The following is a 54,899-nucleotide window of genomic DNA, read 5'->3' as shown; positions in this document are numbered from 1 at the left end:
CGCACGCGATAGGACTTCGGCAGCCGGTCGGGCAGCGCCAATTCGGCTCGCCCGCCGGGCATCTCGTCGGGCGCCACCGCGGCGCCGACCCCGTCCACCTCCGTTGCTTCCATGTGGCACAGCATACCCACAATTGGTCTATACCAATTGTTAACCTGGCGTTCGCAAGGGAAACACCCGTTGGTCTAGACCAATGTGCACCATGACTCCCATGCGATTGGTCATCATCGGAGGTGGGATCCTCGGCACCGCCCACGCCCTGGCCGCGATCCGCCGCGGTCACGAGGTCGTGCAGTTGGAGCGGGAGACCGAGGCCCGCGGCGCCACGGTACGCAACTTCGGCCTGGTGTGGGTGTCCGGGCGCTCGGCCGCCGAACTGGAGTTGACGCTGCGCTCGCGGCAGCTGTGGGAGGAGATCGGCGGCCGGGTCCCCGGCGTCGGGTTCCGCCCGGCCGGGTCGATCACGCTGGTCCGCACCCCCGTCGAGCTGGCCGTCGCCGAGGCGGCCGCGGCCGGACCGTCCGCCGAGGCGCGCGGGTTCGAGTTGCTCGACCCGGAACAGGTGCGCGCGCTCAACCCCGCGCTGCGCGGGAAATTCTTTGCCGGACTGCACTGTTCGACGGACGCCGCGGTCGAGTCGCGGCAGGCGCTGCCCGCGTTGCGCGCCTACCTGGCGGCCACCGGCCGCTACACCTTCCACGCCGGCACCGAGGCCCGATCGGTCACCGACACCGCCGCGAGCGCGACCGTGCTCGACGACCAGGGCCGCCGTTTCGACGCCGACCTGGTGCTGGCCTGCCCCGGCGCGGCGCACGGCGGCCTGACCCGCGAGCTGGCCGACCACCTCCCGGTGCGCCGGGTCCGGTTGCAGATGATGCAGACCGCCCCGCTCGGCGAGCCGCTCACCACCGCCATCGCCGACGGCGACAGCTTCCGCTACTACCCCGGATTCGCCGGCGAGCAGGTGGACACGCTCAATCGCGAACAGTCCCAATCGGCTACCGCCGCCGAACACAAGATGCAGCTGCTCTGCGTGCAGCGCCTGCACGGCGGGCTCACCATCGGCGACACCCACGAATACGACGAGCCGTTCGCGTTCGACGTGGACGAGGCCCCCTACGAACACCTCACCGCGGTGACCGAGGAACTGCTCGGACGCAAACTGCCGCAGGTGGTCCGGCGCTGGGCCGGCGTCTACAGCCAGAGCCTGGACCCGGCCGCGATCGTCACCCGCGCGCAGGCGGGCGCGCACACCTGGGTGATCACCGGGCCCGGCGGCCGTGGCATGACCCTCGGCCCCGCGCTCGGCGAGGAAACCGCCGACCTGCTGAACCTCTAAGGAATCACGTTGACGAACAACACCATTCAACTCGCCGTGCTCGACATGGCGGGCACCACCGTGGCCGACGGCGGTCTGGTGCTGCGCGCGTTCGACGCCGCCGCGACCGCGGCAGGCATCGAAGCCGAGGGGCCGCGACGCGAACAGGCCCGCCAGTACGTCCTCGACACGATGGGTCAGTCCAAGATCGCCGTCTTCCGCGCGCTGCTCGATGACGAAGACCGCGCCCAGGCGGCCAACGCGGCGTTCGAACGTGCCTACGAAGCGCTGATCGACGAGGTGGAGATCACCCCGATTCCCGGTGCGGCCGAGGCCATCGGCACGCTGCGCGGCGCGGGCGTCCAGGTCGCGCTCACCACCGGATTCAGCCGGAGCACGCAGGATCGCCTGCTGAACGCGCTGGACTGGCGGGACATCGCCGACCTCACCCTGGCCCCGTCCGACGCAGGCCGCGGCCGCCCCTTCCCCGACCTGGTCCTCACCGCGCTGCTGCGCCTGCACGCCGACGCCGTGGATCGCGTTGCGGTGCTCGGCGATACGACCAGCGACGTGGCCACCGGACTGGCCGCGGGCGCCCGGATCGTCGCGGGCACGCTCACCGGCGCGCACGACGAGGCGCAGCTGCGTGCGGCGGGCGCCACCCACGTCGTGCCGTCGGTGGTCGAGTTCGCCGAATTGGTTCTGGCCGAGCACCTCTGACCCCGTCGACCGGCCGCCACGGCGCCGACGGTCCCTCCGCCCCTTCGACTCCGACACTCCTCACGAACCGAAAGTTGTAGTCATCGTGCGTACTTCGTACAAGCCGGTCCTGCTGGCACGCACCCTCGCCCGCACCACCCTGCTCGTCGCCACCGCGACCGCCGTCGCGGCCACCGCGGCCTGCGGCGGCACCGGAACCGAGAGCGCAGGCGGCAAGACCGTCACGGTCTACTCCGCCGACGGCGTCGGCCCGTGGTATCAGACCCAGTTCGCCGCGTTCCAGCAGCAGACCGGGATCGCGGTCAATCTGGTCGAGGCGGGTTCCGGCGAGGTCGTCAACCGGGTCGACAAGGAGCAGGCCAACCCGCAGGCCGACCTGGTCGTCACGCTGCCGCCGTTCATCCAGAAGGCGAAAGCCAGTGGGCTGCTCCAGGACAGCGGCGTCGACACCAGCGCCGTCCCGGCCGCCGACAAGGACCCCGAGGGCAAGTTCGTCACCCTGGCCAACAACTACCTCTGCTTCATCGCCAACCCGTCGGTCGACGGGTCCACGCTCAGGTGGGACGATCTGTTGAAGCCGGAATTCAAAGGCAAGCTGCAGTATTCGACGCCAGGCCAGGCCGGCGACGGCACCGCCGTGCTGATCCTGCTGCAGAAGCTGCTCGGCAAGCAGGGCGCGCTGGACTACCTGAACAAGTTGCAGGCCAACAACGTCGGACCGTCTTCCTCCACCGGGAAGTTGCAGGCCAAGGTCGACAAGGGCGAGCTGACCGTCGCCAACGGCGACGTGCAGATGAACCTGACCACCATCAAGGACAAGGGCTCGAAGTTCACCGTCTTCTTCCCGGCCGCCGCCGACGGCAAGAGGTCGACGGTCGCGGTCCCCTACGTGATGGGCCTGGCCAAGGGCGCGCCGCACAAGTCCGACGCGACCAAGCTGATGACCTTCCTGCTCTCGGCCGAGGCGCAGAAGACCCTGAGCCCGGACGCTTTCGCGGTGCCCGCCCGCGCGGACCTGCGCGACGCCCCGGCCACCGGATCGGGCCCGTCCCCGAGTGCGGCGCTGAAGGGCGTGGAGTTGCTGCCGGTCGATTGGAACAAGGTGCTCACCGACCTGGACGGCGATCTGGCCGCCTACCAGAAGGCCACCGGTAGCTGAACCGCGTTCCCGCACAGAGGAGTCGACATGTCCACCGGTGACGCGCCCACGAAGTCATCCACCACTGCCCCGCCCCGAACCCCCGCCACCGAACCGGCGATCGTGTTCGACCGGGTCGGCGTCAGCTACCGCAGCGGCCGCAAAACCACTGTCGCGCTGGCCGATTTCACGCTGCGCGTCGCCGCGGGCGAGACCGTCGCCCTGCTCGGGCCGAGCGGCTCCGGCAAGTCGACCGCGCTCAAGGCTCTGGCCGGGTTCGTCCGGCCGACCTCGGGCGCGGTCCGGCTGGCCGGACGCGACGTCACCGACCTGTCCCCCGCCAAACGCGGCATCGGCGTGGTCGTGCAGTCCTACGCGCTCTTCCCGCACATGAGTGTGCACGGCAACGTCGCCTTCGGGCTCAAGTCACATCGGGTGCCGCGCAACGAGATCGGCGCCCGCGTGACCGAGGCACTGGCCATGGTCGGCATGGGCGCGTACGCCAAGCGGCTGCCGCGCGAGCTGTCCGGCGGCCAGCAGCAGCGGGTGGCGATCGCCCGAGCGCTGGCCATCCGGCCCAAGGTGCTGCTGCTCGACGAACCGCTCGCCGCGCTGGACGCGCAACTGCGCCAGTCCATGCTCGGCGAGTTGCAGGAGTTGCGAAAGGCGTTGCCGGACACGGCGATGCTGTACGTGACGCACGATCAGTCCGAGGCGCTCGCGCTGGCCGACCGGATCGCGGTCATGTGTGACGCGCGCCTGGTCGATATCGACACCGCGGCGAACCTGTGGCGGCGACCGCCCAGCGACTTCACCGCCGCCTTCCTGGGCGGGGCGAACCTGCTGCCCTGCACGGTGAACCGCCTGTCCGGCGGGTCGGCACTCGTCACCGTCGGCACCCAGACGCTGCGCGCCGTAGCACCCACACCCGGAGTCGGTCAGGCAAATTGGATTCTCGACGCCCCCGCCCTGCTGTGCGTGCGTCCGCACACCGTCCGGATCGGCGCCACCTCCGAGCGAGACGCGTTGCGCGGCACCGTGCTCTCCGCCGTCTGGCGCGGCGCGTCCACCCGCTTGACCCTGTCCGTCGACGGATTGACCGACGAGGTCACCGCCGACGTCCCCGGCCAGACCGAGACCACCCCCGGCACCATCGTCGGCGTCCACTTCCCGGACCCGGCCGGCGTCCTGATCCCCCGCGCGGTCGGCCGCACCACCCCCACCGAGGTCCCGCAATGACGCTACGTGCGCCGATCGCGGTGGCCGAGCCGTCGAGCCGGTCTGGGCGGCGGCGTAACTGGAGGCCGGTGGGGTGGAGCCTGCCGCCGATGCTGGTGGTCTTGTTCATCGCCGGGTATCCGATCATCCGGGTGCTCGCCGAGTCCACGGTGACCCCGACCGGCCGCGGCACCTCGGTCTGGGCGCAGGTGCTCGGTTCCGAGTCATTCCGGGATGCGTTGTGGCGCACCGTGTTCATCGCGGTCAGTTCGGTCGCCGGTTGCCTGGTGCTCGGCACCTTCCTGGCGATCGTGCTGGCGTTCGTGCCGTTTCCCGGATCGCAGGTGGTCGGACGGCTCATCGATACTGTCCTGACGCTGCCGTCGTTCCTGATCACGCTGGCCTTCACGTTCCTCTACGGAACGGCCGGTGCGGTGAACGCGCTGATCTCCCGCCTCACCGGGAACAGCGAACCGGTACTGAACTTCCTGAGCACCCCGCTGGGCGTAATCCTCGCCGAGATCACCTTTTTCACGCCGTTCGTCGTGCGCCCGCTGCTCGCCGCGTTCGCCCAGCTCCCGCGCGAACAGCTCGACGTGGCGGCCAGCCTCGGCGCCTCGCCGTGGCGGGTGCTCCGCCAGGTGGTGCTCCCGGAGGCGTGGCCCGCCCTCGCGGCCGGCGGCAGCCTGGTATTGCTGTTGACGCTCAACGAGTTCGGCATCGTTCTGTTCACCGGGGCCAAGGGCGTGATCACGCTGCCCGCGCTGATCTACACCCGCGGCATCGTCACCTTCGACCTGCCCGGCGCCGCGGTGCTCGCCTCGGTGCAGGTGCTGCTCTCGCTCACGCTGTACATCGGGTACCGGCTGATCTTCGCCCGGTTCACGGCCAGGAAGGACAACTGACGCGATGCTGATGTGGACCAAGCGCGGCCGGGGCCTGGTGCTCGCCGCCTTCGCGCTCGTCGTGTTCGTGGTGTTCGTCGCGCCGATCGCCACCGTCGTCGCGGCCGCGTTCGCCGGGCGCTGGACCGGCCCGCTGCCCTCCGACCTGGGCTTCGCCAACTTCGACCGCGCGTTGTCCGGCGAGCAGGCGGCCAGCCTGTCGGTGAGCCTGCAGACCGCGTTGCTGGCCGGCGCCGGCTCGCTGATCCTCGGCACCTGGGCGGCACTGGCCGCCCGCGCGGCGCCGGGCTGGTGGCGACGCTGCACCGACGCGGTGTTCCACCTGCCGGTGGCGGTCCCCTCGGTGGCCATCGGCCTCGGCGTGCTGATCGCGTTCAACGAGCGGCCGGTGCTGCTCGGCGGCACCAAATGGATTGTCATCCTTGCGCATTCAGTGCTCGTGCTGGCCTACGCGTTCAGCGCGGTGGCCGCCGCGCTCGACCGCCTCGATCCCGGATACCGCGAGGCCGCCGAATCGCTCGGCGCGAGCCCGGCCCGCGTCCTGTGCCAGGTCACGCTGCCGCTGCTGCTGCCTGCGCTCGGCGCGGCCGCCGGTCTCGCCGTCGCCCTGTCCATGGGTGAACTCGGCGCCACCATCATGGTCTACCCGGCCACCTGGAAGACCCTGCCGGTCGGCATCTTCGCCCAGACCGATCGCGGCGAGGTCTTCGACGCCGCCGCCAGCACCACCCTGCTGGTACTGGTCACCCTGATCGCGCTGATCCTGCTCGGCCGCCTGCGCAGCCGCGCCGCCCTGCGCTGAACCCGCGTGTTCTCGACGGTCGAGGCGGGCGGTCCCGTCTCGACCTAGGATGACTTCGTGTCAGCACTTCCCCTCATCTTCACCGCGGGCTGGGCGAGCGGCGTCAACGCCTACGCCGTGGTGCTGCTGCTCGGCCTGTTCGGCCGCACCGGCCTGTCCGATTCGGTGCCCGAGGCCCTGCAACGCACCGACGTGCTGATCGCCGCCGCGGTGCTGTTCCTGATCGAGGCGGTCGCGGACAAGGTTCCGTACCTCGATTCGTTCTGGGACGCGCTGCACACCGTGGTCCGCCCCGCCGCGGGCGCGGTCGTCGCGGCATTGCTTGCGGGACAAGACGGTTCGCTGCCCGAGCTGGCGGCGGGCGCGGTCGGCGGCACGGCCGCGCTGGCCAGCCACCTGGTCAAGGCGGGCACCCGGATGGCGATCAACACCTCGCCGGAACCGGTGACCAACATCGTGACCAGCACCGCCGAGGACGTCTCGGTCGCGGGCATCGTCACCCTGGCCATCTTCCATCCGCTGCTCGCGGCCATCGTCGCGGGCGCGCTGCTGGTGGCCGGGCTGATCCTGGTGACCTTCCTCGCCACCCGCATCCGCCGTTATCTGCGCCGACGCCGAGCACGCCGGGAGGCCCGCAGCGCCGCCGCGATCTGAGCGCGACGGGTCACGCACGGGCCGCCGATTCGATCTCGGTCCGGCGAAACCCGGTGTGCGCGACATATCCTCACAACGACCACGGGGGATTCCTCCGCTTCAGAGGGAAGGTTGGCGGTCGAACAATGGCATCACCGGCGACGAAGCTAGTGAAGGACATCGAGCCGTTGTCCGCGCCGCAGCGGCGCCGGGCGATCGCGACGGTCGCGTTGCGGTTGGCCGGCACGGGCGAGCTCGCCGCGCTGCTGACCGATCTGGCCGGGCGTGGGCACTACGAGCGGGTCCTCTCGATTCATCTGGCCGCGATCGCCGCCGACCGCGATCACCTTGTCGGCCAACTGGATTCGACCGGGCAGGAATTCGTCTCGCGGTCGGTCGTCGCGCTGGTCCGGCTCGGTGTCGAACCCCGACTGCTGGTCGAGCGGCTGCCGCGGATGGCGCACCGGACGCGACGCGTGCTCTATCGCGCGGTCGGCCGCCGCGCGCACGACCCGGGGCTGGCCGACGCCCTGCTCCCCGAGGTCCGACGACTGTACGGCGATGCCGAGGCGGCGCGCATCCTGCCGTATTGCTCGACGCGTCTGGTCACCGAGTACCTCCCCGAGTTCGCGTACGCGGCACCGAACTGGCAGACGCTGGCCCGCAGGCACCCCGAAGCGGTGCTCGACTATCTGACCGACCTCGCGGGCCGGGCGGGCGAATCGGACTGGCCCGAGCTCTGGTCGCGGATCGCCACCGGATCGGGCACGTTCGCGATCCACGCCCCGGATCGCCTGCTCGCCCTCGCCGCGCAGGCGGTGGCGCACCAGCAGATCTACGGCCTGGACGCGATCGCGGGCAAGCTGACTCGGCACGATGCCGAGGCGGTCGTCGAGCTGATCCTGCATCCCAGCGGCCGCGGCAACTGCCTCGCCGGACGCGCGGTGTTCACCGCACTGCGCGGGCTCGCCGACGATCGGTTGATCGCCGTGTGCGCCGCGTATTCCAGCTATCACCGGCGGCAATTCCTGCACTCGCTGCCGCCGAGCCGGCGCACCGAGCTCGTGCGGCAGGTGTTCATCCGCCCCGGCGTCGACGCAGCGCTGGTCGATCTGGACGCGCTCGATCGCCTGCCCCGGCACGATCGAGCGACGCTCGCGCGCGAATTGCTCTCGCGCCAAGGCGGATCCGATGATCGGCGGACGCGGGAGCGACTGATCGCCCGGCTCTCCTGGGCGGAGGCCGAGCCGGTCCTGCACGAAAGCATCCGCAGGCCGACGGCCGAGGAGCGCATGGAGGCGTATCCGCTGCTGGTGGTCGCGGCGATCGGCAGCCGCGATCCCGAGGTGGTCGGCGCGCTGCTCGAATCCCTGCGGCGCCTGCGCAATGAGCAGGATCCGGTGCGGCGCACAGCATTACAGGCGGTCGCCGAGATCCCGCCGACCCTGCTGCGCCCCGCCCACCTGCCCGCGCTGGAAATCCTGGCCACCGACGCGCTCCAGGCCCGCGATCGATCGAGCACGACCACCGGCGCGGTCGGCACACTGGCGCGCACCCTGCTGGTGCACGGCGCCCGCGTCGACGATCCGGCCTGCACGGAGTCGGCGCTGCGGCTGATCGAAAGTCTTGCGGCGCATGCCAGTTCGGTTCCGCTGCGCGACCTGGACCGCAACCTGCCCCGCGGCGCGGAGCATCGGCTGTTCGCGGCGCTGCACCGGCGACTGGACGGCGACGCGATGCGCGACGAGTGGACCCTGACGCTCGGCCTGGCCAACGGCCTGAACCGGCGCGCGTGGAAGGTCGGCGCCTTGCAGCAGTTGCTGCTGCGGGCCTGCGGCGCCCGCAACGATTCGGTGATCCACAACGCGGTGGACCTGGTACTGGCCAATCCGATCACCCGCGACGAGCACCTGGCCGTCCTGTTGAACCGGGACCGCTCGATGATCTCGCTACCCCGGGTGCAGCACGTGATCGCCACGCGCCGAACGGATCTGCTCGACCAGGTGCTCAGCGGCGCGACCCCGGGCCGGTTCATCGCGCCGAAAGTGCGCCTGGTGCCGGAGTTCTCGGCCGGCTTCGACGGATGGACACCGCGCCAGATCGAGCTGTACGCGCGGGCGCTCACCGGCCTGATCCGGTCGAAGGACGCCTCGCTGTGGGAGAAGTCCTGGGCGGTGCGGCGTTTGGGCCGCCTGCCCGGCAGCTTCGCCCGCCTGGTCGGCTACACCGATCATCCCGAGCTCACCATCGCCGAGGCCGCGCTCACCGCGCTCGGCCGCAGCGCCGAGGCCGAGGCCGCGATCGGGGTGCTCGGGCGCTACGTGGATTCCGATCGCGCGCGAGTCGCGGTGAGCGGCATCGCCTCCCGGGCCAGGAGCATCCCGCCGGATCGGCTCGCGGCCGCGCTCACCCCGCTACTGGATTCGCCGAAGATCACCTCGCTGAAGGAGGGGGTGCGGCTGCTCGCCACGCTGCAGGTACCGCAGGCGTTGGCGACGATCCGGGCGATCTGGGACCGGCCGAATCAGCATCGCGACGTCAGACGCGCGGTCGTCTTCGCCTGTCGCTGGCTGCTCGACCACGACGAGGCCTGGCAGATCCTCACCGACGCGTCCCAGGACCCGGCGGTGGCCGGCGAGGCGCTGAACCTCGCGCCCGCGCTGCTGCCGATTCCGCAGCGCCGCCGGATGGCCGAGCTGGTGCGGGAGATGGCGGGCGGGGCCGACGTCCAGCTGGCCACCGAGGCGATGCGGGTGCTCAGCGCCTGGCAGCGCTGGGCGCCCGCGGACACCGGGGACATGCTGGTGCGCAGGCTGGCCGATCTCGGCGAGGCGGGGTTGTGGCGGCAGGCCGCGCGGGTGCTGGTCGGCGGCGCCTTCCTGGCGGAGGTGCCTGCCGCGGTGGATCGGCTGCTGGCCGCCGAGGACATCGTCATTCCCGGCCGTGATCTGCCGGCCAGGCAACGGCTTTCGACGCTGCTCGAAAGTCTCGAGCAGGCGGCCGGGCGGTCGGAGTCGGCGCGGGCGACAGCGGTCGCGGTGGCCGAGCGCCTCTCCGGCGAGACGCAGTGGCGCCGATTTGCCATCGATCTGCTGCTCGCCCAGATCCGTTGGGCCGATACGGCGTCGAGCGTGCGGGCGATCCAGCAGGCGTGCGGTCTGGCCCGCGGTGCGATGGTGGTGTATCCCGCCGAGCAGTTGCGGACGCGGCTGGCGCGGTCCGGGCAGCTGGTCGACGCGGACACCATGACGACGGTCGCGCGGGACCTGTCCACGGATGTGGACAGTGCGACCGCGTTGGCCGCGCTGGCCTTGATCGCGCAGTGCGGCAATCACTTCGGCTGGACGCCGACCTGGGTGGAGCTGCTCGCCAAAATGCGTACGCATGGGCAGAGCAACGTCAGGGTGGCGGCACACGAGATCTTCACCGTTGCCGAATGAGGGGTGGCACCGATGCGGTGCGGCGAATTTCTCAGCGGGCGTGCCGCGCCAGTCGACCACGCGGCACGCCGGGCGGGGCGCCCCGTTGCGCCCGCCGTCACTGGGCAGGCGACTTATCGTCCGTGGAAGGTCACTGGTCGGATGACCACCCTGGGACATCGCCCTCGAGCAAGCGACGCTGTCGGGGCAGTGTCACTATCGCGGTGTAATCGGTAGATCGGAAATGATCACTGCTCTGGCAGACGGCGGCGGCCACCGGCCACGTCGGTTACCAAATCAGTGTACCCATCGACAAGTTCTGCCAGGTGGTACCAATGTTTATGGGTATTGTCACTGCGCGCGCCCTCGACATCGATGACCTGATTCGCGTCCACCCAACTGCGTGCCATCCGGTCCACCACCGCCCCAAGGCTTTCCGTGTGCAGCGAGGCGCCGTTGCGGTGCTGCGGAATCTCCTTGCCGATCCAATCGTTGATGTCGTCGACGAGTTCGCTTCGGCGGCAGTCGATTTCGATGATCAGCTCGGTGTCACGCACCTGCTGCCTGCGCGCATGCAGTTCGGCGAGCGCATGGGCGGAGCGCAGCATTTCTCGATCTTGGAAACGGCGGCCCTGGAATGCACACAATAATTGCGGAGCTGTCGGCAGTACCCCCACTGTCGGCGCACTCATGATTGCACCCCGAGTTCGCCCGACACCAACACGCTTTGTACCAACATAATTGGCTCTCGATTCGGTTATCCCGGTCATCGGATCGGTTGTTCACAACTAGGCTAGCTGGATCATGCACTTACTGATGCAAGAACGCAAGAGTGCGTCTGCATTGCTGCAACTCGCCTGTTCGCCCGCGCTCCGGGCACTCGGTTTCCCCGCCGGACAACCGCTTCGACACCGCACGAGCAGGGGCGTCGCCGATGACCTCGGGCGATGCGCAAGTCGAGCAGCGCTGCCGGAATCAGACTTGGGGACAGCGTGTCTCGATGGCGGATCAGGCCGCGCACACAAGGATGCCGGACGGTTGCCCATCGACCCCATAGACCGCGATTTCTGCCACGAAACGTGTCAAGGCCGGTTGCGAACAACGCCCGAGCCCGGTCACTCCCGGTCAGCGCATGCGGGTGAACGTGGCGTAGTGATCGCCGGTGTACCAGGCGGACTTGTCATTCCCGGTGACGATGCGTTCGGCATCGCGGCTCTGGCCCGGCCTCTTGATATTGACGTCCCACTCTTGATAGGCGATCCGGCGTCCCGCCGAATCCGTGCTCGGCAGCGTCCCCTCGCGATTCGACCAGGTGCCACCGCCTTTGGTGCCGGACCCGTCGTTCGGCGGCCAGGTGCCCGCATCGATCCGGGCGAGGGTATCCCAGGCGCGCTGCGGGATCGCGGCGCTGACCAGCGTGACCGAGTCCGCGTGCGCCGAGCGCGGCGACTGCTCCCCCGTCGACCAGCCGAAGACCAGCGCCAAGGCCGCCACCAGCACGGCGAGGATGTGCACGAACCGCTTCGAGGTCGATCCCGCCCCAGTCATGTCGTGAACCTACCCATCCGAGTCGAACTCCAGGTTTCGGCGGGTTTCCGATCCGGAAAACGTTGACGACTACCCGAGTTCGGACATCCGGCAGCGCAACAGATAGTCGAGCTGCTCCGCGGCCCGGTCGAGCGGTGTGACCGAGCGAGCGGCGATGGCCATGACGACGGCGCCTTCGATCGCGGCCACCGCCGTGGTCGCCAGCGATTCCGCCACCTCGGCCGCGAGCCCCTCGCCGGTCAGCTGCTCGGCGATCAGCGCTTCCCATCCGGCGAACGCCTCGGCGGCGATGGCCGGCGCCGCGGGGACCTCCGAACCGGCGAGCGCGGCCGCGACCACCGGGCACCCCGCGGTGAAGTCGGCGGCGCGCAGCGTGTCCTTCCACATCCGGACGAAGCTCGCGAGCCGCGTCACCGACCGGCCGCCCGCCTCGGTAGCGGTGATGGCCGTGGCCAGTACCTCGCCCGCCGTCCGGGTCGCCTCCTCGATCAGCTGCTGTTTACCGCGCGGGAAGTTCTGATAGATCGACCGGCGGGCCGTATTGCTGTGCGCGAGCAGCTCGGTCATGCCGGTGCCCGCGACACCATGGCGCCGGATCAGGTCGATCGCACCCATGATGAGCCGTTCCCGGGGGCGCATCGTCATTGTCGTAGCTTACCCATCTCCCGCTTGCGGTAGACCAATCATGCTACTACCGTCAGGACACACGTTACCCGCCGTAATAGGAATGCGCCGCCGATCGCCCGCGTCCAGCCGGACGCCGGCCGTCGACGTGGCCTTCGCCGACCCCGAACACTCTGCGCGACAAAAGGACTCACCGATGACAACGCTCGCCGACGCACTTCCGCTGCCGTGTGGCCAGGTCCTGTCGAACCGGCTGATGAAGTCGGCCCTGAGCGAAGGACTCGGCACCCCGGTCAACGCACCCGACCAGCGGCTGACCCGCCTCTACACGCGCTGGGGCGCGGGCGGCTACGGCCTCGTGGTCACCGGCAACGTAATGGTCGATCGCGGTCACCTGGGCGAGCCGGGCAATGTCGTGGTCGACGACGAGCGCGACCTCGACGCGCTGACCGCCTGGGCCAAGGCCACCCATGACGGCGGTGCGCCGATCTGGATGCAGATCAACCATCCCGGCCGGCAGGCGAATCCGCTGGCCACCAGGACCCGGCCGGTCGCGCCGTCGGCGATCGCGCCGAAAATCCCGGGCATGCCGACGCCGCGGGCGCTCACCGACACCGAGATCGAGTCCGTCATCGACCGCTACGCGGCCACCGCGCGGATCGCCGAGATCGCCGGATTCGACGGCGTGCAGGTGCACGGCGCGCACGGATACCTTGTGTCGCAATTTCTTTCGCCGCTGGCCAATCAGCGCACCGATCGCTGGGGCGGCACCCCCGAGCGGCGCATGCGCTTCGCGGTGGAGGTGGTCCGGCGGATTCGCGCCGCGGTCGCCCCGAGCTTCGCCGTCGCGATCAAGCTCAATTCCGCCGACTTCCAGCGCGGCGGATTCACCGAGGACGAGTCCCGCGCGGTGGTCGAACGACTCGCCACCGAGGGTCTCGACCTGATCGAGATCAGCGGCGGCAGTTACGAATCCCCCGCCATGATGGGCCGCAAGGACGCACCGGCGGCCAGCACCCTCGCCCGCGAGGCCTACTTCCTCGACTACGCGCGCACCGTCCGCGCCGCGGCAGGCGGCCTGCCGCTCGCCGTCACCGGCGGCTTCCGGTCCCGCTCCGCCATGGCCGAGGCCGTCGGCTCCGGCGACTGCGACGTGGTCGGCATCGGCCGCCCGACCTGTCTCACCCCCGATGCCGCCGACGCGGTGCTCACCGGACGCGACGAACGCCTGCCCAGCGCGGGCATCGCCATGGGCCTGCGCGGCCCGCTGTCCGCCGTCACCAGCCTCCGCTCCCTGGACGGCGCCCTCGACCTGCAATGGCACACCGACCAACTGCACCGCCTCGGCGCGGGCGCGGACCCCGACCCCCACCGCCCCTGGTGGAAAACCACCGTCTCCATGCTCGGCCGCAACGGCCTCGACGCCTTCCGCCACAAGCGCGGCTGACCTGTCGCCGGATGCAACCCGGCACGATCCCCGCTGCACACCGGTACGAATACCAAGGGATGCCCCCTGATTCGGACCGGCCGACACCTCCGTCGGCGCTACGCAGCGAAAGGATATGGGAGCCAGACCGCAGGCGGACGCTCCCGACTCAGCTATGACCGATACGCCCCCGCCGCGCCATATGACCGCGGCAGAGTTTCGCGAGCATGGACGCGCTGTCGTGGACTGGGTCGCCGACTACTGGGACCGAGTGGAGTCGTTGCCGGTGTCGGCGGAGGTGGCCCCCGGGCACGTGCGCTCCCAATTACCCGCTGCGCCACCGGAACTGGGCGAGCCCTTCACCGCGCTGCTGGCCGACCTCGACTCGATTCTGGTTCCCGGGCTGACGCATTGGCAGCACCCCGGGTTCTTCGCCTACTACCCGTCCAGCACATCGGGTCCGGCGGTGCTCGCGGAGCTGTTGTCCGCGGGGCTCGGTGTGCAGGGGATGCTCTGGCAGACCGGTCCCGCCTGTACCGAGCTCGAGCAGCAGGTGCTCGACTGGCTCGCGGCGCTGCTCGGACTGCCGCAGCGGTTCACCTTCGCGGGCACGGGTGGCGGCGTCATCCAGGATTCGGCGTCCAGCGCGATCCTCGTGGCACTGCTGGCCGCGCTGCATCGGGTATCGGCAGGGCGCGTGCGAACCGACGGCGTCGACCGGGGCCGTTACCGCGTATACGCCTCGACCGAGGCGCACTCCGCCTTGGAAAAGGCCGCCCGCATCACGGGTTTGGGCACGTCGTCGGTGCGGTTCATCGACACCCGCGCGGACCTGTCGATAGATCCCGAAGCGTTGCGGACCGCGATCACGAGCGATGTGCACGCGGGCCTCATCCCGGTCCTGGTGATGGCTACCGTCGGAACGACGTCCACCGGTGCGGTCGACCCGGTAGACCGGATCGGCCCGATCTGCGCCGAATTCGGTGCCTGGCTGCACGTGGACGCCGCCTACGCGGGGGTCGCCGCGATCTGCCCCGAGCTGCGGTGGATTCACCAGGGCGTGGCCGAATACGCCGACTCCTTCGCGACCAATCCGCACAAATGGCTACTCACCGCCTTCGATTGCGACGCCTGCTATGTCAGCGACCGCACGGCGCTGACCGGGGCGCTGTCGGTGGTGCGGGAGTACCTGCGCTCCAGCGCGAGCGAGTCGGGCGCGGTAGTGGACTACCGCGACTGGCAGGTACCGCTGGGCCGGCGGTTTCGCGCGCTCAAACTGTGGGCCGTGATCCGCTGGTACGGCGCCGAGGGATTACGCGCACACATCCGGCACAGCGTCGCACTGGCTCAGCGGTTCGCGTCCTGGGTGGTCGCCGACGATCGCTTCGAACTGATGGCCCCGCATCCGCTTTCGCTCGTCTGTTTCCGGTTGCGCGGCGCCGACGAGCCCAATCGGCAGCTGTTGCGAGAGGTCAACGCCTCCGGTCGAATCTGTCTGTCCCACACCGCGGTTCGTGATGCCTACACGCTCCGGCTGGCGATCGGCGGCACCGCGACCCGGGACGAGCACGTCACCGCGGCGTGGGAACTGCTCAGCCGGAAGGCAACTGGACTCGTGAATCGCGGCTGACACCGCCGACCGGCCTCGGTCAGAAGATGCGGAAGGTCCCGGTGAGCGTCCCGACGGACGCACCGGGGCAGGTGCCGTTCAGTTTCACCGTGCTGGTTTCCTCCGCGGCATGACCCGCGAAGTGGCCCGACTTGATGGTGATCGGAAAGACGCCCGGTCCCGAGCCTTCGGATTTGCTCTGCTTCGTGGCACTTTGGCTGATCTCGCTGGTCGTCTGGTCCGACCAGAGAATCGTCCCGGTGCCCTTGTGGCTCGTCACCGGCCCATCGCAGGCCACCTTCTCGGTTCCGGCGATGGCCATGCTGACCGGCGTGGGATCGCTCCCGGAAATGCTGGGCCCGGCGCAGCCTTCGAACGTGGTCGCGACCTGCCACGGGACCGGGGCGGCGAGCTTGCCGATGCCGACATTGAGCCAGGTGACCTCGCCGGTCTCCTTGCACGTGACGAGCGCATCGCGATCAGGCGCCGCGGAACCTTGCGCGACGCACAAGGTAGTCGCGAGCAGCGCGCCGGTGAGAACGGCGACGCTCGTCGTGCGGATGCTGAGGGACACAGTGACTCCTTCGGTTGGCATAGCTCCGAACTGGTCGATCGGCACCTCGAGAATTCGCGTTGCCGGCCACAACCTATTCGTCGCCGGGTGCGCCGCGGATGCTCGGCTGGTTCGGGAATCTGCCGGTTGGGAACCGGAAACCTTGGACCTCACCAGGATAGGAAGCGGTACTCTTTCGTCCTACGAACGCGCGCTGTCGGCGCAGGCGGGACCGAAGGGATGTGGTCATGGCAGGCAAGCGCACCGTCCTGACCGTGCGCTTGCGCCGGTTGGCCGCGATGCTGCACGAAATGCGTGAGCACGCCGAACTCAGCAAAGAAGAGGTCAGCGCGCAGACCGGGATCAACGTGACCACGTTGTACCGGATCGAGACGGCGCAGGCGCGGCCGCAGCGGCGCACCCTGCAGGCGATGCTCGACCTGTACGGCGTCACCGAGGAGCAGCGCGAGGACGCGATGGAACTGCTGTCGGACGCGCTGAAGCCGGGCATGTCGCGGGCGTACGAGGGCAGCGTGTCGGAGGTGTACGCGGCCTACATCAACTTCGAGTCCGAGGCGTTGTCCGCGCGGCACTATCAAACCTCCACCATCCCGGGGCTGCTGCAGACGATGGAGTACGCGACGGCGGTGATCGACACCTCGATGCCGAAGGTCGAGGCGGCGATCATGGAGGATCGGGCGCGCGCCCGGATGGACCGCGCCGCGAACCTGACCAAGGACGAGCCGCTCGAACTGTGGGTGGTGATGGACGAGGCGGCCATTCGGCGCACCGTCGGCGGGCCGGCGGTCATGCACGGCCAGCTGGATCGACTGCTCCAGGAAACCAAGCGCAAGAACGTGATCCTGCAGATCCTGCCGTTCGACGCGGGCGCGCATCCCGGCATGGCGGGGTCGTTCACGCTGCTGGACTTCCACGATCCGGCCGATCCGGAGCTGGTGTATGTGGAGGGCATCGCGGGTGACGAGCTGATCGAGGGGCATCCCGAAATACGGCGCTTCGGCGTCATTTTCGACCAGCTGCGCGCGATGGCGTTGAGCCCGCGCGACTCTGCCGAAATGATCATGGACGCCGCCGCCCGGATGGGCCGCTAAGTCCGGCTGGCCCTGCGGTATCCGACGGCGGCCGGCCCGGCGAACACCACGATCGCGCCGACCGACCAGGTCACGGTCGCCAGCAGGGGCGACCGAACCGCCCCGCCGAGCGAGAGTCCGCGCATGGCATCGATCGCGTAGGTCATGGGTTGATGCGCGACGATCGGTTTGGCCCAGGCCGGATACGCGGTCAGCGGCACGAAGCCGGTGCTGAAGAACATCATGATCGATGAACCGAGCGAAACCGCCTCCACCAGAGCCGTTTTCGCGCTGAAGACGGCAACCGCGGTGACCAGTGTCGCGAACCCGAGCCCGTACAGCAGCGGCACGCCGAACAACGCGATCCCGGCGAGCACCCCCTGTTCGAACCGGAACCCGAGCACCACGCCCACCGCGAACAACACCATGGTGCACAGCAGGATCCGCACCCCCTCCGCGACGATCCGCGAGGCCAGTCCGGACGCGCGATGCACCGGCAGCACCCACAACCGGGCCAGCAGACCCTGATCGCGTTCCCGGCCGAGCGTGATCGCGCCGGCCAGCGACCCCGACATCACCCCGACCAGCGCCACCATCGGCACCGACCCGTACAGCGCGCTCGCCCCGGAGAACGTCGAAATCTGCTTGCCGAGCACGGTATTCAACACGATCAGCAGCAACGCCGGAAAGACCAGCGACTGCACCATCGTCAACGGGTCACGCCACCAACGTAACAACAGTCGACGTGTCTGAATGACGGTCTGCGGCACCAGCAGCCGCCAGGTCTCGGTCTGCCCGTGCACCGAGGGAAGGTCGGCGGCGCGACCGGTCGTGGTCATTCCGACCTCCGCACGGCCACCACCACACCCAGCGCGCCGAACACCACGAGCAGCCCTACCGCCCACGCCACGCCGGGTCCCAGCACCGGCCAGCCGACGACACCCGCGTGACCGGTCGAGTCACCGATCAGCGCGCGCATTCCGTACACGAACTGCGACACCGGTTGATTACGCGCGAAACCTTGCAGCCACGAGGGAAATTGACGCGCTGGCGCGAGACCGGTGGACACCAGCCCGAGGATCAACTGCGGAAAGATGAGCACCTGCGTGATCGCCTCCGGGCTCTTCGCCAGGCTGCCGATCAGGTCCGCGCCCACGCACAACGCCAGCGCCACCAGCACCGCGAAGCCCAGGAATCCCGCTGTCTCCCAGAGGCTTCCGTAGAATCTGACGCCGATCACCCGGCCGCAGATCACCGCGACCGCCAGCGAGATCACCGCGCGATACATACCCGCGGTGATCCGGGCCGCCAGCGGTGCCGCCGCGGGCATCGGCATGGAGCCGAATCGCACGGTGAGCCCGTCCTTGGCGTCGCTGGCCGCCCGGAACGCGGCCGAGGTCGCGCAGAACGCCACCGCCTGCATGACGATCATCGGCATGAGGAACTGCGCGTAGCTGCTCAGCCCGTGCCCGTAAACGCTCATGACCAGGTTCAACGGCACATAGAACCCGAGGGTGAACACGGTCGGCGCGACCACCGCGGTCACCAGTTCGCCGTTGCGCCACGACGGCCGGATCAGGCGGCAGGTCAGCACCCACCACTGGACGACCGCGCCGATTCGCGGCCGTGACGGCACCGTCAGCAGGCTCATCTGCACGCTCTCATCCTGCGGATATCCCCGCCGGTTTGCCGGGAACCGGCGGTTGCCCGCATGTCGTGGGCGGCTGTCCTAGGAGATACCGAGATAGCGGGCGATTCGGTTCATCGGGCGACTGATTTCAGACGATTCGGGTACTTCATCCATCTGTCGCGAAACATCTGGGAGGGACCGCATGGCCGACGTCACCACACAGCGAGAAGCGGAACCGGAGCTGAAGCGGGTGATGGGGCCGTGGCTGTTGTTGCTGTTCATCATCGGCGACATCCTCGGCTCCTCGGTCTACGCGCTCACCGGAAAGGTGGCGCACGAGGTGGGCGGCGCGGTGTGGGTGCCGTTCGTCGTCTCCTTCCTGGTCGCGCTGGTCACCGCGATGAGCTACCTGGAGCTGGTCACCAAATACCCGAATGCCGCAGGGGCCGCGCTCTATACGCACAAGGCGTTCGGCATCCAGTTCCTCACGTTCATGGTCGCGTTCGCGGTGATGTGCTCCGGGATCACCTCCGCCTCGACGGCCTCCCGTGCCTTCGCGGCCAATTTCGCCGAGGCGTTCGACCTGGATATCGGCACCGGCGCCGTGGTCACGGTGATCGCGCTGGCCTTCATGGCGGTGATCGCGGTGATCAATCTGCGCGGCGTGAGCGAGGGCGTCAAGCTGAACGTGGTGCTCACCTGTGTCGAGCTGACCGGCCTGCTGATCGTCATCGGGATCGGCTGCTGGGCGCTCGGCGCGGGCGACGGCGATTTCAGCCGGGTCACCGAATTCGACACCGGTGACCGGACGGCCGTCGGCGGCGTCATCGCCGCGACCACGCTGGCGTTCTACGCGATGGTCGGCTTCGAGGACTCGGTGAATATGGCCGAGGAGTGCAAGCAGCCGAGCCGGATCTTCCCGAAGGTGCTGCTGGCCGGGCTCACCGTCACCGCGGTCATCTATGTGCTGGTGTCGATCACCGCGGTCGCGCTGGTGCCGGTGTCCGAACTCAGCCAGGGCGACACGCCGTTGCTGCAGGTGGTGCGGGTGGGCTGGCCCGCGTTCCCGACGCACGTCTTCGCGTACATCAGCATGATCGCCGTCGCCAACACCGCGCTGATCAACATGCTGATGGCCAGTCGCCTGCTCTACGGCATGGCCAAGCAGGGGGTGCTGCCGCGGGCGCTCGGGCGGGTCCATTCCGGTCGGCGCACGCCCTACATCGCGATCGTGTTCACCACGATGCTGGCGCTGGCCCTGATCGCGTTCGTCAGCGAGGTACCGGAACTCGGCGGCACCACGGCGCTGTTGCTGCTCGCGGTGTTCACCATCGTGAACGTCACCGTGCTGGTGCTGCGCCGAGATCGGGTGGCGCACGAGCACTTTCGCACGCCCACCGCGCTGCCGGTGATCGGCGCGCTGACCTGTGGATTCCTGGTGACGCCGTGGACCGATCGCAATCCGCAGCAGTACACGATCGCGGGCATCCTGCTCGCGATCGGCGTCGTGCTGTGGGGCGTGAATCAGCTGCTGATCCGATACCTGCACGCCGAGCCCGCCGCCGCGGAACCGCCCGCCGAATAGCGGATGCCGTTCCCGGACAGTGCACCAACTCACGCCGGGTTCGTCCGGATCCCTAGGTGACTAGTGCCGACCCTGTGAGTAATGTGGGCCGAGATGACCAGCATGGAAGCTCGTTTCGGTGACGCGACCCGAACCGTGCCCCTCCCCAACCCGTGGAACATCACCGCCTATCTCGCCGCCGTCGCCGCGCACCGTGGCCGCTCCATCAGCCTGCACACCGCGCCCAAGCCGTTGCTGAACGAGATCGGTTGTGGCGGAGGCGGTTTGTGGGTCGCGCGCAGACACGACGACCTCGTCATCTATGACGCGGAGGCGACCGGTCGCAATGCCGATCACATCATCCTGCACGAGGTGGGACACATGCTGCTCGGGCACGGCACCGAGGAGTCGGATCGCCGCGCGCCGGTGCCGCCCGCGTTGACGCTGATGCTGCCGTCGATTTCGCCGCAGTCGGTCGAGCACGTGCTGGGGCGCAGCGAATTCGGGGTCGACCGGGAGCGGGAGGCGGAGGTGTTCGCCGACATGACCATGGTCTATGCCACGTTGCCGCGGCGCCGGAGCCGCTCGTTCCGGCTGTTCGGGCGCAGGTAGGTCACCAGTGGTCGTACGGGTCGTCGGGTAATCGGCGGATGCCGTTGCGCAGATCGTCGATGAGGTCCTGGTAGCCGTCGGCCTGTTCCTCGATCTGCACCCAGGCGTCGTAGAAGACCGCCTCCGGAGCGAAGGCCAGGCCGGCGAACGCCTGCGCGGTCATGCCCGCCAGCCGGTCCACCAGCCGGCCGACGGTTTCGGTGTGTTCGGGCGCAGCGATCTCCGGGATCGGAGTCGCCAGCGCGACCCAGCGATCGATGGCCCGCACCAGCTGCGTGCGGCGGCGATCGATCTTCACCGCCTCGACCGCCGGCGTGCGTTCGCGCGCGAGGTGCAGCTGGGCCAGTTCGCCCGCCGCCTCCAGCATCGGATGGTCGGCGTGCGGGAAGCCGCGGAAAGCGGCGAGCAGCAGGTCCTTCCCGGGCAGCCGCCGGTCATAACCCATCGCGGCGCTCCCACCCGGCCGTGCGCCGATCCGCCCCGCCCCGCGGGTGGTGCCGAACCCCCCGCCGTTGCCGCAGTACAACCCGCACCTGGCACACATCGATAGCGTGAACGAGACTTCCCCCCTTCACTCCGATTTCACCCACTTCCGTTCGTCCGACACGCGCTGGTCAGCCACCTCCCCACCAAGACGCCGCCCCGGAAATCCGCCACGGCAAACCTGGAGTGACCACACCTTAATCTGCCACTCGGAAGTAATCACCTGCGGCTATGCCTATCGCGCCCGTCGCCCACACCAATCTCGGACGAGTCGGGCAAATCCCGCCCGGCGTGCAGTGGATGTGATGACGACGGTCGCCGGGCATTGACCGGAGCATGGTGGGGCGCTCTCGGGCTTCTGCGCGGTTTGTGTCCCGCTCCGCTAGGTGCGAGCTGTCGAGGGGAGATTGCTGCGGCGCCTTCGCGTGGGGTACCGGGTCCGTGCTACTCCCGGCCGGTTGGGGCGGAGGGACGCCGGGTGGTGTCTCGGGCTTGGATAGCGGCATCGATGTCGTCTACCGCGGTGCGAATCATTGTGCCGTAGGGGGATTCGGGGAGGGTGTGGAGTACGGCTCGGGCGGCCGCGAGCTCGCGTCGGGCGGCGGGGAAGGAGCTGAGTCTGCGGTAGTTGTCGGCGAGGTTGAGGTGCAGGGACGGGTAGAAGCCTTGGACGTCGAGGGCGGGGTCGAATTCCCGGGCTCGGGCGTTGGTCAGGGCGTCGGCGGCGTCCAAGGCGCGGACGTCCCAGGCGAGGGCTTCGGCGGCGTCGTCGTGGAGGTCGGCGAGGTAGTGGGCGAGAGTGCAGCGGTGCAGTGGATCGCCCTGTGGGCCAACGGAATTCCAGAGGGCGAGCAGGGATTCGCGAGCGGCGTCGGGTTGGCCTTCGTGGCCGAGGGCGACGGCGCGGGTGATGGCGGTCATGGTGTCGTCTGTCATGGGCTCGGGTCCTATCCGGTGGTCGGTCGCCAGGTCGGCATGGCCAGGGTGGTGAGGTCGCCGTCGGTGGCGGAGCGGATGACGACGGGGTGGTCGGCGGCGGCGATGTCGAGCATGAGATCCGGGCCCAGCGCGGTGTTTATCGCAGGGAGCAGAGTGGTGACTTCGAAGAAGAGATCAATGGTGGAGCCGGTGACGGTGGCCGAGAGGTGCTTGCCGGATACCGTGATTCCGGTCGGGCCGACCTCCAATTGCACTGTGGGGGATTCGTTTTCGAGGAGTTCGAGCAACGGTGTGCGGGGTGTCAGCACGCGGGTTCGGACCGGTGCCGAGCCGGAGAGTACCGCTCGATAGTCGGGGAATGGTTCGTCGATCACTCGGCAGCGCAGACTTCCGCCGGAAGCGTCGGCGTCGGCGTCGGCGAGCAACAGCGCATGATCCGTTGGGGCAGCGGCGATTTCGTTCGGACCGCGAAGCCAATCGGCGATCGGCGCTAGGTCGCGACCGTCGACGACCAGGGACCAATCGTCACCTTGCCGGTCCCGAGACACCAGAGTCCGGGTCGACAGCCGGTATCTGTCCGTGGCGGTGAGGGTCAACGAATTCCCGCTCGCCTCCAGCAGAATGCCTGCGAGAACCGGTATTTCGCGATTACTCGCCGCCGCGGCCCGCACTTGATCGAACGCCTCCGCCAGCATGGCCGCAGGCAACACAACCCGGCCGTCCACCGACAGCGTCCGCTTGATCGACTCGGCCACGACCGCGGCCGCCACCGCCCGCCGCTTCAGCTCACCGACGTGCGCGTCCAGCACCCGCTCGGCCCGCCCGACATCCCCGGACAAGATCTCCGAGATCGACTCGAGCGGCACCTCGATCGCCCGCAGCCGGCGAATCAGCATCGCGCGTTCCCGCTGGTCCTCGGTGTAGTACCGATACCCGGTGAGCGGGTCGACCCGGGCCGGCGGCAGCAATCCGCAGTCGTCATAGAACCGCAGCGCACTCGCCGTGAGCCCACTCGCTCGCGCCAGCACGCCTATCGTGATCAACTCATCAGCCACCCGGCCATCATGAAGTCTCAGGTAGGCCGAAGGTCAACCCGTTCGGTCGGTCGACCCGGTGATTGACGCTTCCCATCGTCTAGACCACGCCCATACGTCTTCCAGCGCGGCGCCGAGTTCTGTTCCCGCACTAGTGAGTTCGTAGGACTTGTCCGCGTTCTTCACGATCAGGCCCGTGCTCTGCAGGTGCTGCAAGCGCACCGACAGCATGCTGGAGGAGCAGTTGTCCATCCGCCTGCGCAGTTCGAGGAACCCAAGCCGACCGGGCGCCAACTCCCACAGCACGCGCAGAATCCACCGCTGTCCCAGCAGTTCCATCGCGGCCAGCACCGGCGCGTTCGCCGGATCGTTGGGCGGCTTCGCCCCGCTTGCGCTTCTCATTCAGAACTACCATAGTGATTCTGATTTAGAAGCAATCCGCCGGGCCGACGGTCCGCCATCGAGAGGGAAACGTGGGTCATCCAGCCGGACAGCGAGTCGTTCTGATCACGGGTGCCTCCCGCGGCATCGGCGCCGAGACCGCACGCATTCTCGCCGCCCGCGGCGACCACGTGATCATCAACTATCGGGAAAAGCTCAAGCGCGCCAAGACAATCGCGGACGAGATCGTCGCCGCCGGCGGCAGCGCCTCGACCGCGGGCGCCGACATCTCCGACGAGGCGTCTGCCCGCACCCTCGTCAATACCGTCGTCGAGCAGTTCGGTCGCCTGGACGTGCTCGTGCTCAACGCCTCCGGCGGCCTCGAACGCAACGCCGCCCCCGACTACGCCATGTCGATCAACCGCGACGCCCAGACCCGCCTGGTCGAACTGGCCGTCCCGCACATGCCGTCCGGCTCCCGCATCGTCTTCGTGACCAGCCATCAGGCCCACTTCCACGGCCGCAAACCCGTCCCCGCCGACTACGAACCCATCGCCGCCAGCAAACGGGCAGGTGAAGACGCCCTCCGCGCCATGATCCCCACCCTCACCCCGCGCGGCATCACCCTGCACATCGTCTCCGGCGACATGATCGACGGCACCATCATCGTCCAACTCCTCGAACGCCGAAACCCCGCCGCCGTTTCCGCCCGCCGCGCCACCGCCCCCCTCCCCACCATCCCCGAATTCGCCACCGCGGTAGCCGAAGCCACCACCACCCCCACCGAATCCGGCCACACCGTCTACATCGGCGGCCCCGACTACCTCATTCCCCAGCAACACTGACAGCTCCCGAAAGCGCACGGCCGCAACCCGCCCCGCCACCCAACGCCGACCCCGACCCCGACCCCGACCCGCAACCAAACTCCCCGCCGATGCCCCACTCGGCACCCCACTTCACCCAACGGGGCATCACCGCGCAAAAGTACGAAAGCACCCTCCGCCACATCCCACCCGGCGACCACCACTTCGCCGAGCGGGACATCACTGCGCAGGAGCACGAGAGGCCTTCAGCAGGGACCTGTCGGCGGTTGGCTATTGCTGACCAGTACCCCTGCAGCGGAAAACGTCTCACCGAGAAGCCGAATACGGCCTCAGGCGGCGGTTTGTTGATCTCCCGCTCGGTGGCTCTCGCGATCAGAAAACTCGCCGAGCGGGACATCGGTGCGCGGATGCACGAGAAGACCCTCTAGCGTGTCCCGCTCGGTGGCTACCGCCTCAACCAACGGGACCCAGTCGGGCATAAGTGCGAGAAGACCCTCCGCCACGTCCCACTCGGCACCCCCCTTCACCCAACGGGGCATCGCCGCGCTGAAGTACGAGAGCACCCTCCGCCACATCCCACTCGACGGCCACCATTTCGCCGAACGGGGCATCATTGCGCAGAAGTACGAGAGCACCCTCTGCCGCGTCCCACTCGGCAACCACCGCCCCATCGAGTGGGACATCGTGGCGGAGAAGCACGAGATGGCCCTCAACAGAGACCCGCCGGCGATTGACCATTGCCGACCGGTACACCCTGCAGCGGAAACCTCTCACTGAGGAAGCCGAGTCCGGCCACCGGGGGCGGCTTGCTGATGTCCCACTCGGTGGCTACCGCCTCAACCAACGGGACTCAGTGGGGCAGAAGTACGAGAGCGCCCTCTACCGCGTCCCACTCGGCGACCACCGGACCATCGAGTGGGACATCGTGGCGGAGAAGCACGAGATGGCCCTCAGCAGGGACCCGTCGGCAGTTGACCATCGCCGACCGGTACGCCCTGCGGCGGAACACGTCTCACGGAGGGAGCCGAGTCCGGCCACGGGCGGCGGTCTGTTGATGTCCCGGTCGGTGGCTCCAGCGATCAGAAACTTGCCGAGCGGGACGTCGGTGTGCGGATGTGCGAGAGGACCCTCTGATGTGTCCCGCTTGGTGGCTATCGCCTCAACCAACGGGACTCGGTGGGGTGTAAGTGCGGGAGGGCTCTCCGGTGCGTCCCACTTGGCATCCGCTAGTTCGCCGGGTGGGATATCGCCGCGCGGGAAAGGTGCGGTGCCCTCGCCGGGGGCTCGGTGGGCGATAGGCGGCTACCTGACCGGCAAACCCTTGCGCCGGAATACATCTCGCCGACGGATGCCGACTCTATCCTCGGTAGCGACCCGCTCACGCCCCATTCGGCGGCTCTAGCGATCAGACACTTCGTCGAATGGGACATCGGTGCGCGGAAGTACGGGAGCGCCCGCTGCCACGTCCCATCGGTGAACACCTCTTCGCTGATGGGGACATCACTGCGGAGACGTGCGAGAAACGCCCACTTTGTGGCCCGCGGGCGTGGGCGAGTACTCGAGGGCAGCCGACTGGGGGTGTGCGGCGGCAGCTGTCATCGGGTCCGGGTGGTGGGTGGTCAGGTAGGCCGAGGACTGGTTCGTTATCGATCGAGACGGCTCGCGTAGGCCCGACTCCTGGGAATCGGCGCAACGTCGGCAACGGCGGAGGGGTATTTCACCGGAGGGTGTCGACACGCCTCCTACCGGAGAGCGTCAGCATGCCTCTGCCGGAGATCGTCAGCACGCGTCACCGGAGAACGTGAGCACGCCTCGGCCGGAGAACGTCAGCACGCCTCCTACCGAAGAACGTCAGCACGCCTCGGCCGAAGAACGCCAGCACGCCTCCTACCGGAGAACGCCAGCACGCTTCACCGGAGAACGTCAGCACGCCTGAACGGTGGCGATGGGCTGGTCCCCAGCTTCAAGGGGAATCGCTCCGGACCTCGCCGCGGCGGTGGGCGGGCGCGACACGCCGTTCGTGTCGACCCGGCTGATCGCGTTTCTCGAGCCGATCGGACGGGCGGGGCACGGTTGGACAACTTGCCAGCGAACGTGCCGATGCTGGACGGGAAGTAGCGTGCGGAAGATCGGCGATAACTACTGGACCAGCTATTTCCGGATCGTCGGATCAGTTGACTCCGCAAGGGAAATGCGTTCAGCGCGCCACTCGATCAATCGCCCGGACGTGTTCGGCGAACCGCGCATAGCGGGCATTTTTAAGTGACGCTAAACGTAGCGCCAACAGATTTCGGCAGTATACGAACACCCGCGGAACCAACAAGGTTTAGGCTGTGCGCCGTGGTCGAACCCCAACCCTCCGTCGCGCCCCATCCCGATATCGCCCCGTTGGCCCCATTGCTCGGCACCTGGCGTGGCGGCGGGCACGGCGAGTATCCGACCATCCAGTCGTTCGACTACCTGGAGGAGATCCGGTTCGGCCACCTGGGCCGCCCGTTCCTCACCTACCGGCAGCGCACCCGGGCCGCCGACGGCAGCCGCCCGATGCACGCCGAAACCGGATATCTGCGCTGCCCGAGCCCGGACCGGGTGGAATTGATCTTGGCGCATCCCACCGGAATCACCGAAATATGCGAGGGCGCGTTGAACGTCGCCGACGGCGCCCTGCACATGGAATTCGACTCGACCAGCATCGGCCGCAGCAGCACCGCAAAACTCGTTACCGCCCTTGGCCGCACCTTTCAGCTCAAGGGCGACACGATCGATTACACGCTGCGCATGGCGGCGGTCGGCGAGCCGTTGCAACACCACCTCGCCGCCACCCTGCGCCGGGCCGACTGAAAAACACTATGCGCCAAGGCCGTTCATAGCCAGCTCGATGAATCGCCGCCAATCACCGCTACCGGTACGGATAGTCGCGGACAGGGCGCCGACCAGCATGTAGACATCGCCGACCGTTGCGTCGGCTCGGATGGTCCCGGCAGCGCGACCATCGTCGAGCAGATCACGCACGGCCGCTTCGAGTTCCGCCCTGGCCACGCCCCGCGGCTCCGTCTCCGAAGTCCCCCGTGCGGCCTCGATCGCCGCGGACAATCCACGGTCACTCGCCAGCACCTCGCCGACCCTGGCGAGATAGACCTCCACCCCACGCTCGGGTACCCGGCGACATTCGGTGCGCGCGTATTCGGCCAGCTCGGCGAACCGATGCTCGGCCGCCGCCTCGACCAGCGCCTGACGAGTGGGAAAGTGCCGATACACGGTGCCGACGCCGACCCCGGCCGCCTTCGCGAGTTCCGGCATCTGCACCTCATCGCCCCGCTCGGCGAACAATGCGCGCGCGGTCTCCAGCACTCGCTCTCGGTTGCGTCGCGCGTCGGTGCGACCGGTTCGGTTGGGCGGCAACGGGGTTGACAATGTGGCACTCCTCGGCGCTAATTGAAACGGAAGCGGATTCCGGTTCCATTATTGCACTCAGGAAGGTAGCTCGCCATGTCCAAGGACAGATTCCTCCTCCTCGATCCCGCCGAGGTCCGCCCCGGCCGGGTACCGCTGCCGCCCGCGTTCGCGGTCAAGGCGATGACCGCCGACACCGAAGGACGGTTCTCCCTGCTCGAAGTGGTGCTCGCCCGGCCGATCCCGCGGCACGTCCACGACGCGGCCGACGAGTGCATCTACGTGCTCGACGGCGAATTGGGTATCGAATTCGACGATCACAGCTACACCGCCGGAACGGGCTGCTTCACCCTGCTCCCCCGCGGCGTGCCGCACGCGCTGCACCCCGTCTCGACTCCTCCGCCCCGCGTCCTGCAAATCTCCTCCCCCGGCGGCTGGGAGCACTATCTCGAAGACCTCTTCGAAGCCGGCCCCGCGGTGCTCACCGACGGGCACCTGGACCCCGCGAAGATCAACCCGATCGCCGCCGCCTACGACATCCGCTACGAAGAGCGCACATAAGATCGCACTCCGGCGATCTCGGACAACCCTCCGCCCGCGCGGGGCAAGATCCGGAACATTGCCTGACCAAACGGCGTACCGCATGGATTTGTTTTCGAATTCGGCGAATTCCGCGAAATCACCCACCCGCGCGGAGGTAGTCTCTCCGAGATTCGCCGGAAATGTGATCCGAGGCACTTTCTTGCTGCACTGTGTAGTCAACCACTAGAGCTTGTTCGGTGAATCGATCCCGGTTTACGGTTCCGAAGTCAGCAAACTTTCAGAAAACAATGCGCAGGTAATCCCCGCGCGAACCAGCCAGAACCCTTCCCCCGTCGACACCCCTGACCTGAGGGAGCCGAACAATGAAGCGTTCCACCACAATTCTGGCCAGCGTGGCCATCGTTCTCGGCGGCGCCGCGACCGTCCAGATCCTCGACGGCGGCGACGCCGGCGCGGTGATCATGGACCACACCGCCTCGACCAGCAATCCGTCCGCACAGGACGGCGCGGCTCAGTAACCCGGTGGCAGCGCGGCGAACATATCGCGCGTGACCGCTACCGCGTTGTCGGAGCTGCCACCCTTGACCAATAACGTCGCGAACGCGATGTCCCCGCGATAACCGACGAACCATGAGTGCGACCCACCGTCGACCTCGGCCTCACCGGTTTTCCCGTACACCTCACCCTGATCGGCGATCCGCTCCGCGGTGCCGCCGGTGACCACCCTGCGCATCATCGCCCGCAGCCCGGAAACGACCTGCGGCGCGAGGGCGGGCGCGGCGTCGTCGACCGTCGTCGCGCGCCCGGCGATCAGGTACGGAACCGGCACCGAGCCGCGCGCGACGGTGCCCGCCATCAGCGCCATGCCGAGCGGGCTGACCACCACCTTGCCCTGGCCGATGCCGTCCTCGGTGCGCTGGATCAACTCGTCCGACGGTGGCACCGAACCGGAGAACGTGGGCAGCCCCGCCACCGTATACCCCGGTCCCACACCGAGTTTGGCGGCCGCGGTGTGCAGCGCGTCGCCGGGCAGCCGGCTGGCCACGTTGGCGAACGCGGTGTTGCAGGACCGTTCGTAGGCGGTGATCATCGGCGCGTCCCCGATGGTGAACAGGTTGTAGTTGGGAATCGTGCGGTCCCCGATGGTGATTCGGCTCGGGCAGGGCAGCACCGTGTCCGGGGTGGCGAGACCGGTGGACATCGCCGCTGCCGCGGTCACCGTCTTGAACACCGAACCCGGCGGGTACTGGCCGATGGTCGCGACCGGCCCGTCCCGATCCGCCGCCTTGTTCTGCGCGATCGCCAGGATCGCGCCGGTCGACGGGCGCAGCACCACCATCATGGTCTGCTCTTCGCGCAGATCGACGGCGCGTTGCGCGGCGTTCTGCACGTTGCGATCCACGCTGAGCGAGAACGACGGCGCCGGCTGGGCCGGCACCTCGGTGAGCACATCGGTGTCGGCGCCGTTCGCGTTCATGGTGACCACGCTCCAGCCCGCCTTGCCGTCCACCTCGGCGATCACCGTCTTGCGGATCTGCGCGAGCAGGTCCGGCGCGAATCCGCGATCGGTGGGCACCAGGTCCCACTCCGAGGTGACCACGACCCCGGGCAGGCCGATGACGTCGGTACTCACCTGGTCGAATTCGCTCTCGGTGAGCAATGCGACGGTGTACGCGCCTTTGACCGCCAGCGCCGCGTCCCGGACGGATTCGGGAGTCAGCTCCGGGTCGAACGGGCTCAGCGCCGCCGACAGCGCGGTGGCGACCGCGCCGGGGTCGGCGGCGTCGGCCGCGGTGAACGCGACCCGGGACACCTTGCCCGGCACCAGCACGTCGCTGCCCGCCTGCTCGTTCACCCGCGCGCGCGGCGCCGGGTTGGCGCGCAGCGACATCGTCTGGGTGTCGCCGAGCTTGGGATGGATGTTCGACGAGGTCCAGCGCACCTTCCAGCGACCGCCGCTGCGACCCATCTGCAACTGCCCCGTATAGCGCCAGGTCCGGTCCTTGGGCAGCTGCCATTCGTAGGTGTAGTCAACGGTCGCGGTGTCGCCGGCGACCCTGGCCGAGCCGGTGGTCGCCTTCAGCTTCTCCGCCTGCAGGTGGTCCCACGCGGAATTCAGTGCGGCACTGGCTTTTTCGGGTTGGTTGGTGAGGCTCGCCGCGGCGGCGAGATCGTGCTCGGCGAACGCCTCGACGAAGTCGTCGGCGGCGGGAACCGGCCCCTGCGGACCGCGTGCGCAACCGGCCGCGGGCACCGCGAGGAGCGCGACAGCCAGCGTGACGATGAGCGGTTTCCGCAGCGTCTCAATCCTGGTCGACATCGGCACCGATGGTAATAGCCAATGTTGGGCAAACCGTCGCGCCGCTCCGTGTTGCTTTCCACTGAAACAGCTTTCAGCGTCAACCCGGTCAGTCGAGCAGGATGGTGGCGAAGGTGGCGATCTGCCGGAAGCCGACTCGGCTGTAGGCGCGGCGGGCGACCTCGTTGTAGTCGTTCACGTACAGACTCGCGGTGCGCCCGGAGGCCACCACCGCGTTCGCGATGGTGGCCGTGCCCGCGGTGCCGAGCCCGGTACCTCGGTGTTCGGGATGCACCCAGACGCCTTGGATCTGGCCGGTACGCCGGGACAGCGATCCGACCTCCGCCTTGAACACGACCTCGCCGTCCTCGAAACGTGCCCAGGCGCGGCCGGATTCGATCAGGCTCTGAATGCGGCGACGGTAGCCGCGGCCGCCGTCACCCGCGCGCGGATCCACGCCGACTTCCTCGATGAACATGGCGATCGCGGCGCACAGGTAGCGGTCGAGTTCGTCCGGGCGTACGCGGCGGACCTTCGGGTCCGGCGTGGCCAGCGGCGGTTGCGCGAGCGCGAGCAGCGGCTGTTCACCGCGCAGTTCCCGCTCCGGACCCCAGTGCCCGGACAGCATCTCCCACAGGGGTAACGCCAGCTCGCGGCGTCCCACCACCGACGAGGCGATGCGTGGCCAGCGAAGTGCCCGGTCCGCGAAGGCGCGCAGCGCGTCGTGATCGCCGCGCAGCGGCACCAGGTTCGCGCCGGAGAAACACAGCGACTCCGCGGGTCCGCCCCGGCTCCACAGTTCGCCCTGCCCGCAGCGCGAACTGTCCAGGCCGAATTCCTGCAGCCGGGCGGCGACCATGCACGAGGCCACCGGATCGGCGTCCAGCACTCGGAGGACCTGTCCCAGGTCCCGATTCGCGAGCTGACGCGCGGGAACGTACTTCGCCCTACGCGTCGGCTCCAGCAGACTCCGCACGGTGCTAGCCTGCCACGAAAATCGACGATGTGGTACGGCTATGCCGAACGCAACAGTTCGTGATCTGTTCCGCCGAACCGGACCAGGCCCGGCTACCCACGGGCGGCGGCCTCAGCCGACCGTGACGACCGGCTCGCCCGCACCCGCGTCCACGCCCATTTGCTCGGCGATGCGCAGCGCCTCCTCGATCAGGGTCTCCACGATCATCGCCTCCGGCACGGTCTTGATGACCTCGCCCTTGACGAAAATCTGGCCCTTACCGTTACCCGAAGCGACGCCCAGATCCGCCTCGCGCGCCTCGCCCGGCCCGTTCACCACGCAGCCCATCACGGCGACCCGCAGCGGCACCTCCATGCCCTCCAAACCGGCGCTGACCGCGTTCGCGAGGCTGTACACGTCCACCTGGGCGCGACCGCACGACGGGCAGGACACGATCTCGAGCTTGCGCGGGCGCAGGTTCAGCGATTGCAGGATCTGGTCGCCGACCTTGATCTCGTCGGCCGGCGGCGCGGACAGCGAAACCCGGATGGTGTCGCCGATGCCCTCGGACAGCAGCGCACCGAACGCCACCGCGGACTTGATCGTGCCCTGGAACGCCGGGCCCGCCTCGGTCACGCCGAGGTGCAGCGGGTAGTCGCTGCGCGCGGCCAGCTGCCGGTAGGCCTCCACCATGACCACCGGGTCGTTGTGCTTGACCGAGATCTTGATGTCGCCGAACCCGTGGTCCTCGAACAGGCTCGCCTCCCAGAGCGCGGATTCGACCAGCGCCTCCGGGGTGGCCTTGCCGTACTTCTCCAGCATCCGCTTGTCCAGCGAACCGGCGTTGACGCCGATGCGGATCGGGATGCCCGCGGCGGCCGCGGCCTTGGCGACCTCGCCGACCCGGCCGTCGAATTCCTTGATGTTGCCCGGGTTCACCCGCACCGCGGCGCAGCCTGCGTCGATGGCCGCGAAGATGTAGCGGGGCTGGAAGTGGATGTCGGCGATGACCGGGATCTGGCTCTTGCGCGCGATCGTCGCCAGCGCGTCCGCGTCTTCCTGCCGCGGGCAGGCCACCCGGACGATGTCGCAGCCGGACGCGGTGAGTTCCGCGATCTGCTGCAGCGTGGCGTTGATGTCGTGGGTCTTGGTGGTGGTCATCGACTGCACGGAGATCGGGTGATCACTTCCGACCCCGACATTGCCCACCCGCAACTGGCGGGTCTTGCGTCGAGGAGCGAGAACGGCCGCAGGAGCGGCGGGCATCCCCAATCCGATTGTGCTGGTCACTTTCGGCTGCCTACTTTCGTACGTACATTGTGGGCCGTTCGCCTTCCGAGCTTAGTCGCGCACGCCGAACGACCACCCTGTGACGCCCACGACAACGTGCTGTCCCCCAAGTGCCGGCGACAGGGTACCGCGTCCGCGCGAAGTCAGAACAACTTGATCGGATTGACGATGTCGGCGACCAAGGTGAGCACCATGTACGCGCCGCCGATCACCACCGCGACATAGGTCAGGGGCAACAGCTTCAGATAATCGACCGGGCCGCCGGGGGCCAGGCCCTTCCAGCCGCGGATGGTGTTGCGGACCTTCTCGTAGAGCACCACCGCCATGTGCCCGCCGTCCAGCGGCAGCAGCGGCAGGATGTTGAACGCGCCGAGGAAGAAGTTCAAGCTGGCCAGGACCAGGATGAATACGCCCCACAGCCCGCGTTCGGCGGTCTCGCCGCCGATCTTGCTCGCGCCGTAGACGCTGACCGGGGTTTCCGGGTCGCGCTCGCCGCCGGTCACCGCGGACCACAGCGCGGTCACCTTCTGCGGCAGCTGGGCCAGCGATTGGAAGGTGCGCACGAACATGTCGCCGGTGAACGTGGCTGAGGCCGGGATGGCGCTCAGCACGTTGTATTTGACCGGATCGTAGGCGGCGTTCAATCCGACGCCCACCGCACCGACCTCGCGGCCCGCGCCGCCGCCCTCCGGGTAACGGATCACACGTTCCGGGGTGACCCGAATGGTCAAGGTCTGTCCGTCGCGCTCCACCGTGTAGTCGAAGGGACCAGACTGCTTCTGGGTTTCGGTCTGAAACTCTTTCCACGTCTTCACTGGAACGCCGTTTACCGCGTGGACCACGTCGCCGCGTTGCAGTCCGGCTCGCTGGGCTGGGCCGGTGCCCGTGCATGGCTGCGTCGTACCGTCCGGGTTCTGTTGCGGCACGCAACTCATGGCGCCGAGCGAAGTCGCGGGCGGCAGATCAAGCCTTGGCAAGCCCCAGCCGACCGCCAGAATCATCACCAGGATGAAACCGAGCAGGAAGTTCATCGCGATGCCGCCGGACATCACGACCATCCGCTTCCAGGTTTCCTGGCGGTACATCGCGCGGTCGATCTCTTCCGGTGCCAGCTCGTCCAGCGCGGTCATGCCCGCGATGTCGCAGAACCCGCCGAGCGGGAGCGCCTTGAGGCCGTATTCGGTCTCACCGCGCCGGAACGAGAACACCTTCGGCCCGAAGCCGATGAAGTAGCGACGCACCTTCATGCCGGTGGCCTGGGCGGTCCACATGTGCCCGCATTCGTGCAGCGCGATCGAAATCGTGATGCCTAGCGCGAACAGCACGAACCCCAACGCGTAGACCATGTGTTTAGCAGCCCTCCTGCATAGCGCAGCTCGCCTCGATGAAGTGCGACCGCCGGATCGGCCGCCCACAAACCTGGCCCGCACATCCCGTCACGGCCGCGAGCACCCCGACCACAGTAACCGGACACCGCGCGGCACTACGTGTTCAGTGTGCCAGGTGGGCGTCACCAGGCGAGTCCGGTCCTTCCCCACTGCCGCGAGCGAACCGGATGCCCGGCTCACCACCCTCGGGCGGCATGTGGTGGCGGGCGCCTCGCGCGATACCGCTCGACGGGGTGGCTCAGGCGTGCACGCGGGTGCGGGCGAATTCGCGGGCCCAGGAGTCGGCGGCCAATACTTCTTCCAGTGAGTTCGGTTCGGTGCGCCACTGGTCGGCGGCCTCGACCGCGGCGGCCACCGTGCGAACGATGTCCGGGAAGCGGATGGCGCCGTCCAGGAAGGCTTGCACCGCAACCTCATTGGCGGCGTTGTAGACGGCGGTGACGCTGCCGCCCGCCCCGCCGGCCCGGCGGGCCAGGTCGATGGCCGGGAAGACCTCGGTGTCGACCGGCTCGAAGGTCCAGGTGGCGGCGGTGCCGAAGTCGCAGGCCAGGGCGGCGCCGGGGACCCGGTCTGGCCAGCCGAGGGCCAGCGCGATGGGCAGTTTCATGTCCGGCGGGCTGGCCTGGGCGAGGGTGGAGCCGTCGGTGAAGGTGACCATCGAGTGCACGATCGACTGCGGGTGCACGGTGACGTCGATGCGGTCGTAGGGAATACCGAACAGCAGGTGCGTCTCGATCAGCTCCAGGCCCTTGTTCACCAGCGAGGCCGAGTTCAGCGTGTTCATCGGGCCCATGGACCAGGTCGGGTGAGTCTTGGCCTCAGCGGGATTCACCGATTCCAGCATTTCCGCGGTCCAGCCGCGGAACGGACCGCCGGACGCGGTGAGCACCAGCCGGTCCACCTCCTCGGCGCGACCGCCGCGCAGGCACTGGGCCAGCGCGGAATGCTCGGAATCGACCGGGACGATCTGGCCGGGCGCGGCGGCGCTTGTCACCAGGGAACCGCCCGCGACCAGCGATTCCTTGTTCGCCAGCGCGAGCCGGGTACCCGATTGCAAGGTGGCCAGGGTGGGTTCCAGGCCGAGCGAACCGACCAGCGCGTTCAGCACGACGTCGGCCTCGGTGCGGCGCACGAGTTCGGTCGCCGCGTCCGGGCCGGCCAGCTGAATGTCGAGTTGCTGGGCGGCTTTCGGATCGGCGACCGCGACATTGCGCGTCCCGGTGGCCGCGATCTGCGCGGCGAGCAGCTCGGTGTTGCCGCCGCGCGCGGCCAGGCCGACCACCTCGAACCGGTCGGGGTTGGCGGCGATCACCTCGAGCGCTTGGGTACCGATGGATCCGGTACTGCCGAGGAGCAGGACTCTCACGATGTCGGACACAGGTTCATTGTGGCGCACAAGAAAGTACGAAGAACCGGCGTGGCCCGACTTACAACGACGCACCGTCGTATGTCACGATATCGAGCAGCAGTCCATCCCGAACCAGCTAAGGAGCGAATCGTGGCCGCCACGGAACTCGAACCCGCCAGCACCGAGCGCGGCATCGTCACTCACGTGGACACCGCCGAGGTTCCCTCCGCCGCATGGGGGTGGAGCGGCGAGTCGCTGCGCACCTTCCGCATCGCCGGCTGGATCGTCGCGTTCATCCTGGTCGCCATGGTGATCGGTAACCACAAGGGGCGTGTCGAGGACATCTACCTCATCGGTTTCGCCGCCGCCATCGTCGGCATCCTGGTCCGGGACTCGTTCCTGCGCCGCAAGCCGCGCTAGCCGACCTTGGCCGAAAGGCCTGGTAGATATCGGCTTTCGCCGGGCGAGTCCGGCCAAGTACGGTGTGCAGCGAGGTCCGCGACTCGATTCGGGTCGCGGACCTTCGCCGCTGACCAGACCGTGAGGACGCTATGCCCAAGATTTTCGCCGCCGCGCTGCTGACCGCCAGCACCGTCGGTTCGCTGTTCCTGCTGCCCGTCGCCACCGCGCACGCTCAGTCCGAGACCTGCGGCCGCGCCGTGGACGCGATCAACAAAGCCGTCGCCGGATCCCCCAACGGCATCCTGGAGGACCCGGTCGCGAAGGCATTGCACGTCACCCTGCTGTCCATCGCCGCGAGCGGCGGCGAGCAGGCCGAAAAGGACGTCATCATCGCCTACGCCAATGCGCTGGCCGATGACAACATCACCGACCTGGACCCGGTAACCAACGAACTCAACCGCGTGTGCGGCGCCAACAGCTGAGTTTCGCTCCCCTCGAGCGGGACATCACTGCGGACTTACTCGCGTTTTGCCGCAGCTGTGTCCCGCTCGCCGGGCCGGATCAGTTGGCATTGACCGGCGGTGCAGGAGCGTTGCAGCCTGCCCCGCGAGATCGTTTGCAGTAGCCCGATCGCCCAGCAGGTCGGGCAGCCGCGGAGCGCGACGAAGCCGACCGGGGCGAGCAGCAGACTCGCCACCCCTAACCAAGGCAACAGCGCGAACGCTCCGATCAACGCGCCGAATCCCGCCACGCCGCGGAGCAGATGGCGCGGCACCGAACTGCTCGCGAAGGTCCGCTCGTTCATGCGCGGCCGTCCTCGGACGGCACACAACCGTCACGCAACGAGCACTGCACGGCAGAGCGCGCACGGTGCAGCCGCGATTTCATCGCCGCCGTGCTGAGACCGAGCCGCTCGGCCACCATTCGGCCGCCGAGGCCCTGGATATCCCGCATGATCAGCACCTGCCGCTGGTCCGGCGGCAAGGCCGCGATGGCCGACGCCACCCGCGCGGACTCCCAGCGGCGCAGCGCCTCGTCCTCCGCCGAGCTCATCGGAACATCGTCCGGTATCGGCTCACTCCGGCGCGCCAATTGCCTTACCTGGCGCAAACATTCGTTGCGGACGATCCGAAACATCCACGACGCCAACGCCCCTGATGCCCGCAACGTGCCGATCTTGCGATACAGAATGATCAGCGCCTCCTGCACCGCGTCCTCGGCGTCTTCGGCCGAAGCGCACAGCGAAAAGGCGAACCGTCTTATGTGCGGACGCGTCCCCGACACCAGCGCGGTGAGCGACTCCACATCACCCGCCCGCGCCGCCGCCACCAATTGCTCGTCGGGCCAGCTCATTTCGAACTCCGACGCCGCAGCACGGCAATACTGCACGCACAAATCAGCAGTACGGCCACAACAATCGCGGCAATGATCACGACAACCTCCCGATCTCCGGCCGACATCGTCGCCGGCCCGGATATGAGAGGGGGTGACACCGCAAAAGGATTCACCCTGGGCTAGCGTCCTCGGCGCTTCGCCGGCTTCTTCTTGGCCGACGCGTTCCTTGCCTGGTTCGGCCGGCCGGTTCGCTTCGCCGGTGACTTCTTCTGCGGCTCAGTACTTTTGGCGCGCGCGGACGGCGAGCGAGAACTGCGTTCGGACCGCCCGCGGACCACGCCGACGAAATCCTCGACCAGATCGCTGGTCCGCTCGGTCGGCCAGGCCAGGGCGATCTCGGTGTCGGCGACATCGGTCACCGTCCGGTACACCAGGTCACGCCGGGCGTGCAGCCGGGCGATCGAATGCGGGACCACCGCGACACCGACGCCGGCCGCGACCAGCTCGATGGCGCCCTCGACCGCGTCGATATCGGACGCGTCCTGCATCCGCTCTTCCGCCAGGTCGGCCATGCTCACCTGCTCGAACACCGAGATCGGATGGTCCTTCGGCACCACAACCACCGGCAGTTCCCGGTACAGCGGAATCGCGCTCATTCCGTCCCGATCGATGGGCAACCGGACGAAGCACAGCGCGACCCGCCCCTCGCGCAGCGCCGCTTCCTGCTCCCCCATCGGCACCGCCACCACCTCGAGCGGCGTATCCGGAAAGCGTTCACTCCAGATTCGCGTCCACTTCGACACCGTCACCCCCGGCACGAACCCCACCCGCAACGCCGCAGGGCCTGTCGGACGTTCCTCCGCCGCCGCCTCCGCCGCCCGCGCGATCAACTCCCGCGCCTCGCCCAGCAACGCCTCGCCGTCCGCGGTCAACTGGGTCGGCTGCGCCCCCGGCACGAACAGCCTCGTCCCCAGTTCCCCCTCCAGATCGATCACCGTCTGACTCAACCGCTGCCGCGAAATCTTCAACCCCTTCGCCGCCCGCGCGAAATGCAACTCCTCGGCCACCGCGACAAACCACCGCAGGCGCGTGACATCAATCGACTCGAACCGGCTCATGCCAGGAACCATATCGGCACCGGATACGCTCTTTCAGTGAGCCCGGACCCGAACCCCCAGCTGATGAAGCCCCTGACCGCAGCCAACAAGCTCGGCATCTACCTGCCCGCGGCCCCCGAATCCTTCCGCAACACCCCGCTCTCCCGCGCCGACCTCGACGCCCTCCGCACCAACCCCCCGGAGTGGCTCACCGAACTCCGCCGCACCGGCCCGTTCCCCCGCGACGTCACCGCCCGCAAACTCGGCGTCTCCAACTCCGGCCTCTCCCGCGCCGAAGTCTCCGACGCCCTGACCGCCGACGAAATCGCCACCCTCCTCGCCGACCCACCCGAATGGTTGATCCGCGAACGCGAGAACTACGCCGAGGTCCTCAAGGAAAACGAGCGAATCGCCGCCAAGGAAGCCGAGCGCCGCGCCGCCACCAACCGCCCCGCAAAGAACCGCACCTAGCGCTCGCCGGACACTTTCACATCCCGCTGACGAACTCGCGGTAGAGAAACTTTTGGTGCAGGCTCTCCAAGGTCCCCGAATACCGGCGAAAGGGAACCAGGGCGAGCCGAAGTGGCCGGGTGATCGGTATACCCGGCCCCACCAGCTCCGCGACCGATGCCGCCGCCTCGATCAGGGTGTTCTCCGTCTCGTTCGGTTCGGCCGATTCGAGACCCAATCGTCTGAGTAGTTGATCGCGGACGCCTTCCACGTCGAGTTCCAGCCGACGCGCTTCCTCTTCGGTGTCACAGCGAGACAACGCGCGCCGGAAATCGACGGCCCGCGAGCGGTATTCATCGATGCGCCCACAGATCATCGCCAGCCAACGCTCATCGGAGTAGCGTCCGCGGTCGCGCAGTGACCACAAGCGGCCGCCCAGCAGCGGCAATTGATACTCGAGCATCTGCAACCGACGCCCCTGCCGCGCCCCGGCGACCTTCCGAATCTCGCTGGGTATCCCCCGAACCGCCGAAATCACTTCCTCGATCGCACTCTCAGCGACACCGTCGTCGAAGAGGTCGAACATCACCGAGAAGTCGCGGCGCAGCGGATGTGGTGTGTAAGCAATGTTTTTCACCTTCGCCCGCGCCGAATAACGCAAGGACCGCACCAATGTCGCGATCAGCCACAGCTGCTGTTCGCTGTCCTCGATCAAACTGCGAAATTGTCCCTCCATCGCGAACGATGACGCACGCGCCCATTGGCCGAACGGGTCGAGTTCCACCCCATCCGCACCGCTGATGCGTGAGCGGTGGTGACCTTCGATCCGCACGTTCTCCCACTGGTAGTCCGCCCACGCCGCGATATTCGCCAGCATCCGCTGACCGCCACCGCGCTCCTGTACCTCGCGATCGGCGCGGCGGGTCTTGTCGATGAACCGCAGCATGGTCTCGACGCCGGTTGTCTTCAGCGTCTCCACGGCGGTGTGCTCGGCCGTGACCAAAGCTGCCTCGATATCGGGGCCGATCGACAACGGCACGGCGATGCGCAGATCGAAGAGATGGCGAAGGATTCGCGGAAGGTCGCCATAGTCGGCGGGAATCGGGTTCAGCTTCGTCGGATGCGGGACGAGCACCTCATCGAAATAGATCAGCGACTGGACAAGTTCCGCGTAGCACTGCTGCGCGAACGGATCGCGGGGGCGGGACGGGGAGGTGTGGTTCTGGGAGAGGATGAATTCCTCGGCACTGATGAACGTCGTGATGTCCACCATGACTCGATTCGACATCAACCACTCCGGGACTCGGCGAGCAACTCAACGAACCAGCGCACGCAATTCGGGTCGCCGGTAATCGTTTCGGGGAAAATGGGCTCGCGTTGGTTCAGGAATTGCCGGGTGAGCGGCAGTGGGGTTGATCCGTGGCCATCGGAGGCGGTGCGGCCCATTGCGGTTGTCAGAGCGATGCCCGCGGCGCCGTCCCAAACCTTCTGGTCGGGGCGGTAGAACAGGTCGAACTGGGACTCTGGGGTCTGCGTCCAAGCGGACAGGTCTATGCAGGTTCTGACCATATCGAGAGTTTGCGAGGTGGTACGGGTCTTCATGAGGCAACCGGCGTCGGCGAGACCGATTTCGAACTTGCGGGCAGCGGAGTTCTTGCTGCGCGTAACCGATGCGCGTCTGGGGTACGTTGTCGGGCTCAGCGGATCGGCGGGCCGCCCGTTCACGGTGACTTCGCCCGACCAGTGAATCGTTATCGGCGACCGGTTGGCGCCCAATTCAGGGGCAAGGACGTAGGCCGCGGTCGGTACGCCATCTTCGAGAAGGCAGACGACACTACAGAATTCGCGTCCGGTGAGTGCGACGAACTCGCTCGTGCCGTCGATCGGATCGATGATCCAGGTCGGCTCACCCGAGCTGGGCAGCTCCGTCTCGTCTTCTTCCGCGACGAATCGGGACCCGGGGAAGTGCCGTCCGATGGTTCCGATGATGGCCTTCTGCGTGGCGAGGTCGGCCTCGGACAGTAGTGTGTCGTCGGGCTTCGTATCGACCTGTAGCGACGCGAGGTTGCGGCGGTATCGGCGAAGCAACGGCAGCAGCTGCTCGTCCAGTGCCTTCCACAGTGATCCGACGTCCCGCAACGCGCCCTCCCCGCAGAGTGTTGTCCGTCGAGCGTAGCGGCTCGGGGCGTTCCTGAGGCCTTAACCTGGGGTTCCGATCACTTGTTCGGCACTCGAGACGCATTCGGGTCGATCGGCTGCCTTACCGCGATTTCAGCCATTCCTTGAACTGGTTTGTGGTGAATTGTTTTCCATTGAGGTCGGGGTGGGTGCTGGAGGAGATTGTGGTTACTTGGGTTGGGGTCCAGGCGAACCAGGTGTGGGAGGGGTAGTCGAGGAGGAGGCGGGCGGATTCGGGGAGGGATCGGGCGGCTTGGGATTCTTCGGTGCCGGTGGCTATTGCTTGGGGGGTGTGGGGCGGGGTTGGGGTGAGTTGGATTGTGTCGGAGGTTGTTCGGGGGGTGATGGCGGCGGGTACCGCTATATAGGAGGGGGTGCCTGCGTTGGGTAGGGAGGATTGGGGATCGGTCGCGAAATTCGGATTGGTCGCGTAGATCAGTATTTGGGTGCCCGTGCGGTGGCAGGGGTGTGGGTCTTCGGTGGCGACGGGTGGGTGCTGGGATCGGAGGAATGAGGCGGCCAGTCGAGTTGCCGCGGGGGATTCGAGGACGCGATCGATCGTTTCGGTCTCGGGGGTGGGTGCCCAGCTGAGGTCGGCCGGGCTGTGGGGTGGCGCGGCGCAGCCGGGGATTGTCAGCGCGGCGGCGATCAAGAAAACTGCGGCGGGCCGGTTCATTTCTTTTTCGATATTCCGTAATCTTCGCCGAACCAAGCCCATTCTGGGTTCTGGGTATAGGACGCGAGCGTCCGCGTGACGATTCGCTGGGCGGTCGGCCAGGGATCTCCGTAGGTGACGGTGCCGTTGCCTGCGTCGTAGCCATACACGACTTGCGCGTGCCCGCCGCCCGCGGTCCAGGCGATGCCGGTGAGGATCGGGCGGTTCGCCGAGATCTCGGCGGCGATTCTGGTCATGGAGAACGGGGAGCCGACCGACGCGTCGAAGCCGATCTTCTGGAACGCGGCGGCGATCTCTTCGAGTGAGGCGCTCTCGTTGGGGCACTGTTTGCCCTGCGCGGTGTCGTGCACGAGTTTGCAGTAGTCGGCCTGCGCGATTCGGCGACCGAGGTAGGTGGATATCGCGGCACCGTCGGCCGCCCAGCACCATTGATTCCACTCTTGCACCTGCTGCGCGTAGGACAGCGTTTTCGAGCCGACCGCGGTCACCCGGGGTTCGATGACGCCGGGCAGTCCGGTGGTGACCTTCAGCCCCGCCGGGCGCGCGGTGAAATCCTTTCCAGGCGAAAGCGGTTCGGCAATGGACGCACCATGGCCGCACGAAAGGATCACCACGGTCGCGGCGATTATCCAGGCATGAAATTTTCTTCGCGGCAGCACGAGGGCACCCCTCTTTCGGGTTGCTGAATTTCAGGAAAAACTACGCCGCGACTTCCGACGGCGGCAAGTGGGGAACGTCCCCAATACGAAACACGATAACAACACCCAATGCTGTTGCCGCACTGATGTTTTGCGAGGAGCATTCGCAACGTAGCAACGGAGAGCCCGAACTGTTCCACAGTTCAACAATTTCGGCGTCCGGTGCGCATCGGGCAACTGCCCTAAATCGACAAAACGGACAAATCAACCAGGAGTTGTCATGCGTTATTCGAAACTGCCTGCCGCGATGGCATTCGCGGTCGGCATCGGACTGGTGTCGGTGGGAATCGCACAGGCGGATCCGCCCACTTCGGGCCCCGAACTCAAGCACCATTCCTTCGGCTTCGATGTACAAGCGGCAAAAGCCAATCAGGACAAGGACACCAGCACCGGTTTCGCGCTGCCGGTGCGGGTCGGCTCCGCCGTCGCGCCGCCGTCCTATTCGCTCAAGCAGTTCGCGGCGCCGGCGGGTGACCAGGGTCCGGTGGGGTCCTGCGTGGCCTGGGCGACCGGGTACACCGGCTACGCCGTGCTGATGAACGAGCAGAAGATCGCCGGCGGCCCGATGGCCCCGATGTACATCTACGCGCAGATCGCGAAGGGCAACGACCAGGGCACCTGGGCGGGCGTCGCGCTGCCGATGGAACGTAACCAGGGCATCGACACCAAATCCCACTACTGGCAGGGCGATTTCGACTACACCACCCAGCCCGACGCGTCGGAGCGCGCGAATGCCGCGCACTACAAGCTGTCCGGCGCACAGGATCTGGATTCCGGCGACCGCGTGACCAACATCAAGAACGCGATCGCGGCCGGCCTGCCGGTCCCGATCGGCTTCGAGGTCAGGCAGAGCTTCATGGATCTGGGCCCGGGCCACTCCCGCTACAACCCGTCCCGCAACGAGCGCACGGTGGGCGGCCACGAGGTGACGATCGTCGGATACGACCAGAATGGCGTCACCATCCAGAATTCCTGGGGCGCGAGTTGGGGAGACAACGGATTCTTCACCGCACCGTGGTCCTTCATCACCGGCGGCGACGTCGATGAAATTCACTCGATGGGACGACTTGTCACCGGATGATCGATCACATCATGAGTAGTTCGAAGTCCTGATTCCTGTCGGCGGCACCGCCGGCAGGAACCGGGCGTTTCCACCGATTGCACCTCCTGCAATCTGCTCGGCGTCTACCCTTCAGAACTGGGGAAAACCGACGCTGACCAGCCAAGATCCCCACTCTCACTGGGGATCCGAGGGTCGCCGTTCATGTCATGATTCAAACGGTTGGCCGGAATCGGCGGCACCCCCATCGGCCGGGACAACCACCAGCACAATATATTTCGGTTCTCGTTCGCCTACGATCTTCGGGCCATCGCCGCGCGCACAGAAATGTCGCGGTGAACGATTCGCTGACCTTTATGCGACTTCCGTTCATCGGGGACCGATCCAACGTCCCCATAGGGAGGACCCCATGCGAACGGCGAAATCTACCGGGCTCGTCGCAATGGTCGCGAGTCTATTGATCGGCATAGCCGCGGTGTTGGTGGGATTCACCAACGCGCCGGCCCAGACCGCGGCCGCGGCTCCCCCGACGTCCGGCGGTGTCAAAATCGGCTACTACAACCAATGGTCGGTCTACGAAAACGCCTTCTACCTCAAGAACGTCGACACCTCGGGTATGGCGGGCAAGCTCGACTACATGATGTACGCGTTCGCGAACATCCACCCCACCGACCTGACCTGCTTCGAGGCGAACAAGGCGGCCAGCCAGGACGAGAACAACCCGAATGCCGGTGACGGCGCGGGTGATTCGTTCGCCGACTACGGCAAATCGTTCGGCGCGTCGATCAGCGTCGACGGCACCGCGGACGCCTGGAACGACCCGATCGTCGGCAACTTCAAGCAGATCAAGCAGCTGAAGGCGAAGCACCCGAACCTGAAGGTGCTCTTGTCGATCGGCGGCTGGACCTACTCGAAGTTCTTCTCCGATATCTCCGCGACCGATGCCTCGCGCAAGAAGTTCGCGGCCTCCTGCATCGACATGTTCATCAAGGGCAACCTGCCCAAGGCCGACGGTTACGGCGGCCCCGGCACCGGTAAGGGCGTGTTCGACGGCCTCGACCTGGACTGGGAGTATCCCGGTGGCGGCGGCCATCTCGGCAACCACGCCTCGCCCGCCGACCGGGCGAACTTCACCCTGCTGACCGCCGAGTTGCGCAAGCAGCTGGACGCGCAGGGCCAACTGGACAACAAGCGCTACTCGCTGACCGCGGCCGTGGCGGCGGGGCAGGACAAGATCCGCAACTACGAGACCGACAAGCTCGGCAACTACCTCGACCTGGTCAACGTCATGACCTATGACATGCACGGAGCGTGGGACGCCAAGGGCCCGACCAACTTCCAGGACCCGATCTACAGCCGGCCGGACGATCCGATGAACCCGGTGCCGCCGGGCAACGCCAAGTACAACATCGACGAGGCGATCACCGCGTGGACCACGGGCGACAGTTCCTACGGCATCCCGGGCGGCTTCCCGCCGACCAAACTGACCATCGGTTATCCGTTCTACTACCGCGGCTGGACGGGCGTGCAGCCCGGCAACAAGAACGGGCTGTTCCAACCCGCGACCGGCCCGGCGCCGGGTGGACCGTCCTCCGGCAACGTCCCCGGCATCCGGATGTACAAGGAGCTGGCCGGTGTCGTCGACAATCCGTCCCGCACGTTCTACGACCCGGTAGCGCAGGCCGCCTACTTCTACGACGGCACCAACTTCTGGGGCGGCGACTCGCTGCAATCCATTCAGGCCAAGTCGGATTACCTGCACTGCAAGGGACTCGGCGGCGCGATGATGTACTCGCTGGAGAATTTGGATGCAGCGTCGACCCTGTTCAACCAGGTGATCAAGACCGTCAACGGCAGCGCGTCCACCTGCACGCCGCCGACCACCACACCGACGACTCCGCCCACCTCCACGACTACGACCACGACAACCACCACCACGACCGTGCCGCCGACCACGACAACCACCACCCCACCCACCGGAAACGGTGTGGTCAACGGTGATTTCGAGGCCGGCTCGCTGTCCCCGTGGTCCTGCGCCGGCAACCTCGGCACCCTCGTCACCAGCCCGGTACACGGCGGCAAGAGCGCCCTCACCGCCGCGGCGAGCAGCAGCGATACCGCCCAGTGCGCGCAGGAGATCACCGTCGAGCCGAATCACGCGTACACGCTGTCGGCGTGGGTGAACGGCAACTACGTCTACCTCGGCGTCACCGGTTCGGGCACCAGTGACACGTCCACCTGGACTCCGGGTACCGGCGGTGCCTACCAGCAACTTTCGACCAAGTTCAGCACCGGTGCCTCGACCACGAAGGTCACCGTCTGGGTGCACGGCTGGTACGGCCAGGGATCGTACAGCGTGGATGACATCACGCTGAAATAGAAGGCTGGAATGTGAAGGTGGGCTTCGTTTTACGAGGCCCACCTTTTCCGTGTCAGATTTCGCTGTCGTCCAGCGGCCGGTACCCGAGCCAGCGCGTGGTCGAATGCGAGGTCGCGCACCAGAGGGCGGCGAGCGAAAACACCGGCACCGCACCGAAAATGCCCAGACCGGTGTAGTCCCGATCGATGAGCACCGCACCTACGGCGGCCAAGCCGGCAAGCATGACGATCGCCGAACCGATCGCGACCGCTAGCCTTCCGCCGCGTTTTCGCAACAGCAGTGCCACTGCCCCGCCGATCAGCAGCGCCGACAGGGCGGTGACGACGGCCGCGATGGCGATCATTCCGGCCGCCGCGTCGGTGCCGTGCCCCCTGGCCAGCTCGATCACCGCGCCGACCGCGGGTACCTCGGCGATCAGGCCGAAGAGCAGGGCGAGGCCGGCCGCGGTCCGGGCGGTGCGGCCGGACGGCGGGGGCGGATCGGCCGCAGGCGACGGCTGCCACGGCTGCGCCCCCACCGGATCCGAGTGCTGGTTCAGCATCGTCGCAGCGGTGCGGCGGCGCGGATCTATGTCGACCGCGGGGGACGGTTCGGGCCGGGTGTTGAACACGGTCGGTGCCGTCCGGTACCCCGCGACGACGGCTCGGCCGGACAGCGCAGCCTGCGCCGCTTCCGCGAATTCGCTACAGCTGACGAACCTTTCGTGTCGCTGCTTGGCCATGGCGCGACCGATCACCTCGTCGAGCGATGCCGGCAGGTCGGGTCGCCGCTCGGTGAGTCGTGGGACCGGTTTGGTGATGTGCCCGGCGACGATCTGGCCTGGATTCGTTGCGGGGTAAGGGGTCTGGCCGGCCAGCAGCGTGTAGAGCGTGCAGGCCAGGGAGTACTGGTCGGCGCGATGATCCACCTGCTCGCCGGACAGTTGTTCCGGCGACGCGTAAGCGAGTGTGGCGGTGAATGTTCCGGTGGCGGTCAGCTTGGTGTCGGCGTCGAGCAGGCGGGCGATACCGAAATCGGTGAGGATCGCGCGCGGCCCATGACCGGAATTCGACTCGGCCAGCAGGATGTTCGCGGGCTTGATGTCGCGATGCAGCACGCCGCGGCTGTGGGCATAGTCGAGCGCGTCCGCAGTGTCGGCGACAATCCGCACGACATGTGCCGCGGGCGCCGCACGGGGATCCAGTCGCGCGGCATCGGTGCCCGCGATGTACTGCATGGAGATCCAGAGATGCCCGTCCTGAGTACCGCGGTCGTAGACCCCGACGATTCCCGGATGATCCAAGCGCGCGACAACGTTCGCCTCCAACTCGAAACGCCGCCGCAATTCCTCGTCTTCGGACACCGCACGATGCAGCAGCTTGAGCGCGACCAGCCGCGGCAACCGCGGATGCCGGGCCCGGTAGACCGTGCCCATCCCACCCTGCCCGAGCACGCCCTCGACGAGATAACCGGCGAACGAGTCCCCCACCCCAGGCACCACGCCCCCTTCCGCTCGAGCATTCGGATCGAGGCAGCATAACCCGTGTCCGATTCGGGCCGGCCGATCCGATCAGGGGCTATTCGGGATGCGTTGTATTCCAGCCATTTTCGAGAAGCTCGAAGATGTCTTCCGCGGCACGTTCCGGGTCGGGATGGCGCTCGATGAGATCGCTGGCGTCCAGGGCGAAGCGGGCCAGGGCGGCGCAGGCGAGGTCGTCGGCGGGGGCGCCGACAGCTTCGGCGATAGCGACGGCCAGGGCGGTTTCGTGGCGAAGCCACATGCGGCGGGCGTACTCGCGCAGGACGGGCGTGTCGGCGATCATGCGGACGAACGCGGCGGTTTGCCCCGACGCTGCCTGCACTCGCGCTACCCGCGACAGGATGTGGTCGCGCAGGGCCTGCGGGATGGACCGGCCGGGGGCGCGGTCGCGGATCGCCGCGACAAGGGCCGCCTCCAGGTCGTCGTCCAAGTCGAAGACCAGGGCTTCCTTGCTGGGGAAATGCTTGAACAGGGTGGTCACCGAGACGTCGGCGGCATCGGCGACGTCCTTGACGCCGACACTGTCGTAGCCGTGCTCGAGGAACAGGCGCAGCGCCGCATCGGCCAGCGACTTGCGGGTCTGGGCCTTCTTGCGCTCGCGGCGCCCGATCGGTTCGTCCACGCCGCCACCCTACCAATGAAGGTCTAGTCACTATGAAAGTTTAGTCATTGCACTTTTGCAGTGAGTTAGGTTTCATGAAGGCATGAGTTTCTCCCCAGAACCCCGCATCGCGGTCGTCGGCGCCGGCCTCGGCGGACTCGCGTGCGCCCGCGGACTCCAATTGCGCGGGCGCGCGGTCACCGTGTTCGAACAAGAGCCCTCCCCCAACGCCCGCAGCCAGGGCGGGACACTCGACCTGCACGCCGACACCGGTCAGGTCGCGCTGCGCGCGGCCGGGCTGTTCGACGCGTTCCGCGACTCGGCGCGTTTCGAAGGCCAGGAGATGCGGGCGCTCGATCCCGCCACCGCGCGACTCCTGCGTCACGAACAGCCTTCCGCCGGCGAGGATTACGCTCCGGAGATCGACCGAGGTCAACTGCGCGGTCTGTTCCTCGCATCGCTCACTCCCGGGACGATCCGCTGGGGACAGGCGGTCGAGTCGGTCATCGACGGCTCGACCCTGCGGTTTCGCGACGGCGCGACCGCGACGTTCGATCTCGTCGTCGGCGCGGACGGCGCCTGGTCACGGGTCCGGCCCGCCCTGTCCGCCGCCACCCCGGCACACACCGGCAGCACCCTCATCGAAACCTTCCTCGACGACGCCGATACCCGGCACCCCGCGCTGGCGCAGCTGGTCGGCAACGGCACCGTCGTCGCCAAGTCCGGTCGCACGATGCTGTCCGCGCAGCGCAACAGCGGCGGCCACATCCGCGTCTATGCCGGGCTGGAGATTCCGCACGACTGGTACCTCGCGGCAGGCCTGGACCTCGACGACACCCCGGCCGTACGCGAGTACCTGCTGACCATGTTCGACGGCTGGCACGACAGCTTGCTCGACCTATTCCGTTGCAGCGACGGTGGATTCGTCAACCGGCCGCTGTTCGTCCTGCCCGTCGGACACACCTGGGATCCCGTTCCCGGCTGCACCCTGCTCGGCGACGCCGCCCACCTCATGCCCCCGTTCGGCATCGGCGCCAACCTCGCCATGCTCGACGGCAGCGACCTGGCCGCCGCCATCACCACCCACCCCACCCTCGAGGAGGCGGTCCGCGGATACGAAGCCCGCATGCTGCCCCGCGCCAAGGCCGCCGCCCAAGCCTGCGCGGACCTGGATGAGATCATGGCCTCGGGCGAGCCGATCGACGTCGACGGAATACGCAAGCACCTCAACGAACGACTCCTGCGGCCGCAGGTGGACCGCCGGTGACCCACCCTGGGTGGTGATCTGCTCCACCTCGGTGGCCGCGGCCCAGCACTCGGGGTCCTGATATCGGCGGCCGGAATGCCGGAGAGTTGGACGTGTCACCGCCAGCGAATCCGGAGCCTCCGATGCCGAACTCCAGCACCATCGTCATCCCGGCCGAACGTCGTGCCACGGTTTCGACCGGAGACGGTGTGGCGCTCGCGGTTCGTGAATACGGATCCCCCAGCGCGGAGCTCACCGTCGTTCTGCTGCATGGACATTGCCTGCACACCGAGTCCTGGACCTACGTTCGCGACGCGCTGCTGCGCCGGTACCGCGGGGCCAGGGTGGTCAGTTACGACCATCGGGGTCACGGCGATTCGGGCGCGGCGTCCCGGCAGACCTACAACCTCGAGCAGCTCGGCCGCGATCTGGGCGATGTCCTCGACGCCGTCGCTCCCACCGGCCCGGTCATTCTCGTCGGTCATTCGATGGGCGGCATGGCCATACTCACCTACGTCAGCCAGCGTCCGCACGAAATCGGTTCGCGCATAGTCGGAGTCGGGCTCATCGCGACCGCGGCGAGCGGACTGGCCGATGCGGGGTTCGGGCGGCTGCTGCGTAATCCGATGGTGTCGGTGTTCCAGGCGGCGGTCCGGCGGGCTCCGGTGCTGATGCAGCACGCGAAGCTGGTGGCCTGCAAGGTTTTCGCGCCGGTCATCCGGATGGCGGAGTTCGGCGATCGCAAGGTCAGTCCGCGGGTGCTCGCGCTGGCGAACGCGATGCACAACGAGACACCGATCGTGACCATGGCGAGCTTCTTGAGCGACTTCATGGACTACGACCGGACCGACGCGCTCGCGCTGCTCTCGACCATCCCGACGCTGGTGCTGTGCGGTTCCGCCGATCTGATGACGCCGGCGGCACACTCCGTCGCGATGGCCGCCGCGGTCGAGTACTCGGACTTCGTCATGGTCGAGGGCGCGGGGCATTCGGTGATCCTCGAGCAGCCGGAGCGGGTGGCCGAGGCCGTCGCTCGTCTGCTGACGCGAGCGGGTGGTAACGGTCAGCGCCGGGGCGCGCACCTCGCGTTGGTCGCTTAGAACGGACGGACGCGTGGCCACTGCTGCGGCCACGCGTCCATGCGACGTTCGGTCAGGAGTACTTGCCCTGCAACGCGATAACGAAACCGCCGGCGCCGTTGGCATCCGTTCCGGTGTCGAGGACCTTGTCGTCCAGGAACGCCGCGGCCTCCCGGTCCAGGAAGATCCGCGAGCCTTCCGCGGTCAGGACCTGATCTTGCTCGGCCGGGATCGCGGCCACTTCGAGCTGTAAGGTCTCGGCGCCGTCCACGGTGGAGATGCGTAGGCCGGCCTCGTCCGGCGTGCCTTCCGCGGTGGTGATGTTACGAACGACCTCGATGGCGGTGGGGGTCAGCATCAGCATGTATTCGTTTCCTTCCCGCTGTCGTGGCGGTCCGCCGAGTTCCGGCGAACCGCGGTCCCGCCGACCAGCCGCCTGCGCGTTGTCCGCGCCGACGGCCCGTATCGGCGTTCTCCAAGGGGTAGCCACATGCCGCTCCGTGAAACTCCTTTTCTCGGCGCGGCACCCGTTACCCCTGGTCGGCGGCGGATTGTGACTCCTACCGCAGCCGCTCAGCTAGCGGTCGGGAACCGATACGTGCCGTTACGCGGAACGATTACCGGAGCTACCCCGCGACTTGACCCACTGGAACACCAGCAGCACCGGCAGGATGAACGCCTGGAAGAACATCCAGTACGAGCCGCCTTCGAAGAGGAAGGCGAGATAGATGCCGTAACCCACGAACAGGGTGCCGAAGACGGCGTTGAGGATCTGGCCCGCATTGCCCTGGGATTTGGCGAAGGACAGGGCGAGCATCGCCAAGCCGCTCACCAGCAGTAGGACCACGTACCACGAGAACTGCGGGTCGGCACTGAAGTCGAGATTCACGGATTTCCCCCGTCGAAAGTTTGTCCAACACAGAGTTCGACGATGCCGAACGGCCCCCCGAACGTGGGAATCGTGCCATTGCCGTTGGGTGACCGCAAGTCGGCGATGCTCGACGCCGCCGGTCTCGATCGAATTCCGCTTGCTTTCAATCGTTTTCAGTCACTGTTTTCAGTCTTGTCCGAAGTTGCCACCGGGTGGGCGCCATCGGTCGACACTCCGCTGCCGGTGCGGTTTGAGCAGTGAATCCTATTGCGTCGATTAGGTTTTCGTACCGAGTGAAATCACGGTGCGCAGTTCCGCGGCGGCGTCGAGAAGCGCGGTGGCGCGGGCGGCGAGGCCGGCGTCGCGGGCGGCGAGCGCGGCGTGCAGGTCTTCGGATCGGTGCGCGGTCCGCAAGTCCGGCAGCACGGCGCGTAGATGCGCGATCGGGTAGCCGGCTTTTCGGAGTTGATGAACGATGCGGGCATCTCGCACCTGATTCGGCGGATAGTGCCGGGCACCGCGGTCGCGTGCTGGAATGACCAAACCTTCTGCGTCCCAATGGCGCAACGTCGAGGTGCGGATGCCGAGCGCGTCGGCGAGTTCGGCGATGCTCATCGAGTCGGAGCCGCGCACGTCGTCGATCGGTTCGAGGGAGATCGACGCCGCCGCCCGTTTGGCGTGTCCGAGTTCGATGCGCTCGGCATGCAGTCGAGCGTGTGCCGCGTCGAGCAGAGCGAGGGCTTCCGGGAGCGGGCCGTGGTGGAAGGCTCGGACAATCCGCTTCGCCTCGGTCGGGCCCACGCCGGCCGCGAGTGCCCGGTAGGCGAGCGCCGAATGCAGGTGGATATTCCCGTAGATCCGGTGACCGGTGTCGGTGCGGGTCGCGGGTGGCAGCACGCCGTCTCGTTCGAGATTGCGCACCTGCTGAACCGAGTAGCCCGCGCGGCGAGCGATATCGACCGTGCGCTTCACCTGGGGTTTGAGGTTTGCCAAGTAAATCTCCTCGTTGTCGCACGCCAAGTCCACAGAAGCACTTGAATGACACGCTGGAACCCATGACCATAGACGAGATCATCGACTTCGTGGCCGGCCTCGACGGAGTTCTCACCCTCCGACCGACCGCGGAAACCGAATGGCCGGAGATCAGCTGGGGCGACACCTTCTTCTACTACTCCCCCGACGGTGAGATCCCCACCAGAACCCAGCCCTTCGCGACGATCGTCACGAAGGACTATCCCGGCGAACCCAGCTCGGATCTGCACCGCCCCAACAGCTTCCGCGTCAACATCGCAGCCGGGAAAGAAGCCTTCATCGAATGGACCGGCCGCCCGCCGCGCGAGCAGGCCACCGACGTGGACTACCACGTCACCGACACCGTCCTCCCTCATCCGACCTACAGCTCAGCGGGATGGCTCGCAGTGGTCGATCCCGGCGCCAGGACCGAGACCACGACACGTGAGCTGCTCCACACCGCCTACGAGCGAGCTCGTTCGCGCTACGAGCGCCATTCGAGCTCGGAGGCGCGCTGAAGGGGGCGCGACACTTTACCCGCTCAGCAGTGGTAATGTGCCACAGCTAACACTCAGCTAGCCTTGTTTCGCGCGACTCGCCGACCTACCTTTGACGCATATCTTCATGCGGGATAGCTATCGTCGGCGGGACGGCGAGGCGTCCACGATGTCCCGCGACTTGTCCGAAACCCGTTCTGATGCGCGGTGCTGCCGTGCCAGCAGGCCGAACCGAAGGCAGTGTGCGCATGAATGTATCGACGAAATTCGTTGCCGTGTCGGTGTTGACGGCGGCGATCGTGGCCGGTTCGCTGAGCACGGCGCAGGCCGACCCCGAACCGGCCGGGCTGCACTACACCGCACAGGCGCTCGGCGGGTCGATGGTCTTGTCCACCGATTCGGGCTCCCTCGACACCGCCGACGACAAGCTCGAGATCCGCGACGACAGCGGCAACCTGATGGCGGCGTTCCCGCTCGGCTACTACCGGGACAACCAGCGTTGGCCGATCGCCGCCCGCATCGACGGCAACACCGCGACGCTGACGCCGAGCGTGGACCCCGCGAGCGCGACCCCGGCGCCGGGCACCACCGACCAACTCAACGACATCGCCCTGGACCCGATGTCCCCCGCCTTCGGCGCCGCCCTGTCCACCTTCTCCACCATCGTCGGCATCGGCACCGCACTGGGCACGATCATCGGCACCCTGGTCGGCGCTTCCCTCGGCTGCCTGCTCGGAGGCCTGCTGGTCGGCGGCGCCGCCACCATCCCCACCTTCGGCGCCCTCACCATCCCCGGCTTCCTCGGCGGCTGCATCGTCACCGCCATCCCCGGCGCTGCCCTGGGCGCCATCGTCGGCACCATCGTCTTCGGCGTGCCCGCGATCATCATCGGCGGGATCTTCCTCGGCGGGGCGCTGGCGGGTTGAGCGTTCGACGTACTCACGACTTCGTACAGACGCAGCCCAGGATCTCTACGCGGGTGGCAGGCAAATCGTCGTCGAGCCAATCCTGGATGGGTGCCAGGCCAGGATCGAGAACCTCGAAACCATCCAGATAGGTGGCGATTTCGGTGCTCGAACGCAACGCGGGGACGGCCGAGCTCCCCTTGGTCGCCGACATCGCCTGCCGAATGAAGTTCGAGTCGGAATCGCTGGTGGCGTGGGTGAGAATCAGATGACTGCCCGGTGCCATCACGGCACGTAATCGAGCGATGATCTCGGCCGGGCACTCGTCGTCCATGATGAAATGCAAGACACCGACGATCAGCACCGCGACCGGCCGCGCGAAGTCGATCAACGCTTCCGAACGCAACCGCTCGATAAGGTCGTCAGGATCGCGGAGGTCCGCCCACATCGGCGTATTCCCGGACGAACCCGACAGCATCGCCGTCGCATGCGCGTGCACGACCGGATCGGAATCGACCGAGATCACCCGCACCGACGGATCGACCTCGCGGGCCGCATCGTAGACCGACGGCGAAATCGGAATGCCCGCGCCGACATCGATGAACTGACGAATCCCCGCTTCCGCCGCTCGGGTGACACCCCGCAACAGAAACCGGCGACTCATCTGCGCCAATGCTTTCGAATCCGGGGCAACCCGCAATACCCGCTCGGCGTACTCCCGATCCGCCTCGTAGTAGTCCTTACCCCCGAGCATGTAGTTGTAGATCCGCGCCGAATTAGGTTTGTACGGATCAACTCCCATAGGCACTTGCCTGGAATCCGACACTCCACCTCCTCGGTAGCGCGCCGATCCTAGCAACCTGAGCTCAGCCCGCCGTGCGACGAGGCAGTTCTCCAGCGGCCCGGCCTGCCTCGGCATGAAGGACCGAATGTGCGGTCAACGCACTCGAAGGGCGGTGATACGCCAGCCCTCGGCGCGGGTGCGGGCGATGCGGGCGGCGAGCGCGAAACGACGGTGGCCTCGGGCGTAAGCGGCGAACAGCTCTGCGGCGGAGTCGTCGATCATCGCGATGTCGACTCGCTTCAGCACTGCTGTGCCTAACCCGCGGCCGGGCACGAAGTCACCTTTGACCAGCGTTCGTACCGCGGCTACCACTGTTGGCTCGGCCATACTCGCGAGGTGAGCGATCGGTCGGCGGCGATCGAG

59 protein-coding genes (2 of these 59 running past the window's edge) are annotated in these 54,899 nt (G+C 67.6%); 28 read left to right on the top strand and 31 right to left on the bottom strand.

Annotated features, from left to right (window positions below):
* A protein-coding gene (locus ACFQ9K_RS06290; RefSeq protein WP_378715283.1) for a GntR family transcriptional regulator crosses the window boundary here: on the bottom strand, window positions 1–62 show its 5' portion. It extends 667 nt beyond the left edge of the window; 62 of the gene's 729 nt are visible here — the first part of the coding sequence; it begins with the start codon at window positions 60–62; its stop codon lies off the left edge, out of view.
* A 149-nt stretch (window positions 63–211) separates the two neighbouring features.
* On the opposite strand from ACFQ9K_RS06290, the gene ACFQ9K_RS06285 reads away from it, so the two are divergent.
* From ACFQ9K_RS06285 to ACFQ9K_RS06250, 8 genes are all read left to right on the top strand, one after another.
* Window positions 212–1,339 (top strand): TIGR03364 family FAD-dependent oxidoreductase, encoded by a 1,128-nt coding sequence (locus ACFQ9K_RS06285; RefSeq protein WP_378715240.1) that lies wholly within the window; start codon window positions 212–214, stop codon window positions 1,337–1,339.
* 9 nt (window positions 1,340–1,348) lie between these two features.
* Window positions 1,349–2,038 carry a phosphonatase-like hydrolase gene (locus ACFQ9K_RS06280; protein WP_378715238.1) on the top strand — a complete coding sequence of 230 codons (690 nt, stop codon included), beginning with the start codon at window positions 1,349–1,351 and terminating at the stop codon, window positions 2,036–2,038.
* Between the two features lie 85 nt (window positions 2,039–2,123).
* Entirely contained in the window at window positions 2,124–3,197 is a 1,074-nt protein-coding gene (locus tag ACFQ9K_RS06275) for a 2-aminoethylphosphonate ABC transporter substrate-binding protein (protein WP_378715236.1), read from the top strand.
* Between the two features lie 27 nt (window positions 3,198–3,224).
* On the top strand, window positions 3,225–4,415 hold the full coding sequence (locus ACFQ9K_RS06270) for an ABC transporter ATP-binding protein (RefSeq protein ID WP_378715235.1): 1,191 nt from the start codon (window positions 3,225–3,227) through the stop codon (window positions 4,413–4,415).
* Window positions 4,412–5,299 carry a 2-aminoethylphosphonate ABC transporter permease subunit gene (locus ACFQ9K_RS06265; protein WP_378715233.1) on the top strand — a complete coding sequence of 296 codons (888 nt, stop codon included), beginning with the start codon at window positions 4,412–4,414 and terminating at the stop codon, window positions 5,297–5,299. The genes ACFQ9K_RS06270 and ACFQ9K_RS06265 overlap by 4 nt, the downstream gene beginning before the upstream one ends.
* A gap of 4 nt (window positions 5,300–5,303) precedes the next feature.
* A complete protein-coding gene (locus ACFQ9K_RS06260; protein ID WP_378715232.1) occupies window positions 5,304–6,101 on the top strand; it encodes an ABC transporter permease in 798 nt (265 codons plus the stop codon).
* A 57-nt stretch (window positions 6,102–6,158) separates the two neighbouring features.
* Window positions 6,159–6,755, top strand: coding sequence for a DUF4126 domain-containing protein (locus ACFQ9K_RS06255; RefSeq protein WP_378715231.1), 597 nt, complete (start codon window positions 6,159–6,161; stop codon window positions 6,753–6,755).
* 125 nt (window positions 6,756–6,880) lie between these two features.
* Window positions 6,881–10,174: a hypothetical protein gene (locus tag ACFQ9K_RS06250; RefSeq protein WP_378715229.1), complete on the top strand. Its 3,294-nt coding sequence runs from the start codon at window positions 6,881–6,883 to the stop codon at window positions 10,172–10,174.
* Between the two features lie 227 nt (window positions 10,175–10,401).
* Here ACFQ9K_RS06250 and ACFQ9K_RS06245 read toward each other — a convergent pair whose 3' ends face one another.
* From ACFQ9K_RS06245 to ACFQ9K_RS06235, 3 genes are all read right to left on the bottom strand, one after another.
* Complete coding sequence (locus ACFQ9K_RS06245; RefSeq protein ID WP_378715281.1) at window positions 10,402–10,761, bottom strand: DUF4254 domain-containing protein; 360 nt, start codon at window positions 10,759–10,761, stop codon at window positions 10,402–10,404.
* 517 nt (window positions 10,762–11,278) lie between these two features.
* On the bottom strand, window positions 11,279–11,701 hold the full coding sequence (locus tag ACFQ9K_RS06240) for a ribonuclease domain-containing protein (protein WP_378715227.1): 423 nt from the start codon (window positions 11,699–11,701) through the stop codon (window positions 11,279–11,281).
* Window positions 11,702–11,770: 69 nt separating this feature from the next.
* Window positions 11,771–12,346 (bottom strand): TetR/AcrR family transcriptional regulator, encoded by a 576-nt coding sequence (locus tag ACFQ9K_RS06235; RefSeq protein ID WP_378715226.1) that lies wholly within the window; start codon window positions 12,344–12,346, stop codon window positions 11,771–11,773.
* Between the two features lie 175 nt (window positions 12,347–12,521).
* Here ACFQ9K_RS06235 and ACFQ9K_RS06230 point away from each other — a divergent pair, with 175 nt between their 5' ends.
* Both ACFQ9K_RS06230 and ACFQ9K_RS06225 read left to right on the top strand, forming a co-directional pair.
* Window positions 12,522–13,772 carry an NADH:flavin oxidoreductase/NADH oxidase family protein gene (locus ACFQ9K_RS06230; protein ID WP_378715224.1) on the top strand — a complete coding sequence of 417 codons (1,251 nt, stop codon included), beginning with the start codon at window positions 12,522–12,524 and terminating at the stop codon, window positions 13,770–13,772.
* 220 nt (window positions 13,773–13,992) lie between these two features.
* On the top strand, window positions 13,993–15,381 hold the full coding sequence (locus ACFQ9K_RS06225) for an aminotransferase class V-fold PLP-dependent enzyme (RefSeq protein WP_378715222.1): 1,389 nt from the start codon (window positions 13,993–13,995) through the stop codon (window positions 15,379–15,381).
* A gap of 19 nt (window positions 15,382–15,400) precedes the next feature.
* Here ACFQ9K_RS06225 and ACFQ9K_RS06220 read toward each other — a convergent pair whose 3' ends face one another.
* Entirely contained in the window at window positions 15,401–15,934 is a 534-nt protein-coding gene (locus tag ACFQ9K_RS06220; RefSeq protein ID WP_378715220.1) for a hypothetical protein, read from the bottom strand.
* 227 nt (window positions 15,935–16,161) lie between these two features.
* On the opposite strand from ACFQ9K_RS06220, the gene ACFQ9K_RS06215 reads away from it, so the two are divergent.
* Window positions 16,162–17,025 (top strand): helix-turn-helix domain-containing protein, encoded by an 864-nt coding sequence (locus tag ACFQ9K_RS06215; protein WP_378715219.1) that lies wholly within the window; start codon window positions 16,162–16,164, stop codon window positions 17,023–17,025.
* Here ACFQ9K_RS06215 and ACFQ9K_RS06210 read toward each other — a convergent pair.
* A complete protein-coding gene (locus tag ACFQ9K_RS06210; protein WP_378715217.1) occupies window positions 17,022–17,843 on the bottom strand; it encodes an ABC transporter permease in 822 nt (273 codons plus the stop codon). The genes ACFQ9K_RS06215 and ACFQ9K_RS06210 overlap by 4 nt on opposite strands.
* Window positions 17,840–18,655, bottom strand: coding sequence for an ABC transporter permease (locus ACFQ9K_RS06205; protein ID WP_378715214.1), 816 nt, complete (start codon window positions 18,653–18,655; stop codon window positions 17,840–17,842). The genes ACFQ9K_RS06210 and ACFQ9K_RS06205 overlap by 4 nt, the downstream gene beginning before the upstream one ends.
* A gap of 181 nt (window positions 18,656–18,836) precedes the next feature.
* Between ACFQ9K_RS06205 and ACFQ9K_RS06200 the strand changes: the two genes are divergently transcribed.
* Window positions 18,837–20,219 carry an APC family permease gene (locus ACFQ9K_RS06200; protein ID WP_378715212.1) on the top strand — a complete coding sequence of 461 codons (1,383 nt, stop codon included), beginning with the start codon at window positions 18,837–18,839 and terminating at the stop codon, window positions 20,217–20,219.
* A 93-nt stretch (window positions 20,220–20,312) separates the two neighbouring features.
* Window positions 20,313–20,810 (top strand): hypothetical protein, encoded by a 498-nt coding sequence (locus ACFQ9K_RS06195; protein WP_378715210.1) that lies wholly within the window; start codon window positions 20,313–20,315, stop codon window positions 20,808–20,810.
* 1 nt (window position 20,811) lies between these two features.
* On the opposite strand, the gene ACFQ9K_RS06190 is transcribed toward ACFQ9K_RS06195, so the two are convergent.
* The 4 genes from ACFQ9K_RS06190 to ACFQ9K_RS06175 all read right to left on the bottom strand — a co-directional run bounded on the left by ACFQ9K_RS06190 (window position 20,812) and on the right by ACFQ9K_RS06175 (window position 23,668).
* Window positions 20,812–21,255, bottom strand: a complete 444-nt coding sequence (locus tag ACFQ9K_RS06190; protein WP_378715209.1) for a DUF4254 domain-containing protein — start codon at window positions 21,253–21,255, stop codon at window positions 20,812–20,814.
* A gap of 482 nt (window positions 21,256–21,737) precedes the next feature.
* Window positions 21,738–22,229 carry a hypothetical protein gene (locus tag ACFQ9K_RS06185; protein WP_378715207.1) on the bottom strand — a complete coding sequence of 164 codons (492 nt, stop codon included), beginning with the start codon at window positions 22,227–22,229 and terminating at the stop codon, window positions 21,738–21,740.
* An 11-nt stretch (window positions 22,230–22,240) separates the two neighbouring features.
* Window positions 22,241–23,287 (bottom strand): MerR family transcriptional regulator, encoded by a 1,047-nt coding sequence (locus tag ACFQ9K_RS06180; RefSeq protein ID WP_378715205.1) that lies wholly within the window; start codon window positions 23,285–23,287, stop codon window positions 22,241–22,243.
* Between the two features lie 33 nt (window positions 23,288–23,320).
* Window positions 23,321–23,668, bottom strand: a complete 348-nt coding sequence (locus ACFQ9K_RS06175) for a winged helix-turn-helix transcriptional regulator (protein WP_378715203.1) — start codon at window positions 23,666–23,668, stop codon at window positions 23,321–23,323.
* Window positions 23,669–23,739: 71 nt separating this feature from the next.
* Between ACFQ9K_RS06175 and ACFQ9K_RS06170 the strand changes: the two genes are divergently transcribed.
* From ACFQ9K_RS06170 to ACFQ9K_RS06160, 3 genes are all read left to right on the top strand, one after another.
* Complete coding sequence (locus ACFQ9K_RS06170; protein WP_378715201.1) at window positions 23,740–24,492, top strand: SDR family oxidoreductase; 753 nt, start codon at window positions 23,740–23,742, stop codon at window positions 24,490–24,492.
* An 89-nt stretch (window positions 24,493–24,581) separates the two neighbouring features.
* Window positions 24,582–24,899 carry a hypothetical protein gene (locus ACFQ9K_RS06165; RefSeq protein ID WP_378715200.1) on the top strand — a complete coding sequence of 106 codons (318 nt, stop codon included), beginning with the start codon at window positions 24,582–24,584 and terminating at the stop codon, window positions 24,897–24,899.
* A 1,912-nt stretch (window positions 24,900–26,811) separates the two neighbouring features.
* Complete coding sequence (locus tag ACFQ9K_RS06160) at window positions 26,812–27,312, top strand: peroxynitrite isomerase (RefSeq protein ID WP_378715198.1); 501 nt, start codon at window positions 26,812–26,814, stop codon at window positions 27,310–27,312.
* A 6-nt stretch (window positions 27,313–27,318) separates the two neighbouring features.
* Here the strand turns inward: ACFQ9K_RS06160 and ACFQ9K_RS06155 are convergent, their stop codons facing one another.
* Window positions 27,319–27,885 carry a TetR/AcrR family transcriptional regulator gene (locus ACFQ9K_RS06155; RefSeq protein ID WP_378715196.1) on the bottom strand — a complete coding sequence of 189 codons (567 nt, stop codon included), beginning with the start codon at window positions 27,883–27,885 and terminating at the stop codon, window positions 27,319–27,321.
* A gap of 75 nt (window positions 27,886–27,960) precedes the next feature.
* On the opposite strand from ACFQ9K_RS06155, the gene ACFQ9K_RS06150 reads away from it, so the two are divergent.
* Together ACFQ9K_RS06150 and ACFQ9K_RS06145 are read left to right on the top strand one after the other, a co-directional pair.
* The gene (locus ACFQ9K_RS06150; RefSeq protein ID WP_378715194.1) at window positions 27,961–28,425 is read left to right on the top strand and encodes a cupin domain-containing protein; all 465 of its coding nucleotides are present in this window, start codon (window positions 27,961–27,963) and stop codon (window positions 28,423–28,425) included.
* A gap of 344 nt (window positions 28,426–28,769) precedes the next feature.
* Window positions 28,770–28,925 carry a hypothetical protein gene (locus ACFQ9K_RS06145; RefSeq protein ID WP_364720668.1) on the top strand — a complete coding sequence of 52 codons (156 nt, stop codon included), beginning with the start codon at window positions 28,770–28,772 and terminating at the stop codon, window positions 28,923–28,925.
* Here the strand turns inward: ACFQ9K_RS06145 and ACFQ9K_RS06140 are convergent.
* From ACFQ9K_RS06140 to dxr, 5 genes are all read right to left on the bottom strand, one after another.
* The gene (locus ACFQ9K_RS06140) at window positions 28,919–30,727 is read right to left on the bottom strand and encodes a penicillin-binding transpeptidase domain-containing protein (RefSeq protein WP_378715192.1); all 1,809 of its coding nucleotides are present in this window, start codon (window positions 30,725–30,727) and stop codon (window positions 28,919–28,921) included. The two genes, ACFQ9K_RS06145 and ACFQ9K_RS06140, sit on opposite strands and share 7 nt — an antisense overlap.
* A gap of 88 nt (window positions 30,728–30,815) precedes the next feature.
* Window positions 30,816–31,682: a GNAT family N-acetyltransferase gene (locus ACFQ9K_RS06135; protein ID WP_378715189.1), complete on the bottom strand. Its 867-nt coding sequence runs from the start codon at window positions 31,680–31,682 to the stop codon at window positions 30,816–30,818.
* 111 nt (window positions 31,683–31,793) lie between these two features.
* Window positions 31,794–32,951, bottom strand: coding sequence for a flavodoxin-dependent (E)-4-hydroxy-3-methylbut-2-enyl-diphosphate synthase (gene ispG, locus ACFQ9K_RS06130; protein ID WP_378715187.1), 1,158 nt, complete (start codon window positions 32,949–32,951; stop codon window positions 31,794–31,796).
* Window positions 32,952–33,094: 143 nt separating this feature from the next.
* Entirely contained in the window at window positions 33,095–34,297 is a 1,203-nt protein-coding gene (locus ACFQ9K_RS06125) for a M50 family metallopeptidase (protein WP_378715185.1), read from the bottom strand.
* Window positions 34,298–34,577: 280 nt separating this feature from the next.
* On the bottom strand, window positions 34,578–35,717 hold the full coding sequence (dxr, locus tag ACFQ9K_RS06120) for a 1-deoxy-D-xylulose-5-phosphate reductoisomerase (protein ID WP_378715183.1): 1,140 nt from the start codon (window positions 35,715–35,717) through the stop codon (window positions 34,578–34,580).
* A 120-nt stretch (window positions 35,718–35,837) separates the two neighbouring features.
* Here dxr and ACFQ9K_RS06115 point away from each other — a divergent pair, with 120 nt between their 5' ends.
* Both ACFQ9K_RS06115 and ACFQ9K_RS06110 read left to right on the top strand, forming a co-directional pair.
* Window positions 35,838–36,107, top strand: a complete 270-nt coding sequence (locus ACFQ9K_RS06115) for a DUF2631 domain-containing protein (protein WP_378715181.1) — start codon at window positions 35,838–35,840, stop codon at window positions 36,105–36,107.
* A gap of 131 nt (window positions 36,108–36,238) precedes the next feature.
* Window positions 36,239–36,571, top strand: a complete 333-nt coding sequence (locus ACFQ9K_RS06110) for a hypothetical protein (RefSeq protein ID WP_378715179.1) — start codon at window positions 36,239–36,241, stop codon at window positions 36,569–36,571.
* Between the two features lie 35 nt (window positions 36,572–36,606).
* Here the strand turns inward: ACFQ9K_RS06110 and ACFQ9K_RS06105 are convergent, their stop codons facing one another.
* The 3 genes from ACFQ9K_RS06105 to ACFQ9K_RS06095 form a co-directional block, all read right to left on the bottom strand.
* Window positions 36,607–36,894, bottom strand: coding sequence for a hypothetical protein (locus ACFQ9K_RS06105; RefSeq protein WP_378715178.1), 288 nt, complete (start codon window positions 36,892–36,894; stop codon window positions 36,607–36,609).
* Complete coding sequence (locus ACFQ9K_RS06100) at window positions 36,891–37,442, bottom strand: RNA polymerase sigma factor (protein WP_378715176.1); 552 nt, start codon at window positions 37,440–37,442, stop codon at window positions 36,891–36,893. Before ACFQ9K_RS06100 ends, ACFQ9K_RS06105 begins: the two co-directional genes overlap by 4 nt.
* 161 nt (window positions 37,443–37,603) lie before the next feature.
* Entirely contained in the window at window positions 37,604–38,542 is a 939-nt protein-coding gene (locus ACFQ9K_RS06095; RefSeq protein ID WP_378715174.1) for a LysR family transcriptional regulator, read from the bottom strand.
* A 36-nt stretch (window positions 38,543–38,578) separates the two neighbouring features.
* Between ACFQ9K_RS06095 and ACFQ9K_RS06090 the strand changes: the two genes are divergently transcribed.
* The gene (locus ACFQ9K_RS06090; RefSeq protein WP_378982861.1) at window positions 38,579–38,992 is read left to right on the top strand and encodes a DUF5997 family protein; all 414 of its coding nucleotides are present in this window, start codon (window positions 38,579–38,581) and stop codon (window positions 38,990–38,992) included.
* 16 nt (window positions 38,993–39,008) lie between these two features.
* Here the strand turns inward: ACFQ9K_RS06090 and ACFQ9K_RS06085 are convergent, their stop codons facing one another.
* From ACFQ9K_RS06085 to ACFQ9K_RS06070, 4 genes are all read right to left on the bottom strand, one after another.
* A complete protein-coding gene (locus ACFQ9K_RS06085; RefSeq protein WP_378715170.1) occupies window positions 39,009–40,244 on the bottom strand; it encodes a hypothetical protein in 1,236 nt (411 codons plus the stop codon).
* 14 nt (window positions 40,245–40,258) lie between these two features.
* The gene (locus ACFQ9K_RS06080; protein WP_378715168.1) at window positions 40,259–41,110 is read right to left on the bottom strand and encodes an inositol monophosphatase family protein; all 852 of its coding nucleotides are present in this window, start codon (window positions 41,108–41,110) and stop codon (window positions 40,259–40,261) included.
* Between the two features lie 121 nt (window positions 41,111–41,231).
* On the bottom strand, window positions 41,232–41,825 hold the full coding sequence (locus tag ACFQ9K_RS06075; protein ID WP_378715167.1) for a hypothetical protein: 594 nt from the start codon (window positions 41,823–41,825) through the stop codon (window positions 41,232–41,234).
* A complete protein-coding gene (locus ACFQ9K_RS06070) occupies window positions 41,822–42,439 on the bottom strand; it encodes a papain-like cysteine protease family protein (RefSeq protein WP_378715165.1) in 618 nt (205 codons plus the stop codon). Before ACFQ9K_RS06070 ends, ACFQ9K_RS06075 begins: the two co-directional genes overlap by 4 nt.
* Window positions 42,440–42,743: 304 nt before the next feature.
* On the opposite strand from ACFQ9K_RS06070, the gene ACFQ9K_RS06065 reads away from it, so the two are divergent.
* Window positions 42,744–43,604 carry a C1 family peptidase gene (locus tag ACFQ9K_RS06065; protein WP_378715163.1) on the top strand — a complete coding sequence of 287 codons (861 nt, stop codon included), beginning with the start codon at window positions 42,744–42,746 and terminating at the stop codon, window positions 43,602–43,604.
* A gap of 388 nt (window positions 43,605–43,992) precedes the next feature.
* Entirely contained in the window at window positions 43,993–45,963 is a 1,971-nt protein-coding gene (locus tag ACFQ9K_RS06060; protein ID WP_378982857.1) for a glycosyl hydrolase family 18 protein, read from the top strand.
* A 52-nt stretch (window positions 45,964–46,015) separates the two neighbouring features.
* Here ACFQ9K_RS06060 and ACFQ9K_RS06055 read toward each other — a convergent pair whose 3' ends face one another.
* Together ACFQ9K_RS06055 and ACFQ9K_RS06050 are read right to left on the bottom strand one after the other, a co-directional pair.
* Window positions 46,016–47,440, bottom strand: a complete 1,425-nt coding sequence (locus tag ACFQ9K_RS06055) for a serine/threonine-protein kinase (protein ID WP_378715160.1) — start codon at window positions 47,438–47,440, stop codon at window positions 46,016–46,018.
* Between the two features lie 79 nt (window positions 47,441–47,519).
* Window positions 47,520–48,104, bottom strand: a complete 585-nt coding sequence (locus ACFQ9K_RS06050) for a TetR/AcrR family transcriptional regulator (RefSeq protein ID WP_378715158.1) — start codon at window positions 48,102–48,104, stop codon at window positions 47,520–47,522.
* Between the two features lie 82 nt (window positions 48,105–48,186).
* Between ACFQ9K_RS06050 and ACFQ9K_RS06045 the strand changes: the two genes are divergently transcribed.
* Both ACFQ9K_RS06045 and ACFQ9K_RS06040 read left to right on the top strand, forming a co-directional pair.
* Window positions 48,187–49,350, top strand: coding sequence for an FAD-dependent oxidoreductase (locus ACFQ9K_RS06045; protein WP_378715156.1), 1,164 nt, complete (start codon window positions 48,187–48,189; stop codon window positions 49,348–49,350).
* A gap of 122 nt (window positions 49,351–49,472) precedes the next feature.
* Entirely contained in the window at window positions 49,473–50,429 is a 957-nt protein-coding gene (locus ACFQ9K_RS06040) for an alpha/beta fold hydrolase (RefSeq protein ID WP_378715154.1), read from the top strand.
* A 52-nt stretch (window positions 50,430–50,481) separates the two neighbouring features.
* On the opposite strand, the gene ACFQ9K_RS06035 is transcribed toward ACFQ9K_RS06040, so the two are convergent.
* On the bottom strand, window positions 50,482–50,772 hold the full coding sequence (locus tag ACFQ9K_RS06035; protein ID WP_378715152.1) for a hypothetical protein: 291 nt from the start codon (window positions 50,770–50,772) through the stop codon (window positions 50,482–50,484).
* 240 nt (window positions 50,773–51,012) lie between these two features.
* The gene (locus ACFQ9K_RS06030; protein WP_378715150.1) at window positions 51,013–51,297 is read right to left on the bottom strand and encodes a hypothetical protein; all 285 of its coding nucleotides are present in this window, start codon (window positions 51,295–51,297) and stop codon (window positions 51,013–51,015) included.
* Window positions 51,298–51,339: 42 nt separating this feature from the next.
* Here ACFQ9K_RS06030 and ACFQ9K_RS06025 point away from each other — a divergent pair, with 42 nt between their 5' ends.
* Window positions 51,340–51,540: a hypothetical protein gene (locus ACFQ9K_RS06025; RefSeq protein ID WP_378715148.1), complete on the top strand. Its 201-nt coding sequence runs from the start codon at window positions 51,340–51,342 to the stop codon at window positions 51,538–51,540.
* A gap of 15 nt (window positions 51,541–51,555) precedes the next feature.
* Here ACFQ9K_RS06025 and ACFQ9K_RS06020 read toward each other — a convergent pair whose 3' ends face one another.
* Window positions 51,556–52,272: a MerR family transcriptional regulator gene (locus ACFQ9K_RS06020; RefSeq protein ID WP_378715146.1), complete on the bottom strand. Its 717-nt coding sequence runs from the start codon at window positions 52,270–52,272 to the stop codon at window positions 51,556–51,558.
* 62 nt (window positions 52,273–52,334) lie between these two features.
* Here ACFQ9K_RS06020 and ACFQ9K_RS06015 point away from each other — a divergent pair, with 62 nt between their 5' ends.
* Window positions 52,335–52,808: a DUF6194 family protein gene (locus tag ACFQ9K_RS06015; protein WP_378715144.1), complete on the top strand. Its 474-nt coding sequence runs from the start codon at window positions 52,335–52,337 to the stop codon at window positions 52,806–52,808.
* A 254-nt stretch (window positions 52,809–53,062) separates the two neighbouring features.
* Entirely contained in the window at window positions 53,063–53,713 is a 651-nt protein-coding gene (locus ACFQ9K_RS06010; RefSeq protein WP_378982853.1) for a hypothetical protein, read from the top strand.
* A gap of 13 nt (window positions 53,714–53,726) precedes the next feature.
* Here the strand turns inward: ACFQ9K_RS06010 and ACFQ9K_RS06005 are convergent, their stop codons facing one another.
* Complete coding sequence (locus ACFQ9K_RS06005) at window positions 53,727–54,494, bottom strand: SAM-dependent methyltransferase (protein ID WP_378715140.1); 768 nt, start codon at window positions 54,492–54,494, stop codon at window positions 53,727–53,729.
* A 135-nt stretch (window positions 54,495–54,629) separates the two neighbouring features.
* On the bottom strand, window positions 54,630–54,899 hold the 3' portion of the coding sequence (locus ACFQ9K_RS06000; protein WP_378715279.1) for an Rv3235 family protein. It continues 261 nt past the right edge of the window; 270 of the gene's 531 nt are visible here — the last part of the coding sequence; its start codon lies off the right edge, out of view; it ends in the stop codon at window positions 54,630–54,632.

The organism is Nocardia sp. NPDC056564 (genome assembly GCF_042793755.1).
Taxonomy (GTDB): domain Bacteria; phylum Actinomycetota; class Actinomycetes; order Mycobacteriales; family Mycobacteriaceae; genus Nocardia.
The sequence above is the reverse complement of the archived record's forward strand: the minus strand, read 5'-3'. Positions and strand labels throughout refer to the sequence as shown.

What these genes read in the sequence shown, in the direction of transcription:
- ACFQ9K_RS06285 (WP_378715240.1), top strand. Translation starts at nt 212, where the DNA reads ATGCGATTGGTCATCATCGGAGGTGGGATCCTCGGCACCGCCCACGCC.
- ACFQ9K_RS06270 (WP_378715235.1), top strand. Translation starts at nt 3,225, where the DNA reads ATGTCCACCGGTGACGCGCCCACGAAGTCATCCACCACTGCCCCGCCC.
- ACFQ9K_RS06265 (WP_378715233.1), top strand. Translation starts at nt 4,412, where the DNA reads ATGACGCTACGTGCGCCGATCGCGGTGGCCGAGCCGTCGAGCCGGTCT.
- ACFQ9K_RS06260 (WP_378715232.1), top strand. Translation starts at nt 5,304, where the DNA reads ATGCTGATGTGGACCAAGCGCGGCCGGGGCCTGGTGCTCGCCGCCTTC.
- ACFQ9K_RS06250 (WP_378715229.1), top strand. Translation starts at nt 6,881, where the DNA reads ATGGCATCACCGGCGACGAAGCTAGTGAAGGACATCGAGCCGTTGTCC.
- ACFQ9K_RS06245 (WP_378715281.1), bottom strand. Translation starts at nt 10,761, where the DNA reads ATGCTGCGCTCCGCCCATGCGCTCGCCGAACTGCATGCGCGCAGGCAG.
- ACFQ9K_RS06240 (WP_378715227.1), bottom strand. Translation starts at nt 11,701, where the DNA reads ATGACTGGGGCGGGATCGACCTCGAAGCGGTTCGTGCACATCCTCGCC.
- ACFQ9K_RS06235 (WP_378715226.1), bottom strand. Translation starts at nt 12,346, where the DNA reads ATGACGATGCGCCCCCGGGAACGGCTCATCATGGGTGCGATCGACCTG.
- ACFQ9K_RS06230 (WP_378715224.1), top strand. Translation starts at nt 12,522, where the DNA reads ATGACAACGCTCGCCGACGCACTTCCGCTGCCGTGTGGCCAGGTCCTG.
- ACFQ9K_RS06215 (WP_378715219.1), top strand. Translation starts at nt 16,162, where the DNA reads ATGGCAGGCAAGCGCACCGTCCTGACCGTGCGCTTGCGCCGGTTGGCC.
- ACFQ9K_RS06210 (WP_378715217.1), bottom strand. Translation starts at nt 17,843, where the DNA reads ATGACCACGACCGGTCGCGCCGCCGACCTTCCCTCGGTGCACGGGCAG.
- ACFQ9K_RS06205 (WP_378715214.1), bottom strand. Translation starts at nt 18,655, where the DNA reads ATGAGCCTGCTGACGGTGCCGTCACGGCCGCGAATCGGCGCGGTCGTC.
- ACFQ9K_RS06200 (WP_378715212.1), top strand. Translation starts at nt 18,837, where the DNA reads ATGGCCGACGTCACCACACAGCGAGAAGCGGAACCGGAGCTGAAGCGG.
- ACFQ9K_RS06195 (WP_378715210.1), top strand. Translation starts at nt 20,313, where the DNA reads ATGACCAGCATGGAAGCTCGTTTCGGTGACGCGACCCGAACCGTGCCC.
- ACFQ9K_RS06190 (WP_378715209.1), bottom strand. Translation starts at nt 21,255, where the DNA reads ATGGGTTATGACCGGCGGCTGCCCGGGAAGGACCTGCTGCTCGCCGCT.
- ACFQ9K_RS06185 (WP_378715207.1), bottom strand. Translation starts at nt 22,229, where the DNA reads ATGACAGACGACACCATGACCGCCATCACCCGCGCCGTCGCCCTCGGC.
- ACFQ9K_RS06175 (WP_378715203.1), bottom strand. Translation starts at nt 23,668, where the DNA reads ATGAGAAGCGCAAGCGGGGCGAAGCCGCCCAACGATCCGGCGAACGCG.
- ACFQ9K_RS06165 (WP_378715200.1), top strand. Translation starts at nt 24,582, where the DNA reads ATGCCCCACTCGGCACCCCACTTCACCCAACGGGGCATCACCGCGCAA.
- ACFQ9K_RS06150 (WP_378715194.1), top strand. Translation starts at nt 27,961, where the DNA reads ATGTCCAAGGACAGATTCCTCCTCCTCGATCCCGCCGAGGTCCGCCCC.
- ACFQ9K_RS06145 (WP_364720668.1), top strand. Translation starts at nt 28,770, where the DNA reads ATGAAGCGTTCCACCACAATTCTGGCCAGCGTGGCCATCGTTCTCGGC.
- ACFQ9K_RS06140 (WP_378715192.1), bottom strand. Translation starts at nt 30,727, where the DNA reads ATGTCGACCAGGATTGAGACGCTGCGGAAACCGCTCATCGTCACGCTG.
- ACFQ9K_RS06125 (WP_378715185.1), bottom strand. Translation starts at nt 34,297, where the DNA reads ATGGTCTACGCGTTGGGGTTCGTGCTGTTCGCGCTAGGCATCACGATT.
- ACFQ9K_RS06110 (WP_378715179.1), top strand. Translation starts at nt 36,239, where the DNA reads ATGCCCAAGATTTTCGCCGCCGCGCTGCTGACCGCCAGCACCGTCGGT.
- ACFQ9K_RS06105 (WP_378715178.1), bottom strand. Translation starts at nt 36,894, where the DNA reads ATGAACGAGCGGACCTTCGCGAGCAGTTCGGTGCCGCGCCATCTGCTC.
- ACFQ9K_RS06100 (WP_378715176.1), bottom strand. Translation starts at nt 37,442, where the DNA reads ATGAGCTGGCCCGACGAGCAATTGGTGGCGGCGGCGCGGGCGGGTGAT.
- ACFQ9K_RS06095 (WP_378715174.1), bottom strand. Translation starts at nt 38,542, where the DNA reads ATGAGCCGGTTCGAGTCGATTGATGTCACGCGCCTGCGGTGGTTTGTC.
- ACFQ9K_RS06085 (WP_378715170.1), bottom strand. Translation starts at nt 40,244, where the DNA reads ATGGTGGACATCACGACGTTCATCAGTGCCGAGGAATTCATCCTCTCC.
- ACFQ9K_RS06075 (WP_378715167.1), bottom strand. Translation starts at nt 41,825, where the DNA reads ATGAACCGGCCCGCCGCAGTTTTCTTGATCGCCGCCGCGCTGACAATC.
- ACFQ9K_RS06065 (WP_378715163.1), top strand. Translation starts at nt 42,744, where the DNA reads ATGCGTTATTCGAAACTGCCTGCCGCGATGGCATTCGCGGTCGGCATC.
- ACFQ9K_RS06060 (WP_378982857.1), top strand. Translation starts at nt 43,993, where the DNA reads ATGCGAACGGCGAAATCTACCGGGCTCGTCGCAATGGTCGCGAGTCTA.
- ACFQ9K_RS06045 (WP_378715156.1), top strand. Translation starts at nt 48,187, where the DNA reads ATGAGTTTCTCCCCAGAACCCCGCATCGCGGTCGTCGGCGCCGGCCTC.
- ACFQ9K_RS06040 (WP_378715154.1), top strand. Translation starts at nt 49,473, where the DNA reads ATGCCGAACTCCAGCACCATCGTCATCCCGGCCGAACGTCGTGCCACG.
- ACFQ9K_RS06035 (WP_378715152.1), bottom strand. Translation starts at nt 50,772, where the DNA reads ATGCTGATGCTGACCCCCACCGCCATCGAGGTCGTTCGTAACATCACC.
- ACFQ9K_RS06025 (WP_378715148.1), top strand. Translation starts at nt 51,340, where the DNA reads ATGCCGAACGGCCCCCCGAACGTGGGAATCGTGCCATTGCCGTTGGGT.
- ACFQ9K_RS06015 (WP_378715144.1), top strand. Translation starts at nt 52,335, where the DNA reads ATGACCATAGACGAGATCATCGACTTCGTGGCCGGCCTCGACGGAGTT.
- ACFQ9K_RS06005 (WP_378715140.1), bottom strand. Translation starts at nt 54,494, where the DNA reads ATGGGAGTTGATCCGTACAAACCTAATTCGGCGCGGATCTACAACTAC.